We start from the raw sequence: 56,623 nt of genomic DNA, 5'->3' as shown, positions 1-56,623 counted from the left end.
GCACGGCGACCTACGCGATGATGATGGACGACGACGTCGTCTGCGAGCCCGAGGGGATCATCCGCGCCGTCACGTTCGGTGACCTCGCCAAGCGGCCGACGATCGTCGGTGGCCACATGTTCAACCTCTACAGCCGCTCCGAGCTGCACTCGTTCGGCGAGATCGTGCAGCCGTGGCGGTTCTGGTGGCAGACCCGCCTCGACGGCTACAGCCAGTGGGACTTCGGGGCGCGCAACCTGCGCTCGTCGCGCTGGCTGCACAAGCGTGCCGACGTGGACTTCAACGGCTGGTTCATGTGCCTGATCCCGCGGGTCGTCCTCGAGGAGGTCGGTCTCTCGTTGCCGATCTTCATCAAGTGGGACGACTCCGAGTTCGGCCTGCGGGCCAAGGCCGCTGGCTACCCGACGGTCTCGTTCCCGGGCGCCGCGGTGTGGCACGTGCCGTGGACGGACAAGAACGACGGCCTGGACTGGCAGTCCTACTTCCACCACCGCAATCGCATCATCGCCGCACTGCTGCACTCGCCCTACGAGCGCGGCGGCCGGATGGTGCGCGAAAGCCTCAACCACCAGGTCAAGCACGTCGCGTCGCTGCAGTACTCGACCGCCGAGCTGCGCCACCTGGCGATGGAGGACGTGCTGCGCGGCCCGCACGCCCTGCACGGCGAGCTCGCGACCAAGCTGGCCGACATCAACGCCTTCCGCAAGCAGTGGTCCGACGCGCAGCTGCACGCCGACCGCGACGACCTGCCGCCCGTGCGACGCAAGAAGCCGCCGAAGAAGGGCAAGTCCGACATCGAGATCCCGGGACGCAAGGCCACGGCCATCGCTGCGGCCCTCGCCCCGCTGCGCCAGCTGCGTCCGGTGCGCGAGCTGTCGGGGGAGTACCCCGAGGCCGAGCTGACCGCGATGGACGCCAAGTGGTGGAACCTCGTGAAGTACGACTCCGCCGTGGTGTCGATGAACGACGGCTCGTCGGTGGCGCTCTACAAGCGGGACCCGGCCCACTACCGCGACCTGATGAAGCGGACGATTGAGATCCACCGCCGCTACCACCGCGAGTGGCCCGAGCTGGCCCGCCAGTACCGCGAGGCGCTCGGCGACATCACCTCGCCCGAGGCGTGGGAGAAGACCTTCGCCCCGTGGATCGACCAGCCCGACGGCGATGACAGGTGAGCCAGCTCGACGCTGACGCGCGCACCGTCGAGGCGCGTCACGACCTCGCCCACGTCCCGCTCGCCCCGCCGTCGCGGACCTCGGGGGTCCTCGAGGTCTTCCGTCGGCGCTACCTCCTGCGCCTGCTGGTCCGTCGCGAGATCCGGGCGCGCTACGCCGGTACGGCGTTCGGGCTGCTGTGGTCCTACATCAACCCGTTCACGCGGTTCCTGACCTTCTACGCCGTCTTCGGCCTGCTGCTGGGCCGTGGGCTCGGGATCCAGAACTTCGCGATCCACCTGTTCGCCGGCATGGTGCTGGTCACCTACTTCACCGAGTCGGTCACCGCGGGCACGCGCTCGCTGCTGTCCAACAAGGGCGTGATCGCCAAGATGGCCATGCCGCGGGAGATGTTCCCCGTGGCCTCGATGCTCGTCTCGCTCTGGCACGCGGTTCCGCAGCTCATCATCCTGGTGCTCGCCTGTGTCGCGACCGGGCTGTTCGGCGGCGGACCGATCTGGGTGCCCGACGCCGTCGGCATGGGCGCCGCGCTGCTCGGCTTCCTGCTGATCATGATCTACGGCACGGCCTTCGGGCTGATGTTCAGCTGCGTCAACGTGATCTTCCGCGACTTCCAGCGCATCGTGCAGACCTTCATCAACATGGTGCCGTTCACCGCGCCGATGATGTACCCCTACTGGATCAGCTACGACCGCTTCCCGCGGTTCTGGCACGAGCTCTACCTCGCCAACCCCGTCGCCGAGGCCGTCCAGCTGATCCAGCGCGGATTCTGGTACCCGACGTGCGACGGGCCCTGCGCGATGATGCCGAACCCCAACGGTGACGGCTCCACGATCCCGGCGCCCGAGTTCGCCGACCACCTCTACACCCGCGGCTTCATCATGCTGGCTGTCGGCGTGCTCATGCTGCTCCTCGGGCAGTACGTCTTCGCCCGCCTCGAGAAGTCGATCCCGGAGCGCCTCTGATGACCACCTCCATCGTCGTCGACAACGTCACCAAGTCGTTCCGCTACCAGTACCACCGCACGCTCAAGCAGGTGCTCACCAAGAAGACCGACGCCGACGCCTCCGACCGCTTCCGGGCGCTCGACGGGGTGTCGTTCGAGGTCCAGCAGGGTGAGTCGATCGGCCTGATGGGACTCAACGGCTCGGGCAAGTCCACGCTGCTCAAGATGGTGAGCGGCGTGATGACCCCCGACGAGGGCCAGGTGCTGACCCGCGGTCGGATCTCCGGCCTCATCGCGACCGGTGCGGGCTTCCACAGCGAGCTGTCCGGACGCGACAACATCTACATGAACGCGGCCATGCTCGGGATGACGAAGGAGGAGACCGACTCCAAGTTCGACGACATCGCCGGGTTCGCCGACGTCGGCCGCCAGCTCGACATGCCCGTGGGCAACTACTCGTCCGGCCAGTTCGCCCGGCTCGGCTTCGCCGTGGCGGTGCACGTCGACTGCGACATCTTCATCGCCGACGAGGTGCTGGCGGTGGGGGACCGGCCCTTCAAGCGCAAGTGCCTCAAGCGCATGAAGGAGATCCGCGAGTCCGGCATCACGATGTTCTACGTCAGCCACTCCGCGGCGTCCGTGAAGAAGATGTGCGACCGCGCCATCGTCCTCGACAAGGGCGTCGTCGGATTCGACGGTGACGTCGAGGGAGCCATCAAGTACCTCCACTACGACGGCGACGACGACGAGCCGGACGCGGAGGAGAGCGAGGTCGACGAGCGCGACGAGGAACTCGCCAACGACATCTGACCCACCCCGCCGACGTACCGCCCCGAGCGGTGGTGCAGCCACATTCCGCCACGCGGACGTGTCGCTGGACCACCGCTCGCGTGCATTTCGTGCCAGAATCGCCGAGAATTACACCAATGTAACGGCGTGTCGACTGGAAATTACACGCGTGTAGTTACTCAGAAACCCTTCCGTGACTGGTGTGACTGGTGTGAAACTCCTGCCTTGTGTGACCTTCCCCCACACAGGAGTTGATCTTTCGTGCGACCTCTTCAGGCCCGTCTCGTCACCCTCTGCCAGCAGGTGCTGGCCCTGGGTGTCGTGCTCGTCGTCCTCACGCCCGCCTCCGGTGTGGTCTCCCTCGACATCGTCGGTGAGCGCCCCGGCCAGCAGCCCGCGCACAGCGGCCAGGCGGCACCCGCCGAGCTGATGTCGGCGACCGTGCCGACCAAGCCGGTGACACCCACCGTGACCGAGGTGCCGCTGACCGGCGCCCGCGGCGGCTTCTCCGGGCTGCGCGGTCGTACGGTCGCCGGGCGGGCCACCTCCGCACGCGTCACCAGCACGCCGCAGACGGTCGCCGGCTTCGCCGCGGTCGGGGTGACCTGGCGGCACGGCGAGGACCTCGAGGAGGACCAGATCGCGCTCCAGGTGCGCACCCGCACCGGCGACGAGTGGAGCGACTGGGAGGACCTGGAGTACCACGACGAGCACGGCCCCGACGCCGGCAGCGCAGAGGCGGCCGGGTCCCGCCCCGGCACCGAGCCGACCTTCGTCGGCGAGGTCGACGACGTCCAGGTCAAGGCGGTCGCCGACGGCACCGTGCTGCCCGACGACCTGTCGCTGGCGCTGGTCGACCCGGGCGCGGCCAGGACGAGCGAGGTCGAGAAGGGCGCCGACGGCGGCTCGACGTACGACGACGACTTCGCGGAGCAGGGCTCGATGGTGAGCGGCTCGAAGGACGGCATCAGCCTCCGGTCCGCCAGGACCAGCAAGACCGTCGCGCAGCCGACGATCTTCTCCCGCGCCCAGTGGGGCGCCGACGAGAGCATCCGCGACAAGAGCGCCCTGCGCTACGGCACGATCAACGGCGGCTTCGTCCACCACACGGTCAACGCCAACGACTACACCGAGGCCCAGGTCCCGGCGATCCTGCGGAGCATCTACGCCTACCACGTGAAGTCCCGCGGCTGGAGCGACATCGGCTACAACTTCCTCGTCGACCGGTTCGGCCGCATCTGGGAGGGCCGCTACGGCGGCATCGACAAGCCGGTCGTCGGCGCGCACACGCTCAACTACAACCAGTACTCCTTCGCGATGTCCGCGATCGGCAACTTCGACACCGTCCAGCCGCCGGACGTGATGCTCCGGGCCTACGGCCAGCTCTTCGCGTGGAAGCTCTCGCTGAGCGGGGTCGACCCGGCCTCGACGTCGCAGAAGATCGGCAGCGGCACGTTCCAGGCGATCAACGGCCACCGCGACGCCGGCTCGACCGCCTGCCCGGGCAAGTACCTCTACGCCCAGCTCCCGCTCATCCGGCAGTACGCCGCCCAGGCCGCACCGGTCACGCCGGTCGTCGTGCCGATCGCGGTGTCGGCGCCCGACCCGCAGAACAACCTCGACGCGTCGCCGTACCCCGACCTCGTCGTCCGTCGGGCGAGTGACGGCCGCGGCATGGTGATCCCCACCGGTGGCCTCACGTCGTTCCAGAAGCGCACGGTGATCGGCAAGAAGGGCTGGAACAAGGTCTCCGAGGTCCTCGTGTCGCCCGACCTCACCGGTGACGGAAACGCCGACCTCGTCACCCTCGACCGGTCCGGCGAGGCACGCATCCGTGCCGGCAAGGGCAACGGCAAGTTCGGCAAGACGGTCAAGAAGATGTCGCTGCGCGGCTACTCGCTGCTCGCCGCCGCCGGTGACGTCAACGGCGACGGCCGCAACGACCTGGTCGCCCGCTTCAAGGGCCGGCTGACCACGCTGATCGCCACCGGCCGCGGCGGCTTCGACCGCAAGGCCACCCGCAAGGGCTACGGCAACTACCTGCAGATCATCGGCGCCGGCGACGTCAACAGCGACGGTCGCGCCGACCTGCTGCTGCGCACGAAGAAGCGACTGCTCCTGCAGACCGGCTACGGCACCGGCCGGTTCGCGAAGCCGACCAAGGTCGCCGGCTCCTGGCGCTACAACCGCTACGTCGCCGGTGACTTCAACGGCGACGGTCGCTCCGACCTCGTGGCGCGCACCTACGCCGGCACCATGATGCTGCTGCCCGGTCGCGGCGACGGGACCTACGGCGCCGCGCTCGGCCCCGCCACCAACCTCAAGTCGATGCGCCACATCACCGGCGCGCAGATGGTGGGCGGCAACGGTGCGGACCTCGTGGGTGTGGTCAAGGAGCAGCTCGTCGTGGTCGCCAACCGGGACACCTTCGAGCTCGGTGCGCCGATCGACGCCGGCGTCTCCTTCGCGGGCATGGACACGCTCCTCAACGCCGGCGACGTGAACCGCGACGGCTTCGGCGACGTCCTGGCCCGCAACCCCGCCGGCGAGCTCTACCTCTACACGGGCAACGGCACCGGGGCCCTCGCGGCGCCGAGGCTGCTCGGCGGAGGGTGGGCCGGGATCGCCGGTCTCACCGCGGTCGGCGACGTCACCGGCGACGGGATCCCGGACCTGATCGGCACGCCGTCCGGCGGGGTGCTCTCGGTCTGGACCGGCTCCGGCGGCGGCTTCAACGCACCCGTGCCGGTCAAGGGCGGGGTGCCCTCGCCCGCCGGCCTGCCGACCGACCTGTCGGGCTACGACTGGGTCCTCGAGGTGCAGCCGATGCAGCTCAAGGGCAAGGCGGACTACATCGTCCGCGAGCGGCAGAGCGGCGTGGCGTACGTCTTCGGTGGACGGCGCAAGGGTGTCTCCGCGCCGCGGGTGCTGGGCGAGGGACTGGGGGCCTTCGACCTGGCGGGCTGAGCGGGAGCCGCGGTCAGGCTCGGGCAGTCGCCCGCTCGGCGTCGTGGACGCCGTCGAGGCGGTCCGGGTCGGGATTGCGGACAAGGACCAGCGAGCCTCCTCGTCCGAGGGGCTCGGTGAAGGTGGCCATTCCTGGTGGGGAAGCCGGGTCGGCCACCGAGAGGAGACGGCCGCCGTCGGTGAGAGAACTCCCGGCGGCGGCCGTCAGCTCGTTCACCTCCCGCTGCGTCAGGTCGTCGGTGGCGAGGTCGTCGTCGGTGGGCGGGTCCCACGCGGTCCAGCCGTCGGGCTGCGACCAGATCTCGACGCCCACGTCGAGCACGCCGGCCGGGAGCGGCTCGGCGAAGCGGACGCCCAGCGGCCGCAGGCTGCACGCCAGCACCGGCAGCCGACCCGCGCGCGGAGCCCAGGCCCCGAGGGTGTCGGGGCCGCAGACGACGGCGTCCGGTTCGTCACCGGTCGTGACGCGCAGGCCGACGCTCCACGCAGCGCCGAGGAACACCGGCGACAGCCAGTGGGGCGGCAGGTCGATGCGCAGCGCCATCCCGCGCTCGAGGTCGGCCACCTCGGTGAGGAGGCCGGCGGCCTTCGCCACCCAGTTGGCGTACGTCGTCACCGACAGCTCGACGCGCTCGTCCGTGGCGTGGTCGTAGAACGTCAGGAGCGGTCGACCCGGGTCCCGCCGCAGCTGGGCGGCGAGCACCTCGGCGAAGGTGGCCATCGGGAGCGGTGCGAGCCTCAGACGGCGTTGGGCTCGGGGGAGTCCATGTAGGGGTAGTCCTGCATGAACGTCTCCAGCGCGGCACCGCTCACGTCGGAGCAGTACTGCCAGACGCCGACCTGCTTGCTCGGGTCGGTCTCGCCGGCACCGCCGACGGACCAGTGGGTGAGGGCGACGTGCTGGCCCTTCGGGAACGCCTTGCCGTCCTCGGAGGTCCACGGCACGGCCTTGAACTTGTCACGGAGGTTGGTGGTGCCCTGGAGCTTGGAGGCGATGCCGCGGAGCACGTCCATCTTGGCGTCGCTGTCGGCGATCGTCTTGTCGTACCAGAGGATCGTGAAGCCGTGCTCGAGGTTGTGCACCAGCTCGCCGAGCTCGGGACGGTCCGAGGTCGTGTAGAGCTTGCGGTCCATGCTGTCCCACATGTTCCAGTGCTGGCCGAAGGCCGGCGGGGCGTCGGGGTAGCTCATGGGCGTGCCGACCTCGACGTGGTCCTGGTTGCCCTCGGCCTTCTTAGTCACGACCTTCTGGCAGACCGAGGCCTTGGCGCCGATCTCGCCCAGCGAGTCGGAGGCGTAGGAGCGCAGGCTGTACCAGTCCGTGATGGGCTTGTAGGCCGCGGCGCCCACGATGAGGACGGCGACGAGGACGCACACGCCCACGATGGCCATGCCGCGTCGGTTCTCACCCTTCGCCTGCTGGGAGCGGATGGAGTCGATGACCGCCTGACGGTCGGTCTTTGCCTGCTTGGCCACGGTGCTCTGGGTCTCTCGGTCGACTGCTGGAGGGGCAGCCGGTGGGGCTGCGCTGGCAGAGTCTACGTAGTCGCGGGTGAGACGCGGCACACGCCGTCGTTCTCCCACCCGTCGACGACCCAGCCGTGGGCGAAGCAGACCGCCTGCACGGCGGTCCGGTCGGCCCGGTCGGGCAGCCGGTCGAGCGCGGCCTGCAGCTCGTCCTCGGGGGCGGGTGCGCCGAAGGGGTGCCGGTCCGCGGCCGCGCCCGCCAGCGCCCGTACGACGGCCTCGCGGGCGCCCCAGCCGAACAGGTCGTGCCCGTCAGCGCGGACCAGCGCGGTGGCGCCGGGACCGTCCTCGCCGGGCGGCAGCACCAGGTCCGCCCTGCCGCGGATCACGGCGACGGGCCGGCCGGCCAGCTTGCCCTGCGCGAGCTCGGCGGCGCCGGCGAGCTCGTCGGCGACGGCCGGGAGGGTGACGGCGAGCTGGTTGCCGTAGGGGTCGGTGCGGCCGGCGAAGTCCTCGGCCACCAGCAACCCGGCCGCCCCGATGGCGATGTCGGTCTGGCCCTCGCGCCACGCCCGCCCGGCGGTGTCGGTGACGATCACGCCGACGTTGACCCCGGCGCGCTCGTGGATCTCGCGGCGCAGCGACCGTGCCGAGGCGTCCGGGTCGAGCGGGAGGAGCACGATCGAGCCCTTCTCCACGTTGGACGCGTCGACGCCGGCGGCTGCCATCGTCAGCCCGAGCCGGTGCCGCACGATGCGGGTGGCACCGCGCCGCGCCACGATCCGTACGGTCTCCACGTCGACCGCGGCGTCCCGCTCGCCCGCGCGGGTCCGGCCCTCGGCCTTGCTCACGACCTTGCTCGTCACCGACACGACGTCGCCGTCCGCAAGGCCGGCTGCCCCGGCTGCCCCGTCGGCCAGTGCGGCCAGCACGAGGCCGGCGAGGTCGTCGCCCGCGGCGACCTCGGGCACGCCGTCGGGTGCCCAGACCTCGAGCCTGCTCACGACGCGACGAGCTCCGCGGCCGCCGCCGCCATGACAGCCGTCGCGGCGGGGTCGCTCATCATCAGCGGGACGGCGCGGGCGCGCAGCCCGACCGCCTCGAGCCCGGGGACCTGGTCGGCGTCGCGGGTGTCGACCAGCCAGCCGTCGAGCACGCCGCCGGCCGACCGGGGGCCGTAGTGCGCGCCGACGGCGCCCGCGCTCACCTCCACGCCGATGCTGGTCAGCATCTGGGCGGCCATGCCGTGGACGTGGGAGTCGCCGACGATGGGGGAGAGGCCCACCACCGGTGCGGTGGTCGCGTGCACCGCGTCGCGGATCCCGGGCACGCCGAGGATGGTGCCGACCGAGACGACCGGGTTGGACGGCGGCAGCACCACGAGGTCGGCATCGGCGATGGCGTCGAGGACGCCGGGAGCCGGTGTGGCGGCCTCCTGGCCGACGACGAGGACGGTCTCGGCCGGCACCGCGGCCCGGAGCCGCACCCAGTACTCCTGGAAGTGGACCACCGACCGCCCGCTCGGGCTGTCGGGGTCCGCGATGGCGATGTGGGTCTCGACGCGGTCGTCGCTCATCGGCAGCAGCCGCACCCCCGGCTGCCAGCGTCGGCAGAGGGCCTCGGTCACCTGCGAGAGCGTGAACCCGGCCTCGAGCATCTGGGTGCGTACGAGGTGGGTGGCGATGTCGCGGTCGCCGAGCCCGAACCAGGTCGGCTCGACGCCGTAGGCCTCGAGCTCGGTCTTCGCGCTCCACGTCTCGTCACGCCTGCCCCAGCCGCGCTCGACGTCGATCCCGTCCCCGAGGGTGTACATCAGGGTGTCGAGGTCGGGGCACACCTTGAGCCCGTGGATCCACCAGTCGTCGGCGGTGTTGGCGATGACGGTGACCTCGGTGTCGGCGGAGCCGCCGGGCACCGCGCCGGAGCGCAGGCCGTGCAGCAGTCCCTGGACGAACCTTGCCCCGCCGACACCTCCCGACAGGACGGTGATACGGCTGAGCGGCGGCGTGGATGATGGCACAGGACCAGCCTGCCGTACGGCGTTTGGCCATATCAGATCCGGGCTTGACTTGCGGGGTACGACAGGCATGTAATTCCCACAGTGTCGTTCACGCTTGCAGTGCCACTTCTCTGGCAGGGTCGAAAGGGCGTATCACCCATGAGAGCAGAACTGTTCCTCCTCGAGCCTGAGGGCGAGGAGCTGGGATGGCAGGACCGCGCGCTGTGCGCGCAGACCGATCCCGAGGCGTTCTTCCCCGAGAAGGGCGGCTCCACTCGCGAGGCCAAGAAGGTGTGCCTCACCTGCGAGGTGCGCGACGAGTGCCTCGAGTCCGCACTGATGAACGACGAGCGCTTCGGCATCTGGGGCGGTCTGTCCGAGAGGGAGCGCCGCAAGCTCAAGAAGCGCGCCGTCTGAGTCGTCCTCGGGGCATTTTTGGCCCTGTGGAGCGCCTCGCTAAGGTGCTCCGGTGTCCGTCACAGCGCTTCTCGTCAGCCATGACGGGGCGCGGTGGCTGCCGGCCGTTCTCGCTGGTCTGATCGGGCAGACCCACCCGGTCGACCGCGTCGTCGCCGTCGACACCACGAGCCGCGACGACAGCGTCGAGCTCGTCCGGGCCGCGGTCTCGACGGCCGGTCCGGACCACCTGATCGACGTCGTCCACGGCTCCACCAGTTACCCCGCGGCCGTACGCCACGGCCTGGCGCTCGCCCCCGCCGCGGGACCCGATGAGTGGGTCTGGCTGCTGCACGACGACAGCAACCCCGCTCCGAGCGCCCTCGCCGAGCTGCTCGCCGCCGCCGAGGAGCACCCCGACGCGGCGATCCTCGGACCCAAGCTGCGCGAGTGGCCGTCCCTGCGCCGCCTCCTCGAGGTCGGCCTGACGATCACCGGCACCGGTCGCCGCGAGACCGGCCTCGAGCGCGGCGAGTACGACCAGGGCCAGCACGACGAGGTCCGCGAGGTCCTCGCGGTCAACACCGCCGGCATGCTGGTGCGCCGCGAGGTGCTCGAGGCACTGGGCGGGCTCGACGAGGACCTGCCGATCTTCGGCAACGACATCGACTTCGGCTGGCGCGCCGCGCTGGCCGGCTACCGCACCATCGTGGTGCCGCAGGCCGTGGTGTTCCACGCCGAGGCTGCGCACCGCGGCATCCGACGTACGCCGCTCACGGGGCGCCACACGCACTACCAGGAGCGACGAGCCGCGCTGCTCACCTCGCTGGCCAACGTGTCGGGGCGCAGCTTCGCCTGGCACTACGTCCGCCTCTTCGTCGGCTCGATCCTCCGGGTGCTCGGCTTCTTCTCGGTGCGTGCAGCGGGCGAGGGCTTCGACGAGCTGGCCGCCGTCCTGTCGGTGCACGGCCGACCCGGCCAGGTCCTGGCCGCGCGCCGGGAGCGCGCCGGCCGTCGCACCGGCGAGCCGGCCGACGTGCGCCACCTGCTGGCGCCCGCGTGGCTGCCCTACCGGCACGGCCTCGACTTCGTCACCGACCTCGCCTCGGCGCTGACCGGCCAGGCCGCCGACGTCGCCGAGCGTCGGCGCGCTGCCCGGACCCCGGACCCCGTGCCGGCTGCCCAGCAGCGGCGTGGGTCGTCCTCGGGGTCGGGGGAGGACGACGAGGAGGCCTACCTGACCGACAGCGGGCTGGTCGCGCGCTTCTTCACCAACCCGGTCGCGGTCGTGCTGGTGCTCTTCGGTGTGCTGTCGCTGGTGGCCGCGCGCGAGGCCTTCGGCTCGATCGTCGGCGGGGCGTTGTCGCCGGTGCCCGCCGCCGCCTCGGACTGGTGGTCGTTGCACGTCGCGACCTGGCTGCCGCTCGGCACCGGCACCGACGTGCCGGCCCCGGCCTACGTCCTGCCGTTCGCCGTCGCGGCGTGGCTGATGCTCGGGCACACCGGCGCGGTCGTGTCGGCCCTGATGCTGCTGGCCGTGCCGTTCGCCGCCTGGGGCGCCTGGCGGCTGCTCAAGGTCGTGGGTCGCCTCGTCGACCCCCTCGGCCTGCCGCGCTGGCTCGTCGTGTGGGGCGCGCTGACCTACGCCCTCGTGCCGGTGGCCTCCGGCGCCTGGGCAGAGGGCCGGTTCGGCACCGTCGCCGTCGCGGCGCTCCTGCCGTGGGCCGCCCACGCCGCGCTGGGCTTCGTCGATCCCGACCGCGACCGCCGGTGGCGCGCCGCGTGGCGTACGGCCCTCCTGCTCGCGCTCGGCGCCGCCTTCGTCCCGGGGCTCTGGCTCTTCGCGCTGCTCGCCACCGCCGTGGTCCTCGGCTCCGCGGCGGTCATCTCGCCGCGGCTGCTCAGGGAGCGCGACAGCTGGGGGCCGCCGGTCGTGGCGGTCGCCGCCACCCCGGTGCTGCTGGCGCCCTGGCTGATCCCGCTGGTGACGACCGGCTCGGCGTCCGGGCTGCTCCTCGAGGCGGGCCGGCTCACCGTCGACCAGGTCACCTTCGGAGGGCTGCTGACCGGCCGGCTCAACGACCTCGGCGCACCCGCCTGGCTCGGCGCGGTGCTGGGTGCGCTGGCGCTCGTCGCCCTCGTCCCGCGGCGCACGCGCGTGCCCGTCGTCATCTGCTGGATCGTCGCGCTCGCCGCCGCGGTCGTCTCGGGCGTGCTGTCGCACGTGAGCCTGGACCTGCCGTCGGTCACCACCCGCCCGAGCCTCGGCCTCTTCGTCGTGATCCTCCAGGGCACGTCGATCGTGGCCGCGGTGCTGGGCGCCGACGCCTACCTCCGCCGCCTCGACGAGCACCACCCGTGGTGGCAGCGCGGCCTGGCCACGGCCCTCGCGGTCGTCGCCGCCCTCGTCCCGCTGGGCGGGCTCGGCTGGTGGCTCACCACTCCGGGCAACGCCCTCGCGCGCGACGCGGAGAGCACCGTCCCGGTCTACATGCAGCAGAGCTCGCTGCTCGGCCAGGAGCACGGCGTCCTCGTGGTCAGCGGCTCCGTCGAGGACGGCATCACCTACCGCATCCGCCGCGACGACGGCACCACCGTCGGCGAGGACGAGGTCCTCACCCTCGCCGCCGAGGACACCGCGCTCACCGACGACGTACGCACCCTCGTTTCGTCGCCGACGCCCGCGGTGGTCGCGGAGCTCGGCGACCGGGGCGTGGAGTACGTCGTGCTGACCTCACCCGCGGACGGGCAGATCTCCTCCCTGCTCGACGCGACCGCGGGTCTCGACCAGGCCAGTGCGGAGGACCGCAGCACCCGTGCCTGGCGCGTCGACCGGCCACTCGACCCGGGCGCGCTGGACAGCTCGCGCTCGTGGTGGCGCACCGGGCTGCTGGTGCTCCAGGGCCTCGCGATCATCGCCGCGCTCGTGCTGGCGGCGCCGACCGTGAGGCAGCGCCGGGAGGAGCCGGCCGATGTCTGACCACACCTCCTCCCCGACCCCACCCGTGGGCCGCCGCCGGGTCGCCGAGGCCGCCGGCCGTCGTCCGTCACCCCTGACCGTCCTGGCCGTGGCGATCCCGCTGCTCACCGTGGCCGCGCTCGCGATCGTGCGACCCGCCGACGAGCCGCCGACCTCCTACGCGCCGACGAGCGCCCCGCTCGACCGGGCGACCGCCGTCTGCCCGGCCCGGCTCCCGGGCGCCGACGACCTGCGCCTCGGCGCCGCTGGTCCGGGCTCCGGGGAGCTCGCCTCGGGCGACCTCGCGCTGCGGGTCGGACGCGACGACGACACGACCACGATCGATGCCGGCATCGGCTCCCTCACCGAGCGCGAGCCCGTCGTCGTCAACGGCAGCGGCGACCTCGCCGCCGGCCTCGTCGTCACACGCTCGGGCGCAGGGTCCGCGGTCGACTGCGACCGACCGGTCCCGGAGCGCTGGTTCACGGGCGTCGGAGCGTCGGCCGAGCACTCCTCGATCCTGACCCTCGTCAACCCCGACAAGGGGCCCGCCGTCGCGGACGTCACCGTGTGGGACGGCAGCGCGCTGGTCGACGTGCCGGCCCTGCGCGGCGTCCGGGTGCCGGGCGGCGGCTCGGAGTCCTTCGACCTCGGCCAGGTCGTCCCCAGCCGCGACGCCCTCGCCCTGCGCGTGCAGGTGTCGCGCGGCCGGCTGGCCTCGAGCGTGGTCGACCAGGTCGACCCCGTGGGACGCGACCGACCCGTCCGCGAGTGGTTGCCGTCGCAGGTCGCGCCCGCCACGACGTCGTACGTCGCCGGGGTCGGGACGGGCGCCGCCGACCGCACGCTGACCGTGGCCAACCCGGGCGACAGCGAGGTGCGGGTGACGCTCGAGCTGGTGAGCGAGGAGAGCGAGTTCGCACCGTCGGGGCTGGAGGAGATCTCCCTCGCACCGGCGTCGGTGCGCGACGTCGACCTCTCCGGCGTGCTGCGTGGCAGGAAGGCCGCCGGCGTGCAGGCGCTGAGGGTCGAGGCCACCGGCCCGGTCACCGCGTCGCTGCGCACGCGGATCTCCGACGACCTCGCACTCTCCGCGGCCGGGCCGACGGTCACCGACGAGGCGGCCGTGGCGCTGCCCGCCGGCTCCAAGCGGCTGGTCGTCGTCGGCGCGACCGCGCCGGGCGTGCTGACGCTCCAGGCGTGGGACGAGGACGGGCAGGCCGTCGTGCGCGAGCGACGGGTCGAGCTCGACCCCTCCACCGCGGCCCGGATCCGGCTGCCCGACGAGGCCGTGCTGGCCCTCGTGCAGCTCGACCGCACCGCGGGCGTGGTGTCGCTCGAGGTGAGCGACCGCGGTCTCTCCGTGCTGCCGCTGGCACCGCTCGCCACGAGCAGCGAGGTCGCGGACGTGCGGCCCGCCCAGCGCTGATCGCCTGCGCTAGCCGTCGTCGCCGTACCTCTCGTCGACCTCGCCCGGCGGCAGTCCGAGCAGCTCGGCGAGCTGCTCGACCACGACGGTGTGCACCATCGCCTCGAGCTCGTCGCGGTTGGTCGCGCGGTGCTCGATCGGGCGCCGGAAGATCACCAGCCGGGTGGGCGACTGGCCCTTGCCGCGCACGAGCGAGGACAGCGGGACGGTCTCGTCGCCCCAGTCGTCGGGCAGCATCGGCGCGTCCTCGACGGCGTACTCGACCAGGCCGAGGTGGCGTTGCCAGCGCTCGTCGAGGGGCGTGACCAGGTCGAGGACGAGCTGGTCGAACTTCTGCCGCGTCGTGCGCAGCGCCGGCGTGCCGGGGTCGGTCGGCACGATGCCGGGACCGCGCATCCCGCGGCCCCTCCGGTCGCGGGTCCGTCGCCGCGGCCCGTCCACACCGTGTCCCGCGGGTTCCACCCCGTGCTCGACCGCCTGCTCCACGTGCTCCACGCCGCGAGCCTAAGCGCCGCGTGCGCAGGTGACGGGTAGCGTCACCGACGTGAGCCTTGCCAGTCGTCGTTGTTCGCGTACGGCGTGCGGTCGCGCGTCCGTGAACACGCTGACCTACGTCTACGCCGACCAGACGGCCGTCCTCGGTCCGCTGGCGACCTACGCCGAGCCGCACGCCTACGACCTCTGCGACGTGCACAGCGAGCGGCTGTCCGCGCCGCGTGGGTGGGAGGTGCTCCGACTCGCTCCGGACCCGCGCGCCCAGGGCCCCAGCACCGACGACCTGCTCGCGCTCGCCGACGCCGTGCGCGAGGCCGCCCGACCGGCGCCGGCGCCGGTCCCGCTGCACTCGACCAGCGACCCGAGCCGCGGCGCCAAGCGCGGGCACCTGCGCGTCCTCACGCCCACCGACTGACCCGGACAGCTCTGGCCTAGGATCAGCGGCGTGAACATCGACCCCCAGCTGCTGAGCATCATCGTCTGCCCGGCCTGCCACGGACAGCTCGAGCCCGAGGTCGTCGACGGCGCCGACGAGCTGGTCTGCCAGGGGTGCGGCAACGCCTACCCCGTGCGCGACGACATCCCCGTCCTGCTGGTCGACGAGGCCCGCAAGCCCGCCTGATGTCCACCTGGTTCGACGAGGCCCGTCTCGATGACGCCGGCGTGCTCGAGACCGTCGACCTGCGGCTGCGCACCCTTGCCGAGAGCGGTGCGCGGGTGCGACGCGAGGCCCACGAGGCGGCGTCGGCGACGGCGGAGCTGATCGCCCGCGGTCGCGACGAGGCCCGTCCCCGCGCCGTGATCGCCGCCGGCCCCGACTCGCGCCTGCTGCGTGCGGTGCTGGAGCCGTGGTGCCCGGTGCCGTTCGTGGCGTGGCCCACCCCCGGCCTGCCCGGCTGGACGGGCTCGCTCGACCTGGTCGTGATGCTCGCCCCGGAGGGCAACGACCACGGGTCCGCGTCGGCCGTCGCCGAGGCCGTACGCCGCGGCGCGCAGGTCGTCGTCGCCTGCCCCGAGCGCTCCCTGGTGGGCGAGCACGCTGCCGGACGGCACGTCACGGTGCTGCCGACCGTGACCGGTGACCAGCTCGCCACCGCGGTCGTGATGCTCGACTACCTCGCCCACGTGCACCTCGGTCCGCGCGCCGACGCGGCGTCGGTCGCGGAGTCCCTCGACCAGGTCGCCACCGACTGCTCGCCCCACCGCGACCTCGCGGTCAACCCGGCGAAGATGCTCGCGATCGCGATGGCCGACACCAACCCGCTCGTGTGGGGCGGTTCGGTCCTCGCTGCGCGTGCGGCCCGTCGCCTCGCCGAGTCCCTGCGCCGCACCAGCGGCCGCTCCGCCATCGCCGGCGACGCCGAGCACCTGCTGCCGGTGATCGAGGCGACCAAGCCGCACGACGTCTTCGCCGACCCGTTCGCGGAGGACGCGGCCGACCTGCGCCCGCTGCTCCTGATCCTCGACGACCGCTCCGACGACCCGGTCGTGCGCGAGCAGGCGGGGATCCTGCGCGCTGCCGCCGCGCGGCACGGCGTACGCGTCGAGACGGTCGACACCGATGCCGACGCCGAGGTGGCGCGCTACGCCTCGCTCCTGCTGACCGGCACCTACGCGGCGGAGTACCTCCGGGTCGGACTCGTCGAGGACTAGGTGGGTTGATCCGCCCGACGGCGGGTAGGAGGCGGCGGCACGCAACCGCATCCGACTCCTCAGGAGAATTCATGACCCGCACGACCCTGTCCCTGGCCGGTTCCCTGGCCACCGCCCTGCTGCTCGTGACCGCGCCCGCCTCGCAGGCCGCCGTCACCGCGAAGGACGCTCCGAAGCAGGAGGACATCGTCACGGCGTTCCCCGAGCTCGCCGACGGCCAGTTCTCGACCGAGAAGGTGAAGAACATCGGTCAGCCCGGGAAGACCTGCGACGCGATCGTCCGGGTGAAGGTGAAGTCCGGCAGCTACACCACGGGCTCCTCGACGACGACGGTCTACCCGATCGTGCTGACCAGCGCGGTCGAGATGAAGTCCGAGGCCAAGGCCAAGGCCTACATGGCGACCTACAGGAAGTACGCCAAGAAGTGCACGACCTACACCGAGCCCACGACGAGCTCGACGGTCACCGTCAGCAAGGGCAAGACCTTCCGCTTCGGCGACGAGTCCCTGACCGTCGACACGCAGTCGGCCTTCGACACGAGCACGAACTACTCGAGCTCGGTGCTGACCCGCGACGGCAAGCGGATCAGCACGATCGTCGTCGTCGACGACGCGGCGGTGCCTGCGTCCAGCGTCAAGCCGCTTGCCAAGGTCGCTGCCAAGAAGCTGAAGTGACGGCCTGACGACGCGGGAGCCCCGGAGCATTCGGCTCCGGGGCTCCTGTCGTCATGAGGGGCGGCCGAGCTGCATCCCGAGGACGAGCGCGTCCGTGCCGTGGACGTACGCCGTCCGCTCGAGCTCCATGCCCAGCGACCGGGCGACTCCCTGCGACCGGGTGTTCTCCGGACGGATCAGGGCGACGAGGTGCTCGACACCGTGCTCGGCCGCACAGTCGCGTACGGCTGCGGCCGCCTCGCGGGCGAACCCGTGCCCGCGCATCTCCGGCACGAGGTGGTAGCCGACCTCGACGTGGGGGGTGCCCTCGACGTCCTGCACCGTCAGCCCGCAGTCGCCGACGAACGTGCCGTCGTGGGTCTCCACGACCCACAGCCCGAAGTCGTGCTCGGCGTAGTTGCGCTCCTGCCACTCGACCCAGCGCACCGCGTCGTCGCGCGTGCTGGGCGGACGGTCGCCGCGCATCGGGTCGAAGGCGACGAGCATCGCGAGGACGTCGTCGACGTCCGCCATGGTCATGGCGCGGAAAGCGAGGCGTTCGGTCGGCTGAGGTAGCACGGCGTCAGGCCAGACGCGTTCCGGCCGGCGGATCCTGGTCGACGTCGGCCCACACCTCGACCAGCTCGACGAGGCGGCCCTCGCGGACGGTCGCGAAGCTCGCCACGGCGAAGACCAGCTCCACGCCTCCGTCGCCGCGCCCGACGACCTTCGCGCGCAGGACGCCACGGTCGCCGTCCGCCACGAGGTCCTTGAACAGCATCCGCTCGAAGCCGGGGTAGTCGGCGTTGAACCGCACCCACTGCTCCCGGTCGAAGACCTCCCCGGTGTGGACGAGTCGGCAGGTGAAGTCGGGGTGGAGCAGGTCGGGCAGGGCGTCCCAGTCGTGTGCGTCGATCACGCTGGCGAGGCGGGCGAGGAGGGTCGCGGCGTCCATCAGCGCTCCACGCAGAACTCGTTGCCCTCGGGATCGAGCATGACGACCAGGTCGTCGTGGTCGTCCTGGTCGCCCCGGACCCTCGCGCCGAGCCCGACGAGCCGTTCGCGCTCCTCGACGAGGTCGCCCATCACCCGGAGGTCGAAGTGCTGGCGGTTCTTCGCCACCTTGCCCTCGGGCACCTTCTGGAACCAGAGGCTCGGCCCGCCCCACCCGGCCGGCTCGACCCAGGCCCGCTCCGGCGTGCTGTCCTCGTCGACGTTCGAGCCGAGGGCCGCTGCCCAGAACTCGGCGACGACCAGCGGCTCGTGGCAGTCGAACGTCACGGACTTGATGAACGACGTCATCGCTCTCCTCCTGCTCGCGCCCTCGCGCTCGCGTACTGGTCGAGCGCCAGGTCGAAGTCGGCCTCGTCGAAGTCGGGCCACAGCTTCGGGCTGACGTGCACCTCGGCCTGCGACGCCTGCCAGGGGAAGAACCCCGACAGGCGCTGCTCGCCGCTCGTCCGGACGACGAGGTCGATCTCCTTCACCGGCCCGCCCGGCAGGTGCGCGGTGATGTCGGCGGGCTCGATCACGCCGTCGGCGACGGCGCCGGCTCGTACGGCTTCCCGGATGCCGGCCACGATGTCCGCCCGCCCGTCGTACCCGATCGCGAGGGTCACGTGCCCCGGCCGGCCCTCGGTCCGCGCCTCCGCGCGCGTCAGCGCCGCGGCGGCGTCGGCGGGGAGGAGGCCGAGGTCGCCGGTGACGTGCAAGTTCCAGTGGCCGGTGCGTTCGACGAGCCCCGGGAGCACGCGTGCCACGAGCCCGAAGAGGAAGTCGACCTCGCTGCTCGAGCGCTTGCGGATGTTGTCGGCGGACAGGACGTAGATGCTGACGTGATCGATGCCGCGGGCCTCGCACCAGCCGAGCAGGTCCTCGATGTGGTCGGCGCCCGTGCGGTGTCCCTCGCTCGGGCTCGCCAGCCCCGCGAGCCGGGCCCAGCGCCGGTTGCCGTCCATCACGACACCGACGTGACGTGGTCGGAGGGTCCCGCGGTCGACGGTGGTCACCCCGTCATCCTGTCCGACGGCGGCGCGCGCCACCACCGGCCACTGCCGGGTGCGATGAGTCCATGCCGACACCTTGTCAGCCGGGTCGTCCGTGCTCACCGATCGTGCGGCGGGTGTCGTGCCAGGCGTGGTGCGCGAGGAGCGGGGCGATCGGTGTGCGGCGCGAGCCAGCCGTACGCCGCCGACGCAGGCCGTCGACGACCCGCGCGGGCGCTCGCACCTGCGCGAGTGCCTCGGTCTTGGTCATCAGCGTCCCGGTGGCGATCGTGGTGCGCGCCCGAGCCATGCTCACGAGGGCGAGGTCGGCGTGCCGTGAGTCCAGGAACAGCCACGGTCGACGCACTGCCCACGACCAGTAGCCGGTGAGCTCCTCGCGCACGGCTGCCTTGATGTCGTCCCTCGACATCGGTGCGAGCAGGGCGGCGGGGTCACGACCGAGCAGCGGACGTCCGATGTCGAGCAGCTCGGCACGGACCATCGAGGACAGACGACGCTCGACGAGACGGCCGTGGGTCCACGTCGGGTGCTCGACTCGGAGGTCGTCGAGCCGGCTGCCGTCGACGTACGCGCAGCCGAGCGCACTCCCGGGCCATGTCGCGTCGAGACGGCGGTGCACCCGATCCACCTCGCGCAGGCGGCTGGCGTCGAGCGGTCGTGTCGTGATCGCGACGAGGTCGATGTCGCTCACGCCCGGACGGTGGTCCCCGGTGGCCAGCGACCCGTGCAACCAGAGGTCGCTGACCCAGCCCCGCTGGGCGAGCTCAGCGGCGAGCGCATCGACGGCGGGGTGCTCCATCACGCCATCCTCGCGCACCTGTAGCCCGCCGGATGGTTCGCGCGGCGGGCTGACGGGGCGGGGTCATGGTCGTGCGGGTGGGTCCGGCTCGATCGGCCGCGTGCCAGTGCGATCCCGGCAGTATCGGTGGCCATGGGGGCTGGTCCACTCGTACGCGCCTGGTCCGGTGACGCGGTAGCGCCAGGCCGAATGGGTCTTGAGGCGGTGGTGGAACCGGCACAGGCAGGCGAGGTTCCGCGTGCTCGTGGGGCCGGGCTGTGACCTGCCTTCGGCCTCTGCCTGGTGGTCGTACTCGACGACGTGGTCGACGTCGCAGCCGCGGGCCGGTCTCGTGCACCACGGGAACACGCAGGTGCGGTCGCGGAGGATGACCTGTTCGCGGATCCGGTCGGGGATCGCGTAGCCGGGCGTGGACAGGGCGGTGTTGAGGTCGATGACGGGCTTGATGGTGACCTTCGTCCGGGAGTCGCCGCACCAGGACTGGACCTGGTCGAGCAGCAGGAGCCGCTGGCCCTCTTCGAGCCGGCCGGTGGGACCGAACACAGTGGTCTCGCCGACCGTGCCGGCATCGAAGTGGGCGTGGAGGACGACTTCGCGTGCAGCGGGGAGTCCGTCCTCGGTGGTTGAGGTGCGAGCGGAGCGAGCCTCGACACCACCACTCGCGAGGTCCAGCGCGGTCTGGGTGCGAGCGAGGTCGCCGAGGGCCTTGGACCGGCGGACGTCGAGGGACTCGGTGGAGCCGAGGGCCTTCTGCTCGGCGGCCTTGCGTGACAGGGCCTTGTCGAGGTCGAGGGAGTCGGCGATGTCGAGCTCGGCCTCCCACCGCATGGTGCCCGCGAAGTGCACGTCCTCGTCATGCAGGGTCGCGTGGCGCGGGTCGACGGACAGGTAGCCGTCCTCCGGATCCGCGGCCGGATCGGCCGGGTCCTCGGGTGCGAGGTCGTAGCGCTTGATGGTCTCCGCGACAAGCCGGTCGAGCTGCGCGGGACCAATGCGTCCCGCGACCGCCGCGACCTGGGCGTCCACGAAACCGGCGGCCTCACGGGTCAGGGCGGGCGTCGAGTGGATGGTCGCCTCGGCAACCGACCGTGCCCGCCACGCCGGCACGTGACCGGCCTGGACCTGCGCCCACAACCGCGGCAGCCGGTGGCGCAGCTCGAGGGCATGGCCGATGAGCTTCTTCGCCGACGTCGACGAGATGCCGGGGACAGTGCCGAGCTCGGCGACGCAGAACTCCGCCACCAGCGGACAACCCTCACCGGCGAGCGGCTCCTCGTGGTCCGTGCCCGGGACGGTGAACGCTGCAGCGGAATGGATCGACTCCGGCGGGTGCAGGTCGGCCCACTGGGCGGCGAGGTCCAGCTGACGAGCTGCTTCGGCGTTCTCCAGGTCGCGAGAGGCGCGGATCGAGGCGAGCAGGTCCGAGCCGGTGAGGGCGTCTACCCCACCTGTTCCGGGTGCTGCCAGCTTCTCGATCATGTGTTCGATTCTACGCCTGGCCACCGACATTCGCTGCCGGTGGACGGGATCTGTGGAGAGGTCGTGTGGTGCGGTGTCGACCTGTGACCTGGCCCGCCTGATCGTCGCGCGCGGCGGCGGCAGACAATGCGGGGATGGGTGTCGACGTCGTCGTGCTGAACGTGGGTCGAGCGCGGGCAAGACGAGCATCGGTCGGTGTCTGCAGGCCCTGCTGCCCCGACCGTGGCTCCTGCTGGGCGTCGACGACCTCATCCACGTCGCCCCGCCGTCGTCGGTCTCCTACGGTCCGCAGGGGGAGGTGGTGCTCGGTGGCGGGTGGCGCGCGCTGGAGTCCGCCTGGTCGCGTGGGGTCGCGGAGATGGCACGAGCGGGAGCAGGAGTGATCATCGACGACGTCTTCCTCGACGGTGCGGCCTCGCAGCAGCGCACGGGAGTGCACCTCGCAGGGCTGGAGGTGCTGTGGGTCGGGGTCCAGTGCGCCCCCGAGGTGGCCGCGGCTCGCGAACGTGCACGCGGCGACCGTCCCACCGGGATGGCCGCAGGGCAGGCCACGGCAGTCCACCGTGGTGTCGTCTACGACCTCGTCGTCGACAGCGGCACCGCGTCGCCCGACGAGTGCGCAGGCCTCATCGCTGAGCGAATGGTGTGACCCCCCAGATGCCACCGCAGACGAGCCGCGCGTGGTCGGCGAGGTCCGAGGGTGACGTCGTCGGGCGAGGCTAGTGTCCAGCCATGCCTCCGTCGGTGCTCCGTGCGATGCGCGTCGAGGACGTCGCGATCGTGATGGACGTCCAGGAACCCGCGTCGGTCGCCGGGCTGTCCGGGGTGTTCCCGCAGGACACCCATCCCTTCCCGCGCGACGTCCTCGCCGACCGCTGGCGGGAGGAGATCGCGGACCCGGAGATCGAGTGCTTCGTGATCCTGCGCGACGGCGAGATCGCCGGGTTCGCGGCGGTCTCGGGCGCCGAGGTCAAGCACTTCGGGGTCGCGCTGGAGGAGTGGGGCAGCGGACTGGCGCACGCGGCGCACGACGAGCTCCTCGAGCGGATGGGGACGGCCGGGGTCGAGCGACCGTGGCTCCGCGTGTACGCCGCCAACCCGCGAGGACGCGCGTTCTGGGAGAAGGTCGGCTGGGCCGACACGGGTGAGCGGGCTCCCGGCGCAATGCCGCCACACGCCGCGCAGCTCATCTACGCCTACGACGCAGGATCGTCCGCTTCCGGACCCAGCGTGGCCACATGACGTACGAGACGCGGTTGCTCGCTCCGGACACGTGGGACGACTTCGCCGCGCTCGTCGAGGCCAACAACGGCGTGTGGGGCGGATGCTGGTGCATCGGCTTCCACCCCGAGGGCCTCGCAGGCGATGCGGAGGACCACCGCCTCGCGAAGCGTGCACACACCGATGCAGGCACCGTCCGCCAGGTGCTGGTCTACGACGGCGAACAGGCCGTCGGCTGGTGCCAGTTCGGCACCCCTGACGAGCTGCCCCACATCAAGAACGTCAAGGCCTACGAGAAGGACCTGGTCGAGCTCCCGCGCTGGCGGATCGGCTGCATCTTCACCGGAAGCAAGCATCGTGAGAAGGGCGTCGCGCGAGCCGCGGTGACCGCGGTCCTGGAGGAGATCCGCACGGCCGGCGGGGGAGTCGTCGAGGCCTACCCGGAGCAGGTCGACGACCGCTTGCCGCAGCGCGGCGCGTACCTCCACACCGGACCCGAGACGCTCTATGCCGACCTCGGCTTCGTCCGCGACCGGCAGATCGCGAAGTGGCGTTGGGTCATGCGCCGCGAGGTCGACGGCGGCTGACCGGGGGAGCCGCCGATAGGCTGCAGCCCCGACCCCACGACCCGAAGGATCGCCCATGGCCGGCGGACTGTTCGCCCTCCTCGACGACGTCGCCGCACTCGCGCGCATCGCCGCTGCCAGCGTGGACGACGTGGGTGCCGCGGCTGCGCGCGCCAGCGCCAAGGCAGCCGGCGTGGTCGTCGACGACACGGCCGTGACGCCGCAGTACCTCCAGGGGTCCGCGGCCGCACGCGAGCTGCCGATCATCAAGAAGATCGCCATCGGCTCGCTGCGCAACAAGCTCCTCTTCATCCTCCCCGCGGCCGTGCTGCTCGGGCAGTTCCTGCCCTCGCTGCTGCCGGTGATCCTGATCTTCGGTGGCGCGTTCCTGGCCTACGAGGGCGCGCACAAGGTCCACGAGAAGCTCACCGGCCACGCGACCGAGGCCGACGAGGACATCTCCGAGCAGGGCGAGCTCAGCCCCGAGCACGAGGCCCGCACGATCGCCCAGGCCATCCGCACCGACTTCATCCTCAGCGCCGAGATCATGGTCATCGCGCTCAAGGAGGTCGTCGGGTCCGACCCCGACGCCAGCATCTGGATGCGGGCGATCGTGCTGGGCGTGGTCGCGGTCCTGATCACGGTCCTCGTCTACGGCGTGGTCGCCCTGATCGTGAAGATGGACGACGTCGGCCTGCACCTCGCCGGGAAGCCGTCCAAGGCCTCCCAGCGCATCGGGCTCGCGCTGGTGTCGGCGATGCCGCGGCTCCTGGCGGCGATCTCCTTCATCGGCACCCTGGCGATGCTCTGGGTCGGTGGCCACATCTTCCTGGTCAGCCTCTACGAGATCGGCGGGCACGACGGCCTGCTCGAGGGCACCGGGCTCGGCGACGTGCTGCACGCGCCGTACGACCTCGTGCACCACTGGGAGGTCGACGTCCACGACGCCGTCGGCGGGGCGCTCGGCGCCATCGCCGGCTGGCTCCTCAACACGGTCCTCTCCGCGATCGTCGGCCTGGTCGTCGGCGGCATCATCCTGGCGGTCCTGATGGCGCTGGGCATCGGCGGTGGACACGGTGGCGGGCACGGTGGTGGGCACGCTGCGGACGAGGCCGGCGAGCACGGTGACGCCGCTCACGAGGATTCTCCGAATCGCTGATCCCAGTCCTACCCTCGTGATGTCCGCGCGGGAGATCCCGACTACGCACAGATGTGCGGCGCAGACGGCCTCTTCCGCACCAGGAGAACACTGATGGACTTCAACGTCGCTGACCTCAGCCTCGCCGCCTACGGCCGCAAGGAGATCGAGCTCGCCGAGCACGAGATGCCCGGCCTGATGGCCATGCGCGAGCGCTACGGCAAGGACCAGCCGCTCGCCGGTGCCCGCATCGCCGGCTCGCTGCACATGACGATCCAGACCGCCGTGCTGATCGAGACCCTCGCGGCTCTTGGCGCGGACATCCGCTGGGCGACCTGCAACATCTTCTCGACCCAGGACCACGCCGCCGCGGCGGTCGTCGTCGGTCCGCCGGCCAAGGGGGGCACCCCCGAGGACCCGCAGGGCGTCCCCGTCTTCGCCTGGAAGGGCGAGACCCTCGCCGAGTACTGGGACGAGGCGGAGAAGGTGTTCGACTTCGCCGAGGGCGGCCCCAACATGCTGCTCGACGACGGCGGCGACATCACCATGCTGCTGCACCTCGGTGTCGAGTACGAGAAGGCCGGCGCCGTGCCGTCGCAGGACTCCACCGACAACGAGGAGTTCAAGGAGGTGCTGCGCGTCCTGGCCCGCTCGCTCGAGAACGACCCGCAGCGCTGGACCAAGCGCGCCCCGATGGTCAAGGGCGTCTCCGAGGAGACCACGACCGGCGTCTTGCGCCTCTACGAGCGCTTCAAGGAGGGCACGCTCCTCTTCCCGGCGATCAACGTCAACGACTCGGTCACCAAGTCGAAGTTCGACAACAAGTACGGCTGCCGCCACTCGCTCATCGACGGCATCAACCGCGCCACCGACGTCATGATCGGCGGCAAGGTCGCGGTCGTCTGCGGCTACGGCGACGTCGGCAAGGGCTCCGCGGAGTCGCTGCGCGGCCAGGGCGCCCGCGTCATCGTCACCGAGATCGACCCGATCTGCGCGCTGCAGGCCGCGATGGACGGCTACGAGGTCAAGCGCCTCGAGTCGGTCGTCGAGACCGCCGACATCTTCATCACCACGACCGGCAACTTCGACATCATCACCGTGGAACACTTCCACAAGATGAAGCACCAGGCGATCGTCGGAAACATCGGTCACTTCGACAACGAGATCAACATGGCCGGCCTGGCCAGGATCCCCGGCATCGTCAAGGACGAGATCAAGCCGCAGGTCCACCAGTGGATCTTCCCGGCCGAGGACGACAAGCCCAGCAAGAAGATCATCGTGCTGTCCGAGGGCCGCCTGCTCAACCTCGGCAACGCGACCGGCCACCCGTCGTTCGTGATGTCGAACTCCTTCACCAACCAGGTGCTGGCGCAGGTCGAGCTGTTCTCGAAGGCCGACGACTACGAGCTCGGCGTCCACGTGCTGCCCAAGCACCTCGACGAGGAGGTGGCCCGCCTGCACCTCGACGCCCTCGGCGTGGAGCTCACCGAGCTCACCAAGGAGCAGGCCGCCTACCTCGGCGTCGACGTCGAGGGTCCCTACAAGTCGGACCACTACCGCTACTGACGCGTGTCCGGATACCGGGTTCCAGCGGGGACCCTGTCCCTAGACTGGACACCATGACCGACCTTGCCGAACCGGCGCGCGGCAGCGTGCTCGTCGTCGACGACGACGCCTCCCTGGCGGAGATGCTCTCCATCGTCCTCCGCCAGGAGGGGTTCGACAGCCGGATCGTCGGTCGCGGCGACATCGCGCTCGACGCCTTCCGCGACTACAAGCCCGACCTGGTGCTGCTCGACCTCATGCTGCCCGGCAAGGACGGCATCGACGTCTGCAAGGAGATCCGCGCCGAGTCCGGCGTGCCGATCGTGATGCTCACCGCGAAGGGCGACACCGTCGACGTGGTCGTCGGCCTCGAGTCCGGCGCCGACGACTACATCGTCAAGCCGTTCAAGCCCAAGGAGCTCGTCGCCCGCGTCCGTGCGCGCGTACGCCGCAACGACGTGTCCAACGACGAGGGCCTCACCATCGGCGACGTGTCCATCGACGTCGCCGGGCACTCGGTCACGCGGGACGGCGAGCCGATCAACCTGACGCCGCTCGAGTTCGACCTGCTCGTCTGCCTGGCGCGCAAGCCGTGGCAGGTCTTCACCCGCGAGGTGCTGCTCGAGCAGGTCTGGGGCTACCGGCACAGCGCCGACACCCGCCTGGTCAACGTGCACGTCCAGCGGCTGCGCTCGAAGGTCGAGCACGACCCGGAGAACCCGGAGGTCGTGGTGACGGTGCGTGGCGTCGGCTACAAGGCCGGCAAGTCCTAGGGCCGTCGACGATGAGCAACAGGTGAGCGGGCTCGACCGGCTGCCGCAGTTCCTCCGCCACGGGCCGACGTTCTGGCGGCGGTCGGTGCAGGCGCGCGTGGTGCTCAGCACGATGGTGCTCTCCGCCCTGGTCGTCGGCATCGTCGGCGCGTTCCTCATCCACCAGACGCGCGACGGCCTGCTCGAGAACCGGGTCGACGCGGTCGTGCAGGAGGCCGAGGGCGAGACCGAGACGGCCCGCCAGCAGCTCGCCGCGGCCGCTCCCCTCGAGGTCGACGAGTCCGCGCAGCAGCAGGCCCTCGTCGAGCCGATCATCGCGCGCGGCTCGAGCCGCGGCTTCGCCGTGGTCCTGTCGCCACCGATCGCGGACGGCGTACGCCTCGCCGACGGTGGTGCCAAGTTCACCGAGGGCCTCGACCTCGCGAGCGTGCCGGAGTCGCTCCAGGCGCGGTTCGACTCGGTGTCGTCCACGGCGTGGACCTACACCGACATCCGGACCTCGGAGGAGATCACCGGCCTGCCGGCAGGTCCTGGCGTGGTCGTCGGGAGCCAGGTGCGCCTCCCCGCCGACAACAACACCTACACGCTCTACTACCTCTACTCCCTCGACGAGCAGCAGCGCACGCTCGCGCTCGTGTCCCGCGCGATGCTGGTCGCCGGCGTCCCGCTGCTGCTCCTCGTCGCCGGGCTCACCTGGCTGGTGACCCGACAGGTCGTCACGCCGATCCGGATGGCGCGCCGTGTCGCCGAGCGGCTCGCGGCGGGCCAGCTCCAGGAGCGGCTGCGCGTGCGCGGCGAGGACGACCTCGCACGCCTCGCCACCTCGTTCAACCAGATGGCCTCCAACCTCCAGAAGCAGATCCGCCAGCTCGAGGAGCTCAGTCGGCTCCAGCGCCGGTTCGTCTCCGACGTCTCCCACGAGCTGCGGACGCCGATCACGACGGTCCGCATGGCCAGCGACGTCATCCACGACGCGCGGCCCTTCCTCGACCCGGTCACCGGGCGGGCGGCCGAGCTGCTCCAGAAGGAGCTCGACCGCTTCGAGACGCTGCTCGCCGACCTGCTCGAGATCAGCCGCTTCGACGCCGGCGCCGCCGTCCTCGAGGCCGAGGACGTCGACCTGGTCGACGTGGCCCGCCGCGTGGTCGACATGACCTCGGTGCTGGCCGCGCAGCGCGACATCCGCGTCGTCGTGCACGACCCCGGCGTGCCCTGCGTCGCCGAGGCAGACGTACGCCGTGTCGAGCGCATCGTGCGCAACCTGGTCACCAACGCGATCGACCACGCGGAGTCGCGCGACGTCGAGATCTTCATCGGCGCCGACCTGCAGTCGGCGGCGATCGCCGTTCGCGACCACGGCATCGGGCTCGGACCGGGGGAGTCGGCGATGGTCTTCAACCGGTTCTGGCGCGCCGACCCCGCCCGTGCCCGGACGAGCGGCGGCACCGGGCTCGGCCTGTCGATCTCCCTGGAGGACACCCACCTGCACGGCGGCTGGCTGCAGGCCTGGGGACGTCCCGGCGAGGGGGCCCAGTTCCGGCTGACCCTGCCGCGCCACCTGACGACGCAGCTGCGGCACTCGCCGCTCCCGCTCGTCCCCGACGACGCCCGGGAGACCGCATGATGATCCACCCCACGACGTTCTTCTCCTCCTCCGTTGCGCTCCTCCGTCGAACAACGCCGCGGGGACCCCGGAACCCCATGAAGGTTCTTCCGGTCATCGCCGGCTGCGCGCTCCTCGCGGGGTGCGTCTCGATGCCGACCGACGGTCCGGTGCGCGAGCCGCAGGTGCCGTCCGCGACCGACGACGCGCCCGGTATCTCGTTCGACCCGCGCCCGCCGCGCGACGGCGAGTCCGCGACCGACATCGTCGAGGGCTTCCTCGAGGCGATGAAGGCCACGCCGATCACGACGACGGTGGCGCGCCAGTTCCTCTCCGGCGAGGCCGCCGACGCCTGGGCGCCGGAGGAGCAGATCATCACCTACGCCGAGCCGGGGACGGCGACCGGCGAGGCGTTCGTCCGGGTGCCGCTGGCCGACATCAACGTCTACGACGACCGGGGCGCCTGGGAGCGCTCCGGCGCCAAGCGGGTGCTCGAGCTCGGGCTGGTCCAGGAGGACGGCCAGTGGCGCATCGACTCCGTGCCGGACGCGCTCATCGTGCCGGAGTCGTGGTTCGACGACCAGTACCAGCGCGCCTCGCTCTACTACTTCGACCCGACCGCCGAGGTGCTGGTCGCCGAGCCGGTCTTCGTGCCTCGCGGCGACCGGTCCGCCTCGACGCTGGTGCGAGGCCTGGTCACCCCACCGCCCGAGAAGCTGGCCGAGGTCGTGAGCACCTACTTCCCGGCGGGCACGCGCGACGGCCTGGCGGTGCCGATCTTCGGCGGGGTCGCTGCGGTGTCGCTGTCCGGCGACCCGGCCGCGGTCGACGAGGAGATCGGTCGTCGGATGCTCGCGCAGCTCGCCTGGACCCTGCGTCAGGACCCGCAGGTCCGCGCGATCCAGCTCAGCGTCGGCGGACGTGCGATCACCCTCGCGGAGGGTTCGTCGCAGGGTGACCTCGACGCGGGCGACCCGTTCGACCCGGACGGGGAGCGGCCCGTTCCCGACCTCTACGCCCTCGACGACGGGCGGGTCGTCAGCGGCACGCTGGGTGCCTTCGTGGACACCCTCGGTCCGTTCGGCGGCAGCGGCTACGACCTGCGCTCGATCGGCGTCAGCATCTCCGGCTCGCAGGTCGCGGCGGTGTCCGCCAGCGGCACCGAGCTCTTCGTCGCGCCGACGCAGGCGCCGGACGGTGAGGTCGCGAACCCGATCACCGGGGCGGTCGACCTCGCTCCGCCGCACTGGGACTATCGCGACCGGATCTGGGTGCTCGACCGCAACGCCGGCCGGGCCCGCTTCCTCGTCGTCGTCGACGGAGGGGCGCGCGAGGAGGTGGTGCCCGGCGTCACCGGTCGTACGGTCACCAAGATGCTGGTCTCCCGCGACGGCAGTCGCCTGGTCGCGGTGGTGCGCGGCCGCACGGCGGACCGCGTGGTGTCGACCCGGATCCGCCACGACGCCGCGGGCACGATCCTCGGCTTCACCCCGCTCCAGGAGCTCCCGCTGCCCGTCGAGGCCAGCACGCGGATCCGTGACATCGCCTGGCGTTCCCCGACCTCCATCGCCGTGCTGCGCAACATCAACGAGGAGCTCTCGCTGGTGCGCACGATCTCCGTGGACGGTGCACCCGGCGACGTCGAGACCGGTGGGTCCAACGTCGTGCGCGACCGCATGCGGACCCTGGTCTCGGCCCCCGTCGACGGCAGCGAGGTCTACGCCCTGGGCCGCGACCTCGCCGTGACCAACGTGACCCGCCCCGAGCGCCTCGTGCCGGCGCTGCCCGAGGGGCTGACGGCCCTCACCTACGTCGGCTGATCCACAGGCCTCCGCCGCCCGGTTGCCGGCGTACGCCGTCGCCTGCTGGCATGGTCGCGTGCTCGACGCCGCCCTCGACCTGTTCCTCGGGAGTCGCTGCGTCGGCTGTGAGGAGCCCGGTCGGATGCTCTGCCCCCGCTGTCGCGCCGCGCTGTCGAGCAGGGCCGGCGTCGCGTGGCCGACGCCGGTCCCGACCGGTCTGGTGGCGCCGTGGGCGACCGAGACGTACGACGGTGCGGTCAGGGCGCTCGTGGTGGGCCACAAGGACCGCGGCCAGTGGGGCCACCGCAGGGTGCTCGGCGAGCTCCTCGCGGTCGCGGTACTGGGCGCGACCGAGGGGCTCGACCCCGAGGTGCCGGTGCTGCTCGTGCCGGTCCCGTCGCGCCCGGGGGCCGGGCGCCGGCGGGGCTACGAGGCGACGGCCGCCCTCGTACGCACCGCCGCGAGCCGGGTGCGACGCGAGCGGCCGGCGGGGGTGGCGGCGCTGCTGGTCTCGCGTGGCGAGGCGGAGCAGAAGGCACTGGACGCCGCGGGGCGCGCCGCCAACGTGGGTCACTCGATGCACTGCCCGTCGCCGGCGCTGGCCCGTGCCGGCCGGCGCTGGCCGCAGGGCCACGTGGTCGTGTGCGACGACGTCGTGACGACCGGGTCGACGGCCCGCGAGGCCCAGCGGGCGCTCGAGGCGGTCGGGCTGCCACCCGTCGCGATCGCCGCCGTCGCCGCCACCCGGCGACGCCACGCGGGTGGCGACCGAGGGGATGGCCGAGGGGTGGGCCCGATGGTTGGCCCGGGGGCCGGGAGGGGCTAGCGTCTTGTCATGGAGTCCGCCTGGGTCCGTGGTTGCGTCACGAAGAGGCATTCTTCGTGGCTAGCCGATGCCAGTCGCAGGCGAAACGGTCCACGTAAGTCCCTCGCGGGACGATCACGGTGCGGCTTAGAAGTAAGTCCTGCCTCGTCGCCGGTGCCATATGCGCCGGCAGCCGGGAGAAGGCCAGTAGTGGCGGAGAAGCTGCGAACGTCTCAGCAGGCGATTGTGGGGTCGAAGACCAGGTCGGCCGGGCGGACTCCATCCCACCCTGCCCCGGCGCACAGCTCCAGCAGGTGCGCCCGGGACCAATGGACGGGTGCGGACGCTCGCTAGTTGAGGAGGTTCACATGGAGGTTGTGGTCACGGGACGGCACTGCGAGGTGTCCGATCGGTTCCGCGAACATGTCTCGGAGAAGCTCACCCGTCTGGAGAAGCACGACCACCGCATCATGCGGGTCCAGGTGGAGGTGGAGCTCGAGAAGAACCCTCGCCAGCACGATCGCGCGACCAAGGTCGAGCTCACGGCCTTCTCCAAGGGACCGGTGATCCGGGCCGAGGCGGCCGCCGAGGACAAGATGGGTGCGCTCGACCTGGCGGTCGACAAGATGCAGGCGCAGATGCGTCGCGCAGCGGACCGCCGCCGCGTCCACAAGGGCCGCAACGCGCACGTCGGCGTGGGCGAGGCGCTCGCCGGCATGCCGGAGGTGGAGGACGCCGCTGAGGAGGACGGCGTCGTCGAGCGCAAGGTCGGTCCGATCACGGTGACCGGCGACGGACCGCTCGTCGTCCGCGAGAAGTCCCACGGCGCCACCCCGATGACGCTCGACCAGGCGCTCTACGAGATGGAGCTGGTCGGGCACGACTTCTACCTCTTCGTCGACAAGGAGAGCGAGCGCCCGTCGGTGGTCTACCGGCGGCGCGGCTACGACTACGGCGTCATCTCCCTCGACGTCGACGGCGAGACGACCGCCTGACGTCAGCGCTCCTGCCAGCATTCGGTCACGCGTGCATGACATGATGCGCGCGTGACCGAGGCAGCAGGAAACTCCGCAGGCACCGAACCCGTCCGCGTCCTGGTCGTCGACGACCAGGAGCTGTTCCGCCGCGGCCTGATCATGCTCCTCGGCAGCGACACGGACATCGAGGTCGTCGGCGAGGCCTCCGACGGCATCACGGCCACCGACCTGGCGGTCACGACCGCGCCCGACGTGATCCTCCTCGACGTACGCATGCCGCGGCGCACCGGCGTCGAGGCCTGCCGCGGCATCAAGGAGGCCGTGCCGTCGGCGAAGATCATCATGCTCACCGTCTCCGACGAGGAGGCCGACCTCTACGAGTCGGTCAAGAACGGTGCGTCGGGCTACCTCCTCAAGGACTCCTCGATCGAGGAGGTCGCGCAGGCGATCCGCGTGGTCAACGAGGGCCAGTCGCTGATCAGCCCGTCGATGGCGGTCAAGCTGATCGACGAGTTCAAGCAGATGTCGAAGCCCGAGCGTGAGCAGGGCCCGGCCCTCCGCCTCACCGATCGCGAGCTCGAGGTGCTGCGGCTGGTCGCCAAGGGCCTCAACAACCGCGAGGTGGCCAAGGAGCTCTTCATCTCCGAGAACACCGTCAAGAACCACGTGCGCAACATCCTGGAGAAGCTCCAGCTCCACTCGCGCATGGAGGCCGTCATGTACGCCATGCGCGAGAAGCTCCTCGACCTGCCCTGACGCGGGCCGGATGTCGTACGCCTCTGGTTGAGTGCGTGCCGTGGACCAGCTGACCAGGCTCCAGGCCCGCCGCATCGCGCTGGCCGCGCAGGGCTTCACCGACCGCGCACACGCCACGCCGGCAGCGAAGACGCTGGAGCGCACCGTCGCCCGCACCGGCGTGCTCCAGGTCGACTCCGTCAACGTGCTCCAGCGTGCCCACTACATGCCGCTCTACTCGCGGATGGGGCCCTACGACGTCGACCTGCTCCGCCGTGCGTCCACGACCGGTGGCCGGCGCCAGCGGCACCTCGTCGAGTACTGGGCGCACGTCCAGGCGCTGATGCCGGTCGCGCTGTGGCCGCTGATGCGCCACCGGATGGAGACGTACCGCTCCGAGCGCGGCAAGTGGGGCTTCGTCGCCTCCGACCCCGACCTCGAGCAGCGGGTCCTCCAGGCGGTCGACGACCGCGGGCCGGTGACCGCGCGCGACCTCGAGGAGGAGTTCAGCACCGGCCCGCGCACCAGGGAGCACTGGGGCTGGAACTGGTCGGAGGCGCGCAAGGTCCTCGACTACCTCTTCCTCGTCGGTGACGTCGCGATCGCCGGGCGCACCTCCCAGTTCGAGGTGGTCTACGACCTGCCCGAGCGGGTGCTGCCGGCCGCGGTCCTCGCCGCTCCGACGCCGACGCCGCAGGAGGCGGTCACCGAGCTCGTCCGTCGCGCCGCCCGCTCGCACGGGGTGGCCAGCGGCGCCGACCTCGCCGACTACTACCGCCTGCGCCTCCAGCCCGCCCCGGGCAGGCCGAGCACCAAGGTCGCGATCGACGAGCTGGTGGAGGCCGGCGAGCTGACCCCTGTGCAGGTACAGGGCTGGAAGCGCCAGGGCTACCTCCACCGTGACGCGAGGCTGCCGCGCAAGGTGGGCGCGCGCACGCTGCTCAGCCCGTTCGACCCGGTGGTGTGGGAGCGGGAGCGGGCCGAGGCGCTCTTCGACTTCTTCTACCGCATCGAGATCTACGTCCCGGCCGACAAGCGGCTGCACGGCTACTACGTGCTGCCCTTCCTGCTGGGCGACGATCTCGTCGCGCGGGTCGACCTCAAGGCCGACCGCGCCGCTCGCGTGCTGCTGGTCCCGGGGGCCTTCGCCGAGGACGGAGCGCCGCCCGACACGGCCGAGGAGCTGGCCGCCGAGCTGCGCCGGCTCGCCTCGTGGCTCGACCTCGACGACGTGGTGGTGGGCAGCCGGGGTGACCTGTCGCACGCATTGGGAGGTGCGTTGGGACGGTAGGTACAGTTACCACTCGTGCCTGCCATCATCGACAAGCTGCTCCGCATCGGCGAGGGCAAGATCCTTCGAGAGCTCGAAGCCATCGTCAAGGCGGTCAACGCCATCGAGGACGACTTCGTCACGATGAGTGACGACGAGCTCCGCGGCATGACCGCCGAGTTCAAGGGCCGCCTCGAGGCCGGCGAGACCCTCGACGACATCATGCCGGAGGCGTTCGCCACGGTGCGCGAGGCGAGCAAGCGCGTGCTCGGCATGCGCCCCTTCGACGTCCAGGTGATGGGTGCCGCCGCGCTCCACCTCGGCAACATCGCGGAGATGAAGACCGGTGAGGGCAAGACCCTCGTGGCCGTCCTCCCGTCCTACCTCAACGCGCTCGCCGGCAAGGGCGTCCACGTCGTCACGGTCAACGACTACCTCGCCAAGTTCCAGTCCGAGCAGATGGGCCGCGTCCACCACTTCCTCGGCCTGACCACCGGCGTGATCCTGCCGTCGATGCGTCCGGCCGAGCGTCGCGAGGCCTACGCCTGCGACATCACCTACGGCACCAACAACGAGCTCGGCTTCGACTACCTGCGCGACAACATGGCCGACTCCGTCGAGGAGTGCGTGCAGCGTGGTCACGCCTTCGCGATCGTCGACGAGGTCGACTCGATCCTCATCGACGAGGCGCGCACCCCGCTGATCATCAGCGGCCCGACCCAGGACGAGGTGAAGTGGTACGCCGAGTTCTCCAGGCTCACGCGCACCCTCGTCAAGGACGTCGACTACGAGGTCGACGAGAAGAAGCGCACCATCTCGGTGCTGGAGCCGGGCATCACGAAGGTGGAGGACCACCTCGGGATCGACAACCTCTACGACTCGGTCAACACCCCGCTCATCTCGTTCCTCAACAACTCCATCAAGGCCAAGGAGCTGTTCCGCAACGACAAGGAGTACGTCGTCATGGACGGCGAGGTGCTCATCGTCGACGAGCACACCGGCCGCATCCTCGCCGGTCGCCGCTACAACGACGGTCTCCACCAGGCCATCGAGGCCAAGGAGAACGTGACGGTCCGCGAGGAGTACCAGACCCTCGCCACGATCACGCTCCAGAACTACTTCCGCCTCTACGACAAGCTCTCCGGCATGACCGGTACGGCCATGACCGAGGCCTCGGAGTTCGACAAGATCTACAAGCTCGGCGTCGTTCCGATCCCGACCAACCGGCCGATGCAGCGCGTCGACAACGTCGACCTCGTCTACCGCACCGAGGAGGCGAAGTACGAGGCCGTCGCCGACGACATCCGCGAGCGCCACGAGAAGGGTCAGCCGATCCTCATCGGCACCGTCTCGGTCGAGAAGTCGGAGTACCTCTCCAACCTGCTGCGCAAGCGCGGCATCCCGCACACCGTCCTCAACGCCAAGCAGCACGCCGACGAGGCCAAGGTCGTCGCGCTCGCCGGCCACAAGGGCTCGGTCACCGTCGCCACCAACATGGCCGGCCGCGGCACCGACATCATGCTCGGCGGCTCGGTCGACTTCCTGGCCGACCAGGAGCTGCGCAAGCAGGGCCTCGACCCGGTCGAGGCGCCGGAGGAGTACGACGAGGCCTGGCCCGCGATGGTCGAGCGCATCAAGGCGCAGGTCGCCGCGGAGCACGACGAGGTCCGCGACCTCGGTGGCCTCTACGTCGTCGGCACCGAGCGCCACGAGTCGCGCCGCATCGACAACCAGCTCCGCGGTCGCTCGGGTCGCCAGGGTGACCCGGGCGAGTCCCGGTTCTACCTGTCGCTGCAGGACGAGATGATGCGCCTGTTCAAGTCGGAGTGGGTCGACCGGATCCTCACCGTGCTGAAGGTCCCGGACGATGTGCCGATCGACGCCAAGCGCGTCAGCAACGCCATCGCCGGCGCCCAGGCCAACATCGAGTCGCAGAACTTCGAGTCGCGCAAGAACGTCCTCAAGTACGACGACGTGATGAGCCGCCAGCGCGAGGTCATCTACGCCGAGCGCCGTCGCGTCCTCGAGGGCGCCGACCTCGGCGAGCAGATCCGCGGCTTCATCGACGACGTCATCACCGGCTACGTCCGCGGCGCGACCGAGGGCTACGCCGAGGACTGGGACCTCGACGCCCTGTTCACCGCGCTCGGACAGCTCTACCCGGTCGGCCTCACCAAGGACGGCATCGTCAAGGAGGCCGGCGGCCTCGAGAACATCAGCCGCGAGAAGCTCATCGAGGACCTCCAGAGGGACGTGCAGGAGGCCTACGACCGCCGCGAGGACGAGATGGGCGAGGAGGTCCAGCGCGAGCTCGAGCGGCGCGTGGTCCTCTCCGTGCTCGACCGCAAGTGGCGTGAGCACCTCTACGAGATGGACTACCTCCGCGAGGGCATCTACCTCCGGGCGTACTCGCAGCGCGACCCTCTGGTGGAGTACCAGCGCGAGGGCTTCGACATGTTCGCCGCGATGATGGACGGCATCAAGGAGGAGTCGGTCGGCTTCCTGTTCAACCTCCAGGTCGAGGTCGACGAGGACGGCGGAGAGTCCGACGACGCCGTCGAGGGCGACGAGGTCGCAGCGACGCCGCAGGCCCCGCAGGTCTCGGCCGCCACGCCGCAGATCGACTTCGCGCAGGCGCAGGCGCACGCCCCGCAGATCCGGGCCAAGGGCCTGGAGAAGCAGAAGCGTCCGCAGAACCTCTCCTACAGCGCGCCGTCCGAGGACGGCGACGCCGAGGTGCGGGCTGCGTCCGCGGGCGACGTGGACGACGAGTTCGCCGGCGTCGGTCGCAACTCGCTCTGCCCCTGCGGCTCGGGACAGAAGTTCAAGCGCTGCCACGGTGCCCCGGGCGGGGCCTCGGGCTACACCACGCGCGCCGGCGGATAGCACCCCACGACGTTCTTCTCCTCCGCTGCGCTCCTCCGAACAACGCCGCGGGGACCCCGCTTGACTCCGAGGGGCCTACCCGAACTGGATCGCGACGCACTGCCAGCGGTCACGGACGACCTCGAAGCGAGCGGCGACCGCACGTGAGCGCCGCCCGTAGCGGACGTGTGCGCTCGCCTCGACGGCGTCGCCGCGCACCATCGCGGTGCGCACGCCGATCACGACGGGGCGCGCGGGGTGGGGTCCGCGGACCTGGCCGGACGCGGTGCCGAGTGCGGCGGTGATCGCCATCGACCGTCCCGACAGGTCGGCGTAGACCTCGGGCACCGAGTGGCGCAGCACCTGCGAGACGGGCCGGTCGCCGGCGGCGATCTCGACGACGGCCTGGAGGTAGCGCCCGACGAACGCGTCGACGTGGCTGCGCTCGGCGGTGGCGACGGCCACCAGGTCGAAGGTGCGCGTGCTGCGCAGCCGCGGGCGCGGGGGAGCGGTCCGCGGGGTGAGGTCGAGGGCGAGGGAGCCCTGCACGCTCGTCACCGGCGCGGGCGTGCGCAGGGGGATCACCTGTGCGTGCTGGTTGCTCATGGTCGGTCTCCGTCCTCGTGGGTGCTGGGTGTGGTGTGGTCGGTGCTGCCGGGCAGGCGCAACGCCTGGCCGGGGTGGATGAGGTCGGGGTCGTCGCCGACGACGTCGTGGTTGGCCCGCCAGAGGGCACGCCACCGGTCGTCGAGCGACCCCGCGCCCGGGTGGGCGAGAGCGATCGAGGAGAGCGAGTCGCCGGGGCGTACGACGTAGGTGCCCGTCGTCACCGGCCGCGCGGGGGTCGCGCGGTGGACCACCGGCGCGACGGCCCGCTGGGGGAGCGGGAGTCCCGCGAGCAGCTCGCGGCCGTCACCGCCCGTCGCCATGGCCGGGGCGCTCGTGCCGACCACCACCGCGACGCCGCAGGCGAGGAGCACGAGGCGGCGGGTGGCGCCTTGCGACGGGGTGCGGCCACGCAGCAGGTCGACCACCGTCGCGGTGGTGACGAGCCAGAGCCAGGCGAGCGCGAGCGACAGGACGGTGGCGCAGGTCGCGACGACGAGGCCGGTGACCGCGGCCGGGCCCGAGGCCGATCTCGCCGCCGTCCACGCGCCGGCCGCCGCGGCGCAGGCGGCCACGGCGGCGAGCGACACGGTGAGCCAGACGGCAAGCGGTCGGAGAGGCGATGCGAGAACCCGAGACATGGTACAAACCTTTCGTTTGCGTGCGTTTGCCTCATTTAACGACCGTTGAAGACGGTCGTCAACGGTTCCTCCACAGCGTGCTGAGCGGCGGCTGCCGAGCGCCTAGGCTCAGCGCATGTCCTGGGAGCACGACCTCTTCGCGCTGTTCGACGACCTGGAGGGCCAGGCGGCGGCAGCCTGGGAGGAGGACCGGGAGGCCGAGCTCGCCGACCGGGCGCGGGCGGAGTACGGCTCGGTCACGCTCGCCAGCCGGCTGATGGCGTCGCGCGGTCGGCACGTCGCGCTCGACCTGCCGCACGTCGGTCGCGTCGAGGGCAGCCTCGACCGCGTCGGCGACGGGTGGTGCCTGCTCGGCGGCGCCGCCCAGGACTGGATCGTGCCGCTCACCGCGATCTCGGTCGTCCACGGCACGAGTGGACGCTCGGTGCCCGAGGTCGCGTGGTCGGCGGTCGACCGGCTGGGCCTGCGTTCGGCGCTCCGCCGACTGGCGGACGCCGACGAGCGCTGCCTGGTCCACCTCGCCGACGGCACCCGCCACGAGGCGTACGTCCAGCGCGTCGGAGCCGACTTCCTCGAGGCCCGCGGGACGGGCGGTGAGCGCCTGCTCGTGCCGTACGCCGCCCTCGTCGCGATCCAGCGCCGCGACGACTGAGACGTCAGCGGGTCAGGTGGCCTCGACGTCGTAGGGCGGGACCTGGCCCTGGGGGAGCCTGTCGTCCTCGACCTGCTGCGCCTGCTCGCGGTCGACCTCGGCCATCGCCTCGGAGATGTGCTTGCGCACGATCGCGCGGGGGTCGAGGTCGCGGAGCTGGAGGTCGGCGTAGTCGGGGCCCAGCTCGGTGCGGAGCTCGTCGCGGGCGTTGGTCGCCATCCCGCGGATCCGGTGGAGCAGCTGGGCGGCCTGGCGGGCGAGATCGGGCAGGCGGTCGGGCCCCAGCACGATGACCGCCACGAGGGCGATCACGGCCAGCTCCAGGAACCCGACGTCGAACATGCCTAGAACCTACTGGTCAGAACTTGCTGGAGGGGGTCAGTCCGAGCTGCATCCCGGCGAGTCCCCGGCCGCGGCCGGACAGCGTCCGGGCCACGCGGGTCAGCTCCTGGGCCGCCAGCGAGCCCGGGTCGGCCTCCACGATCGGCTTCCCGACGTCGCCGCCCTCGCGCAGCGAGATGTCGAGCGGGATCTGCGCCAGGACCGGCACGTCGTAGCCGAACCGCTCGGACAGCGTCCTGGCGACGCGCGCGCCGCCGCCGGCACCGAACACCTCGAGGCGGTGGTCGTCCTCGGCGGGGCAGTGGGGGCAGGGGAGGTAGCTCATGTTCTCCACGACGCCCACGACGCGCTGGTGCATCATCGAGGCCATCGTCCCGGCGCGCTCGGCGACCTCGGCGGCCGCTTCCTGGGGCGTGGTGACGACGACGACCTCGGCGCTGGGCAGGTGCTGGCCTAGCGAGATCGCCACGTCGCCGGTGCCGGGCGGCAGGTCGAGGAGGAGCGCGTCGAGGTCGCCCCAGTAGACGTCGGCGAGCATCTGCACCAGCGCCCGGTCGAGCATCGGGCCACGCCATGCGACGACCTGGTCGCGGCGCGGCTTGAGCATGCCGATCGAGATGACCGAGACGCCGCTGGGGGTGGGCACGGGCATGATCAGGTCGTCGACCTGGGTGGGCCGCGCGTCGGCGATGCCGAGCATGGCCGGCACGGAGTGGCCGTAGATGTCGGCGTCGACGATGCCGACCTTCAGCCCCTCGGCGGCGAGCGCCAGCGCGAGGTTGACGGTGACGGACGACTTGCCGACACCGCCCTTGCCGCTGGCGATGGCGTAGACCTTGGTCAGCGAGCCCGCCTGGGCGAACGGGATCTCGCGCTCGGCGCGGCCGTTGCTCAGGATCTCCTTGAGACCGGCGCGCTGCTCGGCGCTCATCACGCCGAGGCTCAGGTCGACCGCGGTCACGCCGGGCACGGCCGTGACGGCCGCCGTCACGTCGCGGTTGATCGTGTCCTTGAGCGGGCAGCCGGCCACCGTCAGCAGCACGTGGACCGCGACCGCACCGTCGTCGGCGACCTCGACGGAGTCCACCATCCCCAGCTCGGTGATCGGGCGCTTGATCTCCGGGTCGTTGACGGTCGCCAGGGCGTCCATCACCTGCTGCTGCGTGGGGGTGCTCATGATGCCGAAGTCTACGGTCGGCCCCGCAGGGCTACGTGGCCGACCGGGGGGCGGGCTCGCCCGGTGTGGGCGGCGTCTCGTCGGCCGGCTCCTGGCGCTGCAGCTCCTCGATGTCGCCGAGCAGCCCGCGCAGCTCGGAGCGGAGGAAGTCGCGGGTCGCGACCTCGCCGACCGACATCCGCAGCGAGGCCACCTCGCGGGCGAGGAACTCCATGTCGGCGTGGGCGCGCGCATTGGCCTGGCGGTCCTGCTCGGCGACCACCTTGTCGCGCTGCTCCTGCCGGTTCTGGGCGAGCAGGATGAGCGGAGCGGCGTAGGACGCCTGGAGGCTGAGCATCAGCGTCAGGAAGATGAAGGGGAAGCTGTCGAAGCGCAGCTCGCGGGGCGCGAGGACGTTCCAGGCGACCCAGGCGGCGACGAACAGCGTCATCCAGAGCAGGAACTTCGCGGTGCCCATGTAGCGCGCGAACGACTCGGCGAAGACGCCGAACGCGTCGGCGTCCATCGTGGGGCGCCGCACGATCTGGCGACGGGTGTCGCGCGGGGTGTCGAGGCGCTCGCGGCGGCTGTCGCTCATCGCGCCCGCCCCGCGGAGGGTCCGCCGTTGATCGAGCCGGGCCGCGGGGCGCGGTCGCGCCAGCCCTCCGGCAGCATGTGGTCGAGCAGGTCGTCGACCGTGACCGCGCCCAGCAGCCGGCCCTCGTCGTCGACGACCGGCGCCGCGACCAGGTTGTAGGTCGCGAGGTGGCCCGCGACCTCGTCCATCGACGCGTCGGGGCGGAGCGGGTCCATCGAGTCGTCCAGGGCCGCGGCGACCAGCGTCGACGGCGGCTCGCGCAGCAGTCGCTGGATGTGTGCCGCACCGAGCAGCTTGCCGGTCGGCGTCTCGAGCGGCTGGCGGCAGACGTAGACCAGGGCCGCGAGCGCGGGCGTGAGCTCGGGGTTGCGCACGTGGGCGAGGGCGTCGGCGATCGTGGCGTCGGGGGAGAGGATCACCGGCTCGGGCGTCATCATCGCGCCGGCCGTGTTGTCGTCGTACGACATGAGGCGCCGCACGTCCTCCGCGCCGTCGGGCTCCATCAGCCCGAGCAGGGTCGCCGCGGTCTCGGGGTTGAGGTCGGCGATCAGGTCCGCGGCGTCGTCGGCGGACATCTCCTCGAGGATGTCGGCGGCGCGCTCGGAGTCGAGGTGCTCCAGGATCTCGACCTGGTCCTCCTCGGGCAACTCCTCCAGCACGTCGGCGAGCCGCTCGTCGTCGAGTGCGGCCACGACGGCCGTACGCCGCTCGGCGGGGAGGTCGTGGATCATGTTGGCCGCGTCGGCCGGGCGCATGTCGTTGAGCGCCGCGATCAGGTGGGTGGCGCCCTGGGACGGCTCCTGCTTCGTGAGACCCGAGACGTCGCGCCACTCCACGACGTGCGTCTGGCCCCGGCGGCGGAACCCCTTGCTCGGCTCCTGGATGGCGACCCGTGACAACACCCAGTCGCGGTTGCGCGCCTGCTCCATCGCGACGTCGTAGACCGCGCCGGTGATGCCACCGCCGCGGGCGAGGTCCTTGATGGTCACGGTGCGGTCGAGCATCTGGCCCATCACGAGGGTCTCGGTGGAGCGCTGCTCGAAGCGCCGCATGTTGAGCAGCCCCGTCGTGTGCACCTGGCCGCTGTCGATCGCGGTGACGCGCGTCATCGGGACGAAGATCCGACGGCGGCCGAAGACCTCCGCGACCATGCCGAGCACGCGCGGCTGGCTCGTCTCGGTCCGCAGCGCGACGACCAGGTCGCGCACCTTCGCCACCTGGTCACCCTGGGGGTCGAAGATCGGGAGTCCGACGAGCCGGGCCACGAAGACGCGGGTCGGGGTGGTGCTCACGCGGCAACGTTAGCGTGCGAGCGCTCCGGCGTACGGTGGGCGCGCAGCCCGCGAGCCCAACCGTCGAGAGGCCCGGATCGCGGGGGTGGTTGGTGTACCCTCGAGACGCAGGAGTCACTCCTGTCACATCGATCGGGGTTTTCGGGGCACACGCTCGAGGGGCCGCGGTCACACCCCCTCCACGACGCCACTTCCCCGACGACGACTGCGAGGCCGCCGCCATGCCTGCCACCACCACGACCCGGAGCTCACGCGCGATGATCCGCGTGGGCGCCATCTCCGCCGCTCTCGCGGTCGCCGCCACGATCGCAGTGGCCTCCGGCTCCGACCCGGTGGGTCCGGCAGCGCCGGCCGCAGCGACGACCGCCGCCTCGCCGGCTGTGACGTCCACGTCGACCACCACCTCGACCACCGCGACCCGCAGCGCCGCCCTCACCGTGCCCCAGACCACGCCGGCGACGTTCTTCCGTCCCGCGACGTTCAACGTGCTCGGCGCCGACCACACCGCTCCCGGCGGCAACCGCAAGGGCTGGGACTCCGGGGTCGTGCGGATCGAGCGGGTCCTCCAGATCCTCACCCAGAACTCCGTCGACGTCGTCGGCTTCCAGGAGTTCCAGCCGCCGCAGGCCACCCGCTTCGCCGAGCTCACCGGCACGTCGTGGCAGACCTACCCGGGCGCCAACAACCCGGCCGGTCCGTCCGTGAACTCCATCGGCTGGCGCACCGACGTGTGGACCCTCCTCGAGGCGCGCACGCTCCCGATCCCCTACTTCGACGGGGTGCCGAGCCGGATGCCGGCTGTGCTGCTGCGCAACAACGCCACGGGCCGCCGGGTCTGGTTCTTCAACACGCACAACCCCGCCGACGTACGCGGTCCGGCGCAGCAGTGGCGTGACGCGGGCTTCGCGATGGAGGCGGCGCTCGCCAACGAGCTGCGCACCGCCTACCCGGACGCCCCGTTCATCTCCTTCGGGGACAAGAACGACCGCGACCGCTACTACTGCTCGGTGGCCCCGGTGGCCGACATGTGGTCGGCGAGCGGCGGCTACACCGACGGCGCGACCTGCTCGCCCCCGGCCGGCGGCGCGATCGACTGGGTCATGGGCACCAAGGACGTCTTCTTCAACGGCTACACCCGCTACTTCAACGACTTCGTCGCCCAGACCAGCGACCACCCGCTCTACTACGCCAACGCCGTCGTGCCGGCCTCCAGCCCCTTGGGGGTCGACCACGTCGTCGTCGTCGCGGTCCCGGGCCTGACCTCGACGGTCGTGCGCAAGATGGGCTCCGGGCTGAGCGAGCTCGACCGGATGGTGCAGAACGGCGCGTCCACCCGCAACGCCCGGACCGCCACGGAGTCCACCTCGCCCGACGCCAACCTGGCCTCGCTCCTCACCGGGCGCCGGGTGTTCCCCAAGCGCGGCGGGCACGGCGTGGGCTCGAAGTCGACGCTTCCCAGGACGGTGCACGACTCCGCCGGGCAGTACGTCTCGAGCATCTTCGACCTCGCGCACAACCTGTCGCGCCGCACGAGCTTCGTCTCGAGCCGCCCGCAGAGCAAGCTCGTGCGCGAGAGCTGGAACAAGAAGTCCGGCGGCAAGGACCCCTACGGCGTCGACGACGGCTCCGCCAAGTTCGACCAGGTCAAGACCCTCCGCGACGACGCGGCGGTCGTGAGCTGGTGGCGCGACAAGATGTCGAGCAGCCCCGCCTCGCTCAGCGTGGTCGAGCTGTCCGGGGCGCAGGCCGCCGGCGAGAAGGACGGCTGGACCAGCGACGCCTACCAGAAGGCCGTGAAGAAGGTCTCGCGCCGCGTCGCATCGATCCGGCGCGGCATCGAGCGCCAGGCCGAGACGAAGGGCACGACGCTCCTCGTCGTGACCGGCACCAGCGGGGCCCAGAAGACCAAGGGCTCCTCGCGGAAGTGGGTCGAGAGCTACCGCGTGCCGATGTTCGTCACCGGCCCCGGCGTGCCCGCGGCCTCCGACCTCTACGGCCTCAACCCGTCCCTCGCCTACCCGGGCAAGGACCAGGTCGGCTACTCGGGCGCGCAGCCGCTGCGTGTGGGCGACCTGGCCAACCTGATCACCCGCACGCTGGGCCTGCCCCCGATCCCGGGGTCCACCCACGACCCGGAGCAGCTCTTCCAGGTGTTCGATCCACTCGCCGTGCCCGGAGCGTGATCGCCGGTTAGGCTTGCCTTCCGAGCCATCCACGTCGAACAGTCAGCGGTGAACGTCGGCTCCCGTCCCTCCGGAAGGTGGCCGTGAACCACAGGAAGCGCCCTCCTCGCCTGCGCACCGTCCCGGTGCCGCGCGTCGGGGTGCTCGCCTCCCTGCTGGTCGTGGTGCTCGTCGCGGCCCTGGCCTGGGCGGCCACGTGGGCCGTGACCGACGACGGCGAGGGCGGCTCGGCGACGACCCGCGAGGCGCCGACCCAGCCGTCCGCGGGCAGCAGCGACGAGACCGACGCGATCGACGCGACCGGGGGCACGGACGACGGCGACCCGGAGTCGGACGAGGCCGGCCAGGGTGACGACGAGCAGCTGGAGAAGTCCGTACGCCGCTTCCGTGCCGCCCAGCGCAAGCTGGCCCAGCGCGTGTCCAAGCAGCTCGCGCGGCGCAGCGCGCCGCTCGAGCTCCGGGTGGCGTCGTTCAACGTGCTCGGCGCCTCCCACACCGGCGCCGGGGGCAACAAGCCGGCGTTCTACCCCGACGCCTCCGCCCGGATGAACATGGCCATCGGCGTGCTGCGCGGCAACGGCATCGACGTCGTGGGGTTCCAGGAGTTCGAGGCGTCCCAGTACGGCATGTTCACCTCACGGGCGGGGGAGTACTCGCTGTACCCGGGACTCTCGCTCGGCGACAAGTCGGTCCGCTTCAACATCGCCTGGCGCTCGAGCGCCTTCGAGCTGGTCGAGGCGCACACCATCTCCATCCCCTACGCCGGCGGCAGCCGCATCGAGATGCCGGTCGTGCTGCTGGAGTCGACCACCACCAAGCGTCGCGCGTGGTTCGCCAACTTCCACAACCCCGCCGACACGCCCAGCCTCGGCAACAACGCCCGGTGGCGCGCGGAGGCCGCAGGCATCGAGATCGCGCACCTGACCGCCCTGCACGAGGCCGACGGCACGCCCGTCATCGTCACCGGCGACTTCAACGAGCGTGCCGAGATCTTCTGCCGGTTCACCGCGGGAGGCGTGTTCTCCGCCGCCGCCGGTGGGAGCACCGGAGGCGGGTGCGCCCCGCCCTCGAGCATGCAGGTGGACTGGATCTTCGGTTCCACCGGCGTGGCCTTCGACGGCTACGCCGTGTCCGACACCGGCCGCGCCTCCGACCATGCGATGGTCCACGCCACCGCGACACTGGTCGCGAGCCAGTGAGCGGATGCCGCTCGATATAGTCCTCGCCGTGAAGGCCCTGTCCCAGCTGCGACGCTCCGGTCCTCTGGACGTCCGCCGGGTGGACGTCGAGGGCCTGCTCCTCGGCCCGCAGCGCGACCGCCTGGTCGACGTCTCGTTCGACGGCCGGCGGATCTGGAGCTTCTGGCTCGTGCGCGACGGCGAGCCGACCGACGACGGGATCCTGCTGCGGTGGCCCAAGCCGCTGCGTCCCTTCCTCGACGGCATCACCGACCTGACCCTCAGCGACCCCGAGGCCGACACGGTCCTCCACGCCGAGACCGTCCAGCTCGGCGACTCGACGGAGCGCATCGACGTGGTCAACCCCGCGGGTCGACCGCTGGCCATCGACAAGTCGCTCAAGCTGGTCGAGACCTTCGACACCCGGGACGCGGCCCACGTCGAGCCGCTGCTCGACGCGATCGAGGAGGTGCTCGGCGCCCTCGACAAGGTCGGCGTCCGCGCCTTCCTGGCCTACGGCACCGCGCTGGGCGCCATCCGCGACGGCGGCCTGATCGGCCACGACAGCGACGCCGACCTCGGCTACGTCAGCGACCACGACCACCCGGTCGACGTGATCCGCGAGTCCTTCCGGATCCAGCGCGCGCTGACCGACATGGGCTACCGCGTCACCCGCTACTCCGCGATCGCGCTGAAGGTGCACGTGGAGGAGAGCGACGGCCTCGACCGCGGCCTCGACGTCTTCGGCGGCTTCATGCGCGACGGCAAGCTCTACCTGATGGGCGAGATCGCCGTCCCGTTCCAGCGCTCGTGGATCTACCCCCTCGGCACCGCGACGCTGGAGGGACGCGTGTTCCCCGTGCCGGCCGACGAGGACCGGTTCCTGACCGCGACCTACGGCCCGCGCTGGCGCACGCCCGACCCGGCCTACAAGTTCACCACTCCCGCCAGCACGATCGAGCTCTTCAACGGCTGGTTCCGGGGGATGCGCACGGGCCGCGCCGGCTGGCACGGCTACCACAAGCGCACCGCCGACCACGCGCGCTCGGTCTCCGCGGTCGCCCGCGACGTCGCCGAGCGCCACCCCGACCTGGCGACCTACATCGACATCGGGTGCGGTCGCGGCACCGACGTCGCGTGGTTCGCCGACCGGGGCACCTCGGCCGTCGGCCTCGACTTCCAGCCCTACGCCTACGAGCCCGAGGCCGAGCGTCGCGCCGACGACCCGCGCGTCAGCTTCCAGCTCTTCAACCTGCTCGAGCTGCGCCACGTGCTGGCGGTCTCGGCGTGGGTCGCGCGGATGCCGGGCCCCCGGGCCGTCGGCTGCGTCCACGTCATCGAGCGCCTCGGCCACCGCGGCCGGCTCAACATGCTGCGGGCCGCGCGGATGATGGTGGCGGGCACGTCGGGGACGCTGCACCTGCAGTTCCTGAGCGAGAAGGGCCGCGACCACTACGCGCGCCGCACCGGCGCCCGCAAGCCCCTCGCGCCCGAGATCGTGCTGGCCGAGGTCGCCGAGTCCGGCGGCCGCGTGGTCGAGCTGGTCCGCGAGCACGTGTCGGACGACCCCGAGAGCTCGCAAGTGTGCCGCATGGTCATCGACTTCAACCCCCACCCCGAAGCCTAGGGAGACCCACATGTTCGGACGACGCACCACGCAGGTCCCCGGCGGCGACCTGGCCGCGCGGGTGACGGCTCTCGAGGAGGCCGTGCAGGACAACCGCGCCCTCAACGTGCGGCTGGCCGAGCTCACCGACGTGGTGACCGAGCTCCTGCTCCCTGTCGCCGCCCGCGACGAAAAGAAGCTGGAGGAGCTCCTCGAGAAGTACCGCGGGGACTTCTCGTGAGCCCGGGCCGGGTGCTGCTGCACATCGGCCTGCCGAAGACCGGGACGACCTACCTCCAGCAGGTGGTGTGGCGCCACCGCGACCAGCTCGCCTCGGACGGCGTCCTGCTGCCCGGGTTCGGGCACCGTGAGCACCTCTGGGCCGCGCTCGACCTCCAGGAGCGACGGCGCCTGGCCAGACGCCACCCGGACGCGCCGGGCTCGTGGGACCGGCTGGTGGCCGAGGCCAACGGTCAGTCGCGCGACGTGCTGCTGACCCACGAGTTCTTCTGCGGCGCCACCGCGGAGCAGGCGACCCGCGCGATCGAGGCCTTCCCCGACTCCGAGGTGCACCTCGTGGTCACGGCCCGCGACGCGGCGAGCGTGGTCTCGGCCGGCTGGCAGGAGTCGGTCAAGAACGGCGGCACGGTCGACCTCCCGGCCGTCCTGGCGGGCACGGCGGCGGGTGGACCCGAGTTCAGCATGCGCACCTGGGACCTCGCCGGCGTGCTGGAGCGGTGGGCCCCGGGACTGCCTCCCGAGCGGGTCCACGTCCTGGTGATGCCCGGCAGGGACCAGCCGCACGACCTCCACTGGCGGCACTTCGCCGAGGTGCTCGGGGTCGACCCCGATGCGTACGACCTGCCCACCGACGCCGTGAACCCCGCGCTCGGCATCGTGCAGATCGAGGTGCTGCGCCAGGTCAACGCCCACCTGCCGTCGTACTCCGCCCACGACCGTGGCGTCTGGATCCGCGGCTACCTCGCCGAGGACCTGCTCGCCCGCCAGCCGCGCGAGCGAGGCGCGATGCCGGCGGAGCACCTGGCCCGGTTCGCCGAGCTCGACCGGGCGGCGACCCAGCTCATCTCAGCGCGCGGGTTCCACGTCCTGGGGGACCTGTCCGGACTGGCTCCGGAGGAGTCCGCCAGCGCCGGTGGACGCGAGCCCGGCACCGTCTCGGCCGCGGAGCTGGTCGAGTCAGCGGCCCGGCTCGTCGCCGACGTCCTGGCCGACGTCCGCGCCGCCACGGGCGACGCCCCGCCGCGCTCGCGCGGGAAGGACTGAGCCGGGCTCAGCCCTCCTGGGCGGGTGCGTCCTCGGCAGGGATCAGGGACTTCGCGAGGTCGGTGACCGTGTCCTGGTCGGCGCCCTGGAGGATGACCGTGCTGCCCTTGAGCTCGTGGGTCAGGACGGTGGCCCCCTTGTAGTCCCACGCGGACCAGGTGCCGATGCCCCACGGCGACAGGTCGACGTCCCCGGTCGGCGCGACACTCAGCTGGCTCCCGATGGTCGTCTCGGTGTCCCCGGGGAACTGGTCGAGCGTGACGTCGCCGGTGGGGGCGGTGTACTCCATGTGCCACCACTGCGGCTCGGCCTGGTAGCCGCCGCCGACCGTCGTCCAGCCGTCGGGGAGCGCCGAGGGCACCATCGTGATGAGCTTGTCGCCGACCGCCTGGAGGGCGGCGTCCTTGTAGGTCGCGTCCACCGCAGGCTCGTCGCCGAAGTCGATGAGCACCACCGGCTCGGGCGAGGGTGGCTCCGACGAGGTCGTCTCCGAGGGCGTCTCGGACGCCGACGCGTCAGCAGCAGGGTCCTCGGCCCGCGAGGAGTCGTCGCCGCAAGCGCCCAGGAGCAGGACGAGCGATGCCCCGAGGGCCGGCACGGTCAGGCGGGTGGCTCGCATGCACTCCAGTGTCTCATGGGGGTCCAGATGCGGCCCGGAGAAGCCGGTCGGGGTGTGACGACAGTCTCGGACGCGGCCCCTGCCCAGGTGAACGACCGATAACTAGACTCCCGAGGAGCTCGACCCCGCGTCCGCGACTGCACAGGAGCCCCGCACATGCCTCGCCTCTGCCAGACCGACGGCCTCTCCGAGGACCAGACCGAGATCCTCAAGGCCGTGCGCCAGTTCGTGGACGAGAAGATCATCCCGGTCGCCACGGAGCTCGAGCACCAGGACGAGTACCCCACCGAGATCGTCGAGGGCCTCAAGGAGCTCGGCATCTTCGGCCTGATGATCCCGGAGGAGTACGACGGCCTCGGCGAGTCGCTGCTGACCTACGCCCTGTGCGTCGAGGAGATCGCACGCGGCTGGATGAGCGTCTCCGGCGTGATCAACACCCACTTCATCGTGGCCTACATGCTGATGCAGCACGGCACCGAGGAGCAGAAGCAGAAGTACCTCCCGCGGATGGCGACCGGCGAGGTCCGTGGCGCCTTCTCGATGTCGGAGCCCGGACTGGGCTCGGACGTCGCCGCCATCTCGACGAAGGCGGTCAAGGACGGCGAGGGCCCTGATGCGGGGTACGTCATCAACGGTCAGAAGATGTGGCTGACCAACGGCGGCTCGTCGACCCTGATCGCGGTGCTCACCAAGACCGACGAGGGTGCCGACACGCCGTACAAGAACATGACGACCTTCCTGGTGGAGAAGGAGGCGGGCTTCGGCGAGACCGCTCCCGGCCTCACCATCCCCGGGAAGATCGACAAGATGGGCTACAAGGGCGTCGACACGACCGAGGCCATCTTCGAGAACCACCGGATCGCGGCCGAGCAGGTCCTGGGCGGCGAGCCGGGCAAGGGCTTCTACCAGATGATGGACGGCGTCGAGGTCGGCCGCGTCAACGTCGCCGCCCGCGCGTGCGGCATCGCCAACCGGGCCTTCGAGCTCGGCATCGCCTACTCCCAGCAGCGCGAGACCTTCGGCAAGCCGATCGCCGAGCACCAGGCGGTCCTGTTCCGCCTCGCCGAGATGGCCACGAAGGTCGAGACCGCCCACACGATGATGGTCAAGGCCGCCCGTCTCAAGGACTCCGGCCAGCGGATGGACGTCGAGGCCGGCATGGCCAAGATGCTCGCGAGCGAGTACTGCAACGAGGTCGTCGAGGCGTCGTTCCGCATCCACGGCGGCTACGGCTACTCCAAGGAGTACGAGATCGAGCGCCTCTACCGCGAGTCGGCCTTCATGCTGATCGGCGAGGGCACCTCCGACATCCAGAAGATGATCATCGGCCGCAGCCTGCTGAAGGACTACAAGCTGCGCTGAGCCTCGGCCTCGGCCTTGGCGTCCGCTGCGGCCAGCGCCTCGCTGGCGGCCTCGACGACGTCGGGGGAGAGGACGTGCTCGATCGCGAGCGCGGAGGCGCCGAGCACCGCGGCCTCGCCGCCCGCGCGTGAGGTGACGATGCGCAGGTGCTCGGTGGCCAGCGGCAGCGAGCGCTGGTAGACCGACTCGCGGATCCCCGCGAGCAGGTGCTCGCCGGCGCCGGCGAGCTGTCCGCCGATGACGACGACCGACGGATTGATGAGGTTGGTCATCGTCGCCACGACCTCGCCGATGTCGCGTCCGGCCTGCCGGACGACGGCCATCGCGACCAGGCTGCCGCCGCGGACCAGGTCGACCACGTCGCCACCGGTCTTGGCGTCCTCGCCCTGGGCGCGGACCGCCGCGGCGAGGGCGGGGCCGGCTGCCACGGCCTCGAGGCAGCCGGTGTTGCCGCACCGGCAGACGATGTCGTCGTTGTTGCGCACGCGGACGTGCCCGAGGTCGCCCGCCGTGCCGCGGGCCCCCCGCTGCAGGACGCCACCGGTCACGATGCCGGCACCGATGCCCGTGGCGACCTTGATGAGCACGAGGTCGTCCACCTCGCGCATGAAGGCGCGCCGCTCGCCCAGGGCCATGATGTTCACGTCGTTGTCGACGAGCACCGGGACGGGATAGACGGCACGGAGGTGACCAGGGACGTCGTAGCGGTCCCAGCCGGGCATGATCGGGGGATTGATCGGCCGGCCGGTCGAGTGCTCCACCGGTCCGGGCAGGCCGATCCCGATCGCCGCGAGGTCGTCGATCTTCCGGCCGCTGCCGGCCACGAGGTCCCGCACGGTCTCGATGACCCAGCCGAGGACCTCGTCGGGGCCGGCCGCGACCTCGATCTGGGCGTCCGCCTCGCCCAGGATCCTGCCGTCGAGGTCGGTGAGCGCGGCGCGTGCGTGGGTCGCGCCGACATCGACGCCGACGACGAGCTTCGCGCTCGGGTTGAGCGCGAAGAGCGCGGGCGGGCGGCCGCCTGTCGAGCGCGCGCCGCCGTAGGGAGCGACCAGGCCGAGCCGGATGAGGGTGTCGATGCGCATGGTGACCGTGGACCGGGCGAGGCCCGTCGCCTCGGCCAGCTGGGCACGTGTCCACGGCCTTCCGTCACGGAGGAGGTCGAAGAGCTCACCGGTTCGCACGGACGGAGTGTGGCACATTGCGTGACTTTCCACACTGGGCCAGAAACTTTTGTCAGGGTGTCGACATAAGTACGTGACGCGTGCCACAGTTCCCCCCGTGACCCCCCTGCCCACGTCGGCGCCCCTGCTGGAGATGCGCGGCATCGTGAAGCGCTTCCCCGGCGTGCTCGCGCTCGGCGGCGTCGACCTCGACGTCCGCCCGGGCGAGGTGCACTGCCTGCTGGGCCAGAACGGTGCCGGCAAGTCGACCCTGATCAAGGTGCTCTCCGCGAGCTACCAGCCCGACGAGGGGGAGATCCTCTGGGAGGGCCAGCCCGTCACGCTGGGCACGCCCCAGGCGGCGATGAAGCTCGGCATCTCCACGATCTACCAGGAGCTCGACCTCGTGCCGGGCCTCTCGGTGGCGGAGAACATCTTCCTGGGCCACGAGCTCTCGTCGGCCGGGATGAGCCAGCGCAGCCGCACCAACCGCGAGGCTGCCGCGCTGCTCGCCCGCCTCGGGCACAGCGAGATCTCGCCGACCCGCGAGGTGGGGCGCCTCACCCCGGCCGCGCAGCAGGTCGTCAGCATGGCGCGCGCGCTGTCGCAGAACACCCGCCTCCTCGTGCTCGACGAGCCGTCGGCGGTGCTGGACCAGGGCGAGGTCGACAACCTCTTCCGGGTCATCCGCGACCTCACCGCCGAGGGCGTCGCGATCGTCTACATCTCCCACCGGCTCGAGGAGATCCGCCAGATCGGCGACCGGATCACCGTGCTCAAGGACGGCAGCACGGTCGCCACCGGGCTCGCCGTGGCCGACACGCCCACCTCGGAGCTCATCAAGCTCATGACGGGCCGCTCGATCGAGTACGTCTTCCCGCCCCGCGGCGGCCAGGCGGCGACGTTCGGCGAGCCCGTCCTCGAGGTCCGCGACCTTGAGCTCGCCGGTGTCTTCTCCGGCGTCGACCTGACGGTCCGCGCGGGGGAGATCGTCGGCCTGGCCGGGCTCGTCGGCGCCGGCCGCTCCGAGATCCTCGAGACGCTCTACGGCGCGCGGCGCGCGTCCGCGGGCACCGTCACGGTCAACGGCGAGCCGCTGCGCCGCGGCTCGGTCCAGGCGGCCGTCAAGGCCGGTCTCGGCCTCGCCCCGGAGGAGCGCAAGAGCCAGGGCCTGCTCCTCGACCAGGCGATCTACAGCAACATCACCATCTCGACGCTCAGTCGCTTCGCGCGCCTGGGCTTCCTCGACCGCGGTGAGGAGCGCAAGCGCGCCGCTGAGGTCACCCAGTCCCTCGACGTCCGTCCGGCAGGGGTCGATCGCCTCGTGCGCCTCCTGTCGGGCGGCAACCAGCAGAAGGTCGTCCTGGCGCGCTGGCTGCTCCGCGAGTGCCGCGTGCTGCTGCTCGACGAGCCCACGCGCGGCGTCGACGTCGGCGCGCGCGCCGAGATCTACGCCGTCGTGCGGGCACTCGCCGATTCAGGGGTGGCCGTCGTCGTCGTGTCGAGCGAGGTGGAGGAGGTGCTCGGTCTCGCCGACCGGGTGCTGGTGGTCCGCGAGGGCCGCGTCGTTCACGAGGGACCCGCAGATCAGATCGACGAGTCGCGAGTCCTCGACCTCGTCATGGAAGGAAGCGCCGCATGAGCGACCACAGCACGACCCCGGGGACCCATCGAGGTCCCGACCTGACCGGCGTGGAGAACACCGTGGCACCCACGAGCGACACCGTCCGGGTGGAGAACGCGGCCGCCGAGTCGGAGCGGTCGTCTCGCGGCGCCGGGCTGATGAGCGGGTCGTTCGGCCGCAACATCGGCCTCATCGTGGCGCTGCTCGTCATCTGCGTCGTCGGTGTCGTGACCGCGGGCGACCGCTTCGCCAGCGTCGACACCATGGTGACCATCCTCCGGCTCGCCTCGATCGTCGGCGTGGTCAGCATCGGCATGACGTTCGTGATCATCTCCGGGGGCATCGACCTGTCGGTCGGAGCGATCGTGGCCCTCTCGTCGGTCTGGGCGAGCACCTTCGCGACGCAGACCATGGCGGAGGACACCCACTGGGTGGTCATGGTGTTCGTCGCCCTCGCCGTCGGCGGGGCCTGCGGGCTGGTCAACGGCGTGCTCATCGCCTACGGCAACGTCGTCCCCTTCATCATGACCCTCGCCATGCTGGCCTCGGCCCGAGGACTCGCCGAGATCATCTCCGAGCGACGTACGCAGATCGTGAACGTGCAGGGGTTCAAGGACTTCTGGTCGGCCGACATCCTCGGCGTCCCGCTGCTCGTCGTCATCTTCGCCCTGGTGTCGGTGGGGGGCTGGTTCCTGCTGAACCGCACCACCTTCGGCCGGCGGACCCTCGCTGTCGGCGGCAACCCGGAGGCGGCACGCCTCGCCGGCATCAACGTCAAGCGGCACACCACGCTCGTCTACGTGCTCGTCGGTCTCTGCTGCGGCCTCGCCGCCCTGATGTACCTCGCCCGCACGTCGACCGGCAGCTCCACGCACGGCACCCTGCTCGAGCTCGACGCCATCGCCGCCGTCGTCATCGGCGGCACGCTGCTCACCGGCGGACGCGGCACCATCGTCGGCACGGTCATCGGCGTGCTCATCTTCAGCACCCTGAGCATCGTCTTCGTCCTCAACAACCAGGACAGCTCGACCCAGGCCGTGGCCAAGGGCCTGATCATCGTCGTCGCCGTGCTGCTCCAGCAGCGGCTGGCCCGACGCTCCGCCAGCACCTGATCCCACCCGTACTCGGAACATCCCGCACCACCCAGCACCAGACCCAGCACCACCCCCAGCACCACCCCGCACACACACCAGGCACACCGCCAGAAACAAGGAGCACATCCCATGCGACTGCGCACCACCACTTCACGGCAGCAGAGCCGCCGCTACCCCGGCCTCGTGATCGGCGCGGTCGCCGTCCTGGCCCTCTCCGCCTGCACCGGCAGCGCCGAGGACGCCGCGAACGACGAGGAGAGCAGCTCGGACGCCGCTCCGGTCGCCGCCGAGGGCAGCAACGACGAAGAGGGCGACACCGTCACCATCGGCTTCTCGGCGCCCGCCGCCGACCACGGCTGGATGGCGGCCATCACCAACAACGTGCGTGACCTCGCCGACCAGTACCCGGACCTCGACCTGCAGATCGCGGAGGGCACCAACGACGTCAACCTCCAGATCAGCCAGGTCGAGACCTTCATCAACGACGGGGTCGACGCGATCGTGCTGCTCCCGTTCGACGGCGCGGCGATGACGCCCGTGGCCCTCAAGGCGATGGAGGCCGGCATCCCGGTCATCAACGTCGACCGTGAGTTCGACGACCCCAACGCCGCTCGCGTCACCGTGCTCGGTGACAACTACGGCATGGGTGTCTCGGCCGGCCAGTACGTCTGTCAGCAGGCCGACGGCAACGAGGACGCCATCGTCGCCGAGATCGCCGGCATCGACTCGCTGCCCCTGACCCAGGACCGCAGCCAGGGCTTCGAGGACGCGCTGTCCGAGTGCGGCCTCGACGTCGACGCCCGCCAGGCCGCCGAGTTCACGGTGGAGAGCGGCGAGGAGGTCGCCTCGCAGCTGCTGCAGGCCGAGCCGAAGATCGACTTCCTGTGGAACCACGACGACGACCAGGGCGTCGGCGTCCTGGCCGCCATCGAGAGTGCTGGCCGCGACGAGTTCACCATGATCGGTGGCGCGGGCTCGGCCAACGCGATGCGTGACATCGAGAGCGACAACGGCGTGCTCAAGGCGACGGTCATCTACCCGTCGACCCAGGGTGCGGACGGCGTCAAGCTCGCCCGCCTCCTCGTGCAGCAGAAGGCCATGGGCGACCTGGTCGAGGTCGAGGTGCCCCGCGAGGTGCAGCTCTACGCCCCGGTCGTGACCGGGGACAACGTCGACCAGTACATCGACAGCGCCTTCGAGTCCTGAGACACGACCCGTCCGGCGCCTCCACACTGGGGGCGCCGGACGGGGTCTGCCCTCTCGAACCGGTCGACGACAGAACAGGAAACGGTGATGACCTCCGAGCACGACACGCTGTCCGTGGGGATGGTGGGCTACGCCTTCATGGGTGCGGCGCACTCCCAGGCGTGGCGCAACGCCCCGCGATTCTTCGACCTCCCCCTGCGGCCCCGCATGTCCGCCGTGGCGGGTCGTGACGAGGTGAGGGTGGCCGCGGCCGCCGCGCAGCTCGGGTGGGAGTCCACCGAGACGTCCTGGCGCGCCCTGATCGACCGCGACGACATCGACCTCATCGACGTGTGCACCCCCGGGGACACCCACGCCGAGATCGCCATCGCCGCGCTCGAGGCGGGCAAGCACGTCCTGTGCGAGAAGCCGCTGGCCAACACCGTCGAGGAGGCCGAGGCGATGGTCGCGGCCGCCGAGAAGGCCAGGGCCTCCGGCGTCCGCTCGATGGTCGGCTTCACCTACCGCCGGGTGCCGGCCATCGGCCTGGCCCGACAGCTCGTCGCCGAGGGCCGCCTCGGCACCATCCACCACGTCCGCGCGCAGTACCTCCAGGACTGGATCGTCGACCCGCAGGCACCCCTGTCGTGGCGCCTCGACAAGTCGAAGGCCGGCTCCGGCGCGCTGGGCGACATCGGCGCCCACATCGTCGACCTCACGCAGTACATCACTGGGGACACCATCGCCACCGTCACCGGCCGCCTCGAGACCTTCGTCAAGGAGCGACCGCTGCCGAGCGAGCACTCGGGCCTCTCCGGGACCGCCGGCAGTGGCACGGGGCCGGTGACCGTCGACGACGCCGCCGCGTTCCTCGCCCAGTTCCGTGGGGGTGCGCTGGGCGTCTTCGAGGCGACCCGGTTCGCCAACGGACGCAAGAACGCCATCCGCATCGAGATCAACGGATCCCGCGGCAGCCTGGCGTTCGACTTCGAGGACATGAACGTCCTCCACTTCTTCGACGGCGACGACCCGTCCGCGACGGCCGGGTTCCGCCGGATCCTCGCCACCGAGGGCGACCACCCCTACGTCGCCGCGTGGTGGCCGCCCGGCCACCTGCTCGGCTACGAGCACGCCTTCACCCACCAGGTCGTCGACCTCGTCACCGACATCGCCAAGGGTGCGGACCCCGCGCCGTCGTTCGCCGACGGCCTGCAGGTCCAGCGCGTCCTCGCGGCCGTCGAGGCGAGCTCGCTGAGCTCGTCCTGGCACGACATCCCCGCCTGACCGACCTCGCACCTCCTGAGAAGGGACACCTGATGACTCGCCCGATCACCTTGTTCACCGGCCAGTGGGCCGACCTGCCGTTCGAGGAGGTGTGCCGGCTCGCGTCGGGGTGGGGTTATGACGGTCTGGAGATCGCCTGCTGGGGTGATCACTTCGACCCGTGGGCGGCGGTGGAGGACGACTCCTACGTGCCGGCGAAGCTGGAGGTGTTGAAGAAGCACGACCTCCAGGTGTTCGCGATC

Annotated in this window: 54 protein-coding genes and 1 pseudogene (1 of these 55 cut by a window edge); 36 read left to right on the top strand and 19 right to left on the bottom strand. The window is 71.4% G+C overall.

All coding sequences use genetic code 11. The annotated features are described in order from the left end of the window. The 4 genes from JI751_RS13390 to JI751_RS13375 all read left to right on the top strand — a co-directional run. Positions 1 to 1,175: the 3' portion of a glycosyltransferase gene (locus JI751_RS13390; RefSeq protein WP_201937391.1), read on the top strand. 823 nt of this gene lie to the left of the window's left edge; 1,175 of the gene's 1,998 nt are visible here — the last part of the coding sequence; its start codon lies off the left edge, out of view; the stop codon is at positions 1,173 to 1,175. Further along, a complete protein-coding gene (locus JI751_RS13385) occupies positions 1,172 to 2,140 on the top strand; it encodes an ABC transporter permease (protein ID WP_201937384.1) in 969 nt (322 codons plus the stop codon). The genes JI751_RS13390 and JI751_RS13385 overlap by 4 nt, the downstream gene beginning before the upstream one ends. Next, complete coding sequence (locus tag JI751_RS13380) at positions 2,140 to 2,931, top strand: ABC transporter ATP-binding protein (protein ID WP_201937382.1); 792 nt, start codon at positions 2,140 to 2,142, stop codon at positions 2,929 to 2,931. The genes JI751_RS13385 and JI751_RS13380 overlap by 1 nt, the downstream gene beginning before the upstream one ends. A 240-nt stretch (positions 2,932 to 3,171) precedes the next feature. Then, entirely contained in the window at positions 3,172 to 5,877 is a 2,706-nt protein-coding gene (locus JI751_RS13375) for an FG-GAP-like repeat-containing protein (RefSeq protein ID WP_201937380.1), read from the top strand. Positions 5,878 to 5,890: 13 nt separating this feature from the next. On the opposite strand, the gene JI751_RS13370 is transcribed toward JI751_RS13375, so the two are convergent. From JI751_RS13370 to cofD, 4 genes are all read right to left on the bottom strand, one after another. Then, positions 5,891 to 6,598 carry a TIGR03089 family protein gene (locus JI751_RS13370; protein ID WP_201937372.1) on the bottom strand — a complete coding sequence of 236 codons (708 nt, stop codon included), beginning with the start codon at positions 6,596 to 6,598 and terminating at the stop codon, positions 5,891 to 5,893. A gap of 17 nt (positions 6,599 to 6,615) precedes the next feature. Then, entirely contained in the window at positions 6,616 to 7,353 is a 738-nt protein-coding gene (locus JI751_RS21105; RefSeq protein ID WP_201937370.1) for a DUF3105 domain-containing protein, read from the bottom strand. A gap of 62 nt (positions 7,354 to 7,415) precedes the next feature. Continuing rightward, complete coding sequence (gene cofE, locus JI751_RS13360) at positions 7,416 to 8,348, bottom strand: coenzyme F420-0:L-glutamate ligase (RefSeq protein ID WP_201937367.1); 933 nt, start codon at positions 8,346 to 8,348, stop codon at positions 7,416 to 7,418. After that, a complete protein-coding gene (gene cofD / locus JI751_RS13355; protein WP_307814206.1) occupies positions 8,345 to 9,364 on the bottom strand; it encodes a 2-phospho-L-lactate transferase in 1,020 nt (339 codons plus the stop codon). The genes cofE and cofD overlap by 4 nt, the downstream gene beginning before the upstream one ends. Before the next feature lie 138 nt (positions 9,365 to 9,502). Here cofD and JI751_RS13350 point away from each other — a divergent pair, with 138 nt between their 5' ends. The 3 genes from JI751_RS13350 to JI751_RS13340 are packed head-to-tail and all read left to right on the top strand — an operon-like array spanning position 9,503 to position 14,127. Beyond that, positions 9,503 to 9,760 carry a WhiB family transcriptional regulator gene (locus JI751_RS13350; RefSeq protein ID WP_121140335.1) on the top strand — a complete coding sequence of 86 codons (258 nt, stop codon included), beginning with the start codon at positions 9,503 to 9,505 and terminating at the stop codon, positions 9,758 to 9,760. A 52-nt stretch (positions 9,761 to 9,812) separates the two neighbouring features. After that, positions 9,813 to 12,719, top strand: coding sequence for a glycosyltransferase family 2 protein (locus JI751_RS13345; protein WP_201937356.1), 2,907 nt, complete (start codon positions 9,813 to 9,815; stop codon positions 12,717 to 12,719). Then, on the top strand, positions 12,712 to 14,127 hold the full coding sequence (locus JI751_RS13340; RefSeq protein WP_201937354.1) for a DUF5719 family protein: 1,416 nt from the start codon (positions 12,712 to 12,714) through the stop codon (positions 14,125 to 14,127). The genes JI751_RS13345 and JI751_RS13340 overlap by 8 nt, the downstream gene beginning before the upstream one ends. A gap of 9 nt (positions 14,128 to 14,136) precedes the next feature. Here JI751_RS13340 and JI751_RS13335 read toward each other — a convergent pair whose 3' ends face one another. Continuing rightward, positions 14,137 to 14,523 (bottom strand): metallopeptidase family protein, encoded by a 387-nt coding sequence (locus JI751_RS13335; RefSeq protein WP_201937352.1) that lies wholly within the window; start codon positions 14,521 to 14,523, stop codon positions 14,137 to 14,139. A gap of 148 nt (positions 14,524 to 14,671) precedes the next feature. On the opposite strand from JI751_RS13335, the gene JI751_RS13330 reads away from it, so the two are divergent. The 4 genes from JI751_RS13330 (at position 14,672) to JI751_RS13315 (ending at position 16,949) form a co-directional block, all read left to right on the top strand. Beyond that, the gene (locus JI751_RS13330; protein WP_201937350.1) at positions 14,672 to 15,037 is read left to right on the top strand and encodes a DUF3499 domain-containing protein; all 366 of its coding nucleotides are present in this window, start codon (positions 14,672 to 14,674) and stop codon (positions 15,035 to 15,037) included. Between the two features lie 30 nt (positions 15,038 to 15,067). Beyond that, the gene (locus JI751_RS13325; RefSeq protein ID WP_307814204.1) at positions 15,068 to 15,244 is read left to right on the top strand and encodes a Trm112 family protein; all 177 of its coding nucleotides are present in this window, start codon (positions 15,068 to 15,070) and stop codon (positions 15,242 to 15,244) included. Beyond that, the gene (locus JI751_RS13320; protein ID WP_201937348.1) at positions 15,244 to 16,275 is read left to right on the top strand and encodes an SIS domain-containing protein; all 1,032 of its coding nucleotides are present in this window, start codon (positions 15,244 to 15,246) and stop codon (positions 16,273 to 16,275) included. The genes JI751_RS13325 and JI751_RS13320 overlap by 1 nt, the downstream gene beginning before the upstream one ends. Before the next feature lie 71 nt (positions 16,276 to 16,346). Then, the gene (locus JI751_RS13315; protein WP_201937347.1) at positions 16,347 to 16,949 is read left to right on the top strand and encodes a hypothetical protein; all 603 of its coding nucleotides are present in this window, start codon (positions 16,347 to 16,349) and stop codon (positions 16,947 to 16,949) included. A 51-nt stretch (positions 16,950 to 17,000) separates the two neighbouring features. Here JI751_RS13315 and JI751_RS13310 read toward each other — a convergent pair whose 3' ends face one another. The 6 genes from JI751_RS13310 to JI751_RS13285 all read right to left on the bottom strand — a co-directional run bounded on the left by JI751_RS13310 (position 17,001) and on the right by JI751_RS13285 (position 21,212). Next, a complete protein-coding gene (locus tag JI751_RS13310; RefSeq protein ID WP_201937344.1) occupies positions 17,001 to 17,468 on the bottom strand; it encodes a GNAT family N-acetyltransferase in 468 nt (155 codons plus the stop codon). Between the two features lie 43 nt (positions 17,469 to 17,511). After that, positions 17,512 to 17,883: a nuclear transport factor 2 family protein gene (locus tag JI751_RS13305; RefSeq protein ID WP_201937342.1), complete on the bottom strand. Its 372-nt coding sequence runs from the start codon at positions 17,881 to 17,883 to the stop codon at positions 17,512 to 17,514. After that, entirely contained in the window at positions 17,883 to 18,230 is a 348-nt protein-coding gene (locus JI751_RS13300; RefSeq protein WP_201937340.1) for a VOC family protein, read from the bottom strand. Before JI751_RS13300 ends, JI751_RS13305 begins: the two co-directional genes overlap by 1 nt. Next, positions 18,227 to 18,937, bottom strand: a complete 711-nt coding sequence (uppS, locus tag JI751_RS13295; RefSeq protein ID WP_201937338.1) for a polyprenyl diphosphate synthase — start codon at positions 18,935 to 18,937, stop codon at positions 18,227 to 18,229. Before uppS ends, JI751_RS13300 begins: the two co-directional genes overlap by 4 nt. 76 nt (positions 18,938 to 19,013) lie before the next feature. Further along, positions 19,014 to 19,733, bottom strand: coding sequence for a nucleotidyltransferase domain-containing protein (locus JI751_RS13290; protein ID WP_201937328.1), 720 nt, complete (start codon positions 19,731 to 19,733; stop codon positions 19,014 to 19,016). 63 nt (positions 19,734 to 19,796) lie between these two features. Next, complete coding sequence (locus tag JI751_RS13285; RefSeq protein ID WP_201937326.1) at positions 19,797 to 21,212, bottom strand: HNH endonuclease signature motif containing protein; 1,416 nt, start codon at positions 21,210 to 21,212, stop codon at positions 19,797 to 19,799. A gap of 73 nt (positions 21,213 to 21,285) precedes the next feature. Here JI751_RS13285 and JI751_RS13280 point away from each other — a divergent pair, with 73 nt between their 5' ends. The 13 genes from JI751_RS13280 (at position 21,286) to secA (ending at position 36,533) form a co-directional block, all read left to right on the top strand. Continuing rightward, complete coding sequence (locus tag JI751_RS13280; RefSeq protein ID WP_307814200.1) at positions 21,286 to 21,861, top strand: chloramphenicol phosphotransferase CPT family protein; 576 nt, start codon at positions 21,286 to 21,288, stop codon at positions 21,859 to 21,861. Between the two features lie 83 nt (positions 21,862 to 21,944). After that, positions 21,945 to 22,454: a GNAT family N-acetyltransferase gene (locus JI751_RS13275; protein WP_201937322.1), complete on the top strand. Its 510-nt coding sequence runs from the start codon at positions 21,945 to 21,947 to the stop codon at positions 22,452 to 22,454. Further along, positions 22,451 to 23,020 (top strand): GNAT family N-acetyltransferase, encoded by a 570-nt coding sequence (locus tag JI751_RS13270; protein ID WP_201937320.1) that lies wholly within the window; start codon positions 22,451 to 22,453, stop codon positions 23,018 to 23,020. The genes JI751_RS13275 and JI751_RS13270 overlap by 4 nt, the downstream gene beginning before the upstream one ends. Before the next feature lie 55 nt (positions 23,021 to 23,075). Next, on the top strand, positions 23,076 to 24,158 hold the full coding sequence (locus tag JI751_RS13265) for a DUF808 domain-containing protein (protein WP_201937318.1): 1,083 nt from the start codon (positions 23,076 to 23,078) through the stop codon (positions 24,156 to 24,158). Positions 24,159 to 24,251: 93 nt separating this feature from the next. Beyond that, the gene (ahcY, locus tag JI751_RS13260; RefSeq protein WP_201937316.1) at positions 24,252 to 25,703 is read left to right on the top strand and encodes an adenosylhomocysteinase; all 1,452 of its coding nucleotides are present in this window, start codon (positions 24,252 to 24,254) and stop codon (positions 25,701 to 25,703) included. A gap of 53 nt (positions 25,704 to 25,756) precedes the next feature. Further along, positions 25,757 to 26,455, top strand: coding sequence for an MtrAB system response regulator MtrA (mtrA, locus tag JI751_RS13255; protein ID WP_201937314.1), 699 nt, complete (start codon positions 25,757 to 25,759; stop codon positions 26,453 to 26,455). 22 nt (positions 26,456 to 26,477) lie between these two features. Then, positions 26,478 to 28,079 (top strand): MtrAB system histidine kinase MtrB, encoded by a 1,602-nt coding sequence (gene mtrB, locus JI751_RS13250; RefSeq protein WP_307814198.1) that lies wholly within the window; start codon positions 26,478 to 26,480, stop codon positions 28,077 to 28,079. A gap of 77 nt (positions 28,080 to 28,156) precedes the next feature. After that, positions 28,157 to 29,878, top strand: a complete 1,722-nt coding sequence (locus tag JI751_RS13245; RefSeq protein WP_201937312.1) for an LpqB family beta-propeller domain-containing protein — start codon at positions 28,157 to 28,159, stop codon at positions 29,876 to 29,878. Positions 29,879 to 29,936: 58 nt separating this feature from the next. Continuing rightward, positions 29,937 to 30,686: a ComF family protein gene (locus tag JI751_RS13240; RefSeq protein ID WP_307814196.1), complete on the top strand. Its 750-nt coding sequence runs from the start codon at positions 29,937 to 29,939 to the stop codon at positions 30,684 to 30,686. Positions 30,687 to 31,033: 347 nt separating this feature from the next. Further along, on the top strand, positions 31,034 to 31,660 hold the full coding sequence (hpf, locus tag JI751_RS13235) for a ribosome hibernation-promoting factor, HPF/YfiA family (protein ID WP_201937302.1): 627 nt from the start codon (positions 31,034 to 31,036) through the stop codon (positions 31,658 to 31,660). A 51-nt stretch (positions 31,661 to 31,711) separates the two neighbouring features. Beyond that, complete coding sequence (locus JI751_RS13230) at positions 31,712 to 32,398, top strand: response regulator (RefSeq protein WP_307814195.1); 687 nt, start codon at positions 31,712 to 31,714, stop codon at positions 32,396 to 32,398. A gap of 40 nt (positions 32,399 to 32,438) precedes the next feature. Beyond that, complete coding sequence (locus JI751_RS13225; RefSeq protein WP_201937291.1) at positions 32,439 to 33,668, top strand: winged helix-turn-helix domain-containing protein; 1,230 nt, start codon at positions 32,439 to 32,441, stop codon at positions 33,666 to 33,668. A 15-nt stretch (positions 33,669 to 33,683) separates the two neighbouring features. After that, positions 33,684 to 36,533: a preprotein translocase subunit SecA gene (secA, locus tag JI751_RS13220; RefSeq protein ID WP_201937289.1), complete on the top strand. Its 2,850-nt coding sequence runs from the start codon at positions 33,684 to 33,686 to the stop codon at positions 36,531 to 36,533. 75 nt (positions 36,534 to 36,608) lie between these two features. Here secA and JI751_RS13215 read toward each other — a convergent pair whose 3' ends face one another. Further along, positions 36,609 to 37,118, bottom strand: coding sequence for an Rv3235 family protein (locus JI751_RS13215; protein WP_201937280.1), 510 nt, complete (start codon positions 37,116 to 37,118; stop codon positions 36,609 to 36,611). Further along, a complete protein-coding gene (locus JI751_RS13210; RefSeq protein WP_201937278.1) occupies positions 37,115 to 37,759 on the bottom strand; it encodes a LysM peptidoglycan-binding domain-containing protein in 645 nt (214 codons plus the stop codon). Before JI751_RS13210 ends, JI751_RS13215 begins: the two co-directional genes overlap by 4 nt. 115 nt (positions 37,760 to 37,874) lie before the next feature. Here JI751_RS13210 and JI751_RS13205 point away from each other — a divergent pair, with 115 nt between their 5' ends. After that, the gene (locus JI751_RS13205; protein WP_201937276.1) at positions 37,875 to 38,411 is read left to right on the top strand and encodes a hypothetical protein; all 537 of its coding nucleotides are present in this window, start codon (positions 37,875 to 37,877) and stop codon (positions 38,409 to 38,411) included. Between the two features lie 12 nt (positions 38,412 to 38,423). Here the strand turns inward: JI751_RS13205 and JI751_RS13200 are convergent, their stop codons facing one another. From JI751_RS13200 to JI751_RS21575, 4 genes are read right to left on the bottom strand one after another with little or no spacing between them, the layout of a single operon-like run. Continuing rightward, positions 38,424 to 38,753 carry a sec-independent translocase gene (locus JI751_RS13200; protein ID WP_201937274.1) on the bottom strand — a complete coding sequence of 110 codons (330 nt, stop codon included), beginning with the start codon at positions 38,751 to 38,753 and terminating at the stop codon, positions 38,424 to 38,426. A gap of 16 nt (positions 38,754 to 38,769) precedes the next feature. Continuing rightward, entirely contained in the window at positions 38,770 to 39,930 is a 1,161-nt protein-coding gene (locus JI751_RS13195) for an Mrp/NBP35 family ATP-binding protein (RefSeq protein WP_201937272.1), read from the bottom strand. Positions 39,931 to 39,961: 31 nt separating this feature from the next. Next, a complete protein-coding gene (locus tag JI751_RS13190; RefSeq protein ID WP_201937265.1) occupies positions 39,962 to 40,507 on the bottom strand; it encodes a DUF1003 domain-containing protein in 546 nt (181 codons plus the stop codon). Then, positions 40,504 to 41,799, bottom strand: coding sequence for a magnesium transporter MgtE N-terminal domain-containing protein (locus JI751_RS21575; protein ID WP_201937263.1), 1,296 nt, complete (start codon positions 41,797 to 41,799; stop codon positions 40,504 to 40,506). The genes JI751_RS13190 and JI751_RS21575 overlap by 4 nt, the downstream gene beginning before the upstream one ends. Before the next feature lie 221 nt (positions 41,800 to 42,020). On the opposite strand from JI751_RS21575, the gene JI751_RS13180 reads away from it, so the two are divergent. The 5 genes from JI751_RS13180 (at position 42,021) to JI751_RS13160 (ending at position 48,050) form a co-directional block, all read left to right on the top strand. Then, a complete protein-coding gene (locus JI751_RS13180) occupies positions 42,021 to 43,982 on the top strand; it encodes an alkaline phosphatase family protein (RefSeq protein WP_201937261.1) in 1,962 nt (653 codons plus the stop codon). Positions 43,983 to 44,065: 83 nt separating this feature from the next. Beyond that, positions 44,066 to 45,181, top strand: coding sequence for an endonuclease/exonuclease/phosphatase family protein (locus JI751_RS13175; protein WP_201937253.1), 1,116 nt, complete (start codon positions 44,066 to 44,068; stop codon positions 45,179 to 45,181). 28 nt (positions 45,182 to 45,209) lie between these two features. After that, complete coding sequence (locus JI751_RS21895) at positions 45,210 to 46,787, top strand: LicD family protein (protein WP_201937244.1); 1,578 nt, start codon at positions 45,210 to 45,212, stop codon at positions 46,785 to 46,787. Between the two features lie 10 nt (positions 46,788 to 46,797). Further along, positions 46,798 to 47,007 carry a DUF6752 domain-containing protein gene (locus tag JI751_RS13165; RefSeq protein WP_201937242.1) on the top strand — a complete coding sequence of 70 codons (210 nt, stop codon included), beginning with the start codon at positions 46,798 to 46,800 and terminating at the stop codon, positions 47,005 to 47,007. Continuing rightward, positions 47,004 to 48,050, top strand: coding sequence for a hypothetical protein (locus JI751_RS13160; RefSeq protein WP_201937240.1), 1,047 nt, complete (start codon positions 47,004 to 47,006; stop codon positions 48,048 to 48,050). Before JI751_RS13165 ends, JI751_RS13160 begins: the two co-directional genes overlap by 4 nt. 7 nt (positions 48,051 to 48,057) lie before the next feature. Here the strand turns inward: JI751_RS13160 and JI751_RS13155 are convergent, their stop codons facing one another. Beyond that, positions 48,058 to 48,669 (bottom strand): hypothetical protein, encoded by a 612-nt coding sequence (locus JI751_RS13155; RefSeq protein ID WP_201937238.1) that lies wholly within the window; start codon positions 48,667 to 48,669, stop codon positions 48,058 to 48,060. Between the two features lie 156 nt (positions 48,670 to 48,825). Here JI751_RS13155 and JI751_RS13150 point away from each other — a divergent pair, with 156 nt between their 5' ends. Next, positions 48,826 to 50,031, top strand: coding sequence for an acyl-CoA dehydrogenase family protein (locus JI751_RS13150; protein ID WP_201937236.1), 1,206 nt, complete (start codon positions 48,826 to 48,828; stop codon positions 50,029 to 50,031). Here the strand turns inward: JI751_RS13150 and JI751_RS13145 are convergent. Beyond that, positions 50,016 to 51,215 (bottom strand): ROK family transcriptional regulator, encoded by a 1,200-nt coding sequence (locus tag JI751_RS13145; RefSeq protein ID WP_307814192.1) that lies wholly within the window; start codon positions 51,213 to 51,215, stop codon positions 50,016 to 50,018. The genes JI751_RS13150 and JI751_RS13145 overlap by 16 nt on opposite strands. A 97-nt stretch (positions 51,216 to 51,312) precedes the next feature. Between JI751_RS13145 and JI751_RS13140 the strand changes: the two genes are divergently transcribed. The 5 genes and pseudogenes from JI751_RS13140 to JI751_RS13120 form a co-directional block, all read left to right on the top strand. Beyond that, complete coding sequence (locus JI751_RS13140; RefSeq protein ID WP_307814190.1) at positions 51,313 to 52,836, top strand: sugar ABC transporter ATP-binding protein; 1,524 nt, start codon at positions 51,313 to 51,315, stop codon at positions 52,834 to 52,836. Then, the gene (locus JI751_RS13135) at positions 52,833 to 53,930 is read left to right on the top strand and encodes an ABC transporter permease (RefSeq protein ID WP_201937226.1); all 1,098 of its coding nucleotides are present in this window, start codon (positions 52,833 to 52,835) and stop codon (positions 53,928 to 53,930) included. The genes JI751_RS13140 and JI751_RS13135 overlap by 4 nt, the downstream gene beginning before the upstream one ends. 111 nt (positions 53,931 to 54,041) lie before the next feature. After that, entirely contained in the window at positions 54,042 to 55,118 is a 1,077-nt protein-coding gene (locus tag JI751_RS13130; RefSeq protein ID WP_201937224.1) for a substrate-binding domain-containing protein, read from the top strand. An 87-nt stretch (positions 55,119 to 55,205) separates the two neighbouring features. Continuing rightward, positions 55,206 to 56,381 (top strand): Gfo/Idh/MocA family protein, encoded by a 1,176-nt coding sequence (locus JI751_RS13125; RefSeq protein ID WP_201937222.1) that lies wholly within the window; start codon positions 55,206 to 55,208, stop codon positions 56,379 to 56,381. A gap of 32 nt (positions 56,382 to 56,413) precedes the next feature. After that, positions 56,414 to 56,623 (top strand): annotated as a pseudogene (locus JI751_RS13120) (sugar phosphate isomerase/epimerase); the annotation flags it as partial.

This window comes from Nocardioides baculatus (assembly GCF_016735675.1).
Classification (GTDB): Bacteria; Actinomycetota; Actinomycetes; order Propionibacteriales; family Nocardioidaceae; genus Nocardioides; species Nocardioides baculatus.
This window is presented reverse-complemented; position numbering and strand designations above follow the sequence as displayed.

Excerpts from the sequence above, each read along its gene's own strand:
- JI751_RS13380 (WP_201937382.1), top strand. The coding sequence starts at position 2,140 with ATGACCACCTCCATCGTCGTCGACAACGTCACCAAGTCGTTCCGCTAC.
- JI751_RS13370 (WP_201937372.1), bottom strand. The coding sequence starts at position 6,598 with ATGGCCACCTTCGCCGAGGTGCTCGCCGCCCAGCTGCGGCGGGACCCG.
- JI751_RS13350 (WP_121140335.1), top strand. The coding sequence starts at position 9,503 with ATGAGAGCAGAACTGTTCCTCCTCGAGCCTGAGGGCGAGGAGCTGGGA.
- JI751_RS13340 (WP_201937354.1), top strand. The coding sequence starts at position 12,712 with ATGTCTGACCACACCTCCTCCCCGACCCCACCCGTGGGCCGCCGCCGG.
- JI751_RS13335 (WP_201937352.1), bottom strand. The coding sequence starts at position 14,523 with ATGCGCGGTCCCGGCATCGTGCCGACCGACCCCGGCACGCCGGCGCTG.
- JI751_RS13320 (WP_201937348.1), top strand. The coding sequence starts at position 15,244 with ATGTCCACCTGGTTCGACGAGGCCCGTCTCGATGACGCCGGCGTGCTC.
- JI751_RS13315 (WP_201937347.1), top strand. The coding sequence starts at position 16,347 with ATGACCCGCACGACCCTGTCCCTGGCCGGTTCCCTGGCCACCGCCCTG.
- JI751_RS13310 (WP_201937344.1), bottom strand. The coding sequence starts at position 17,468 with ATGACCATGGCGGACGTCGACGACGTCCTCGCGATGCTCGTCGCCTTC.
- JI751_RS13305 (WP_201937342.1), bottom strand. The coding sequence starts at position 17,883 with ATGGACGCCGCGACCCTCCTCGCCCGCCTCGCCAGCGTGATCGACGCA.
- JI751_RS13300 (WP_201937340.1), bottom strand. The coding sequence starts at position 18,230 with ATGACGTCGTTCATCAAGTCCGTGACGTTCGACTGCCACGAGCCGCTG.
- JI751_RS13290 (WP_201937328.1), bottom strand. The coding sequence starts at position 19,733 with ATGGAGCACCCCGCCGTCGATGCGCTCGCCGCTGAGCTCGCCCAGCGG.
- JI751_RS13285 (WP_201937326.1), bottom strand. The coding sequence starts at position 21,212 with ATGATCGAGAAGCTGGCAGCACCCGGAACAGGTGGGGTAGACGCCCTC.
- JI751_RS13275 (WP_201937322.1), top strand. The coding sequence starts at position 21,945 with ATGCCTCCGTCGGTGCTCCGTGCGATGCGCGTCGAGGACGTCGCGATC.
- JI751_RS13270 (WP_201937320.1), top strand. The coding sequence starts at position 22,451 with ATGACGTACGAGACGCGGTTGCTCGCTCCGGACACGTGGGACGACTTC.
- JI751_RS13265 (WP_201937318.1), top strand. The coding sequence starts at position 23,076 with ATGGCCGGCGGACTGTTCGCCCTCCTCGACGACGTCGCCGCACTCGCG.
- ahcY (WP_201937316.1), top strand. The coding sequence starts at position 24,252 with ATGGACTTCAACGTCGCTGACCTCAGCCTCGCCGCCTACGGCCGCAAG.
- mtrA (WP_201937314.1), top strand. The coding sequence starts at position 25,757 with ATGACCGACCTTGCCGAACCGGCGCGCGGCAGCGTGCTCGTCGTCGAC.
- JI751_RS13245 (WP_201937312.1), top strand. The coding sequence starts at position 28,157 with ATGAAGGTTCTTCCGGTCATCGCCGGCTGCGCGCTCCTCGCGGGGTGC.
- hpf (WP_201937302.1), top strand. The coding sequence starts at position 31,034 with ATGGAGGTTGTGGTCACGGGACGGCACTGCGAGGTGTCCGATCGGTTC.
- JI751_RS13215 (WP_201937280.1), bottom strand. The coding sequence starts at position 37,118 with ATGAGCAACCAGCACGCACAGGTGATCCCCCTGCGCACGCCCGCGCCG.
- JI751_RS13210 (WP_201937278.1), bottom strand. The coding sequence starts at position 37,759 with ATGTCTCGGGTTCTCGCATCGCCTCTCCGACCGCTTGCCGTCTGGCTC.
- JI751_RS13205 (WP_201937276.1), top strand. The coding sequence starts at position 37,875 with ATGTCCTGGGAGCACGACCTCTTCGCGCTGTTCGACGACCTGGAGGGC.
- JI751_RS13200 (WP_201937274.1), bottom strand. The coding sequence starts at position 38,753 with ATGTTCGACGTCGGGTTCCTGGAGCTGGCCGTGATCGCCCTCGTGGCG.
- JI751_RS13195 (WP_201937272.1), bottom strand. The coding sequence starts at position 39,930 with ATGAGCACCCCCACGCAGCAGCAGGTGATGGACGCCCTGGCGACCGTC.
- JI751_RS13190 (WP_201937265.1), bottom strand. The coding sequence starts at position 40,507 with ATGAGCGACAGCCGCCGCGAGCGCCTCGACACCCCGCGCGACACCCGT.
- JI751_RS13180 (WP_201937261.1), top strand. The coding sequence starts at position 42,021 with ATGCCTGCCACCACCACGACCCGGAGCTCACGCGCGATGATCCGCGTG.
- JI751_RS13165 (WP_201937242.1), top strand. The coding sequence starts at position 46,798 with ATGTTCGGACGACGCACCACGCAGGTCCCCGGCGGCGACCTGGCCGCG.
- JI751_RS13155 (WP_201937238.1), bottom strand. The coding sequence starts at position 48,669 with ATGCGAGCCACCCGCCTGACCGTGCCGGCCCTCGGGGCATCGCTCGTC.
- JI751_RS13150 (WP_201937236.1), top strand. The coding sequence starts at position 48,826 with ATGCCTCGCCTCTGCCAGACCGACGGCCTCTCCGAGGACCAGACCGAG.
- JI751_RS13135 (WP_201937226.1), top strand. The coding sequence starts at position 52,833 with ATGAGCGACCACAGCACGACCCCGGGGACCCATCGAGGTCCCGACCTG.
- JI751_RS13130 (WP_201937224.1), top strand. The coding sequence starts at position 54,042 with ATGCGACTGCGCACCACCACTTCACGGCAGCAGAGCCGCCGCTACCCC.
- JI751_RS13125 (WP_201937222.1), top strand. The coding sequence starts at position 55,206 with ATGACCTCCGAGCACGACACGCTGTCCGTGGGGATGGTGGGCTACGCC.